We start from the raw sequence: 56,379 nt of genomic DNA, 5'->3' as shown, positions 1-56,379 counted from the left end.
CGCTGACGATATCGCCGAAGTAGGCGCCGTCCGAGGTGTTCGGAACCGGGTGGAAGCAGGCATTGGCGCACTTGTACTCGCAGGTCACGCGGGCGCGCGCGGACTGGCCGTCGTGCGTGGTGAAGAGGGTGAGGGGTTTCGGGCTCACTGCGGCTCCTACATTTCGGCGGTCGGCCGCACGGTAGACGATGTTCCCCAGTGGGAATCGACGGCGAGGTGAACAGCCTGCCAATTAGGTAACCCTCAGTTTGCCGCGCAACCGGTGAGCATCCGGCCGACGCGGCGATCCCGGTGTCTCTGGGAGACACCGGGATCGGTGGGGGGCGGGGCTCGGCGGCGGTGGCCGTCATGCGCTGACCGGGATGGCGATGACCACCTCGCTCTCGTCCTGCGGCAGGTAGTGCACCCGGAGGATGCGGCCGACCTGCACGTGTCCGACCGCGGTCGGCGGCACGAACTTCTCGGTGCGGGCGGTGAAGGTGCTGCCGTCCGGGCGGGTGATCGCCAGCCCGAGCACCACCTTGGTGTGGCCGTCGCGGATCTCGCCCGGCACCGAGAGCGTCTGCACCACGCCCTGTGCGGCGATGCCGCGCTCGGCGATGTCGAGTTTGCCGCGAGTGGTGAAGCCCTTGCGCAGCATGGCCTCGTTCATGGCGTGCTGCGCCGCGCGCTGGTCGCCGGAGAGGTCGAGCTCGACCCTGTCGGTGCGGTGCGGCAGGTAGCGAACCGGCAGCACCAGGCCGGGGCGGAGCATGGCGATCTGGTGGTGCGGGACGACCGTCTTCGCCACCGAATCGAAGACCTTGCCGTCGGCGCCCTCCACGCTCAGCTCGATCCGCAGCTGCGGCTGGTGGTTCAGGGTGACGCCGGTGTGCCGGACCGCGCGCACCGTGCCGAGCCCGATCCGGGCGTGCCGGTACTCGGCGGAGTTGGTGCCGGTGAGCGCGGAGAGGATGCCGTCGCCGGTGAAGGCGAAGACGATCGGGGTGAGTGTCAGCGCGATGATGGGCAGCGCCATCTGCGGGCCGACCCAGGCCAGGATGGACTGGCCGTAATCGGTGGGGCCGTCGTAGGTGAGGCCGTGCAGCAGGTAGTAGCCGCAGGCCATGACCAGGAAGGCGGCGGCGATGGCGCGGGCGATGGTCTTGACGTTCATGGGGTGCTTTCCGGTAGGGGTCCCGCCCGAGGGCGGGACCGGGATCAGCCGTTGACGACGGTGGTGCAGGCGAAGGTGATCTCGAAGGGGACGTTCTTCGGGCCGGCGAGGGGGTTGGTGAGGTCGACCCCGCCGACGCCCTCGCCGGTGACGGTGTAGGTGGTGCCGTTCTTGGTCAGCGTGGCCGAGCCGCCGGGGGCGCCGGCGCCGTAGCCGACGGCGTAGGGGGTGCCGCTGTCGCCGCCCTTGGTGCCCGCGATGGCGACGGCGGAGACGGTGTCCTCGCCCTGGATGGTGGCCGAGACGCTGAGGTTGCCGTAGGTGGTGTTGCTCAGGTCGGTCAGCGCCAGGGCGAGGGTGCCTGCCTGCTTGGCGCAGGTGGTGTCGAAGCGGGCGTCGATGGTCTTGCCGTCGACCTCGGCGGTGGAGGTGCCCGCGTTCGCCTGGGTGGTGGGGTTGCCGGCGGGGGTGGCGGTGTCGGTGTTGTCGCTGCAGCCGGTGACCAGCAGGGCGAGGGCGGCGGCCGCGGCGGCGGTGGTGGCGGCGAGGCGGGTGGTGGTGCGCATGGTTCGTTCCTTCGTTCTCGGGTTGTTCGGCTTCGGGGTGAGGCCGTTGAGATGAAGGTAGGAAGGGTTCGCGCCCTACCGATCCCAGCTTTCGGCCGGGGCAAGGCGCTAACCTGGTGCGATGCGACGACCCCGGGCCGCTGTGCTCGACGAGGTGTGGCGCGGGCTCGATGGCTTGGCACCGCTCAGCGGTCCGCAGGGCGGGCCGCTGCGCCGCACCGTGAAACTGGTGCTCGACCCGCTGGTCATCCGGCCGGTGCAGCACCCGGCCTGCGCCGGGCCGGTGCTCGACGCCGACGGCATCGCGCTGCTCACCGCCCGGCTGCACGCCGCCGCCGACGACCTGCGGGCCACCGCCGCCTGGTTCACCCTGCTCAAGCAGGTGCGCCGGGCCGTCAAGATCACCGACGGCAATCCGCAGGACCTCTACTTCCAACGCTGCTTCGAGCTGGCCGTCACCCGCGGCACCCCGGAGCCGCTGCGCGACCGAGCCATCGCCGAGGCGGCGCTGCGCGAGATCCACGACAGCCCGGCGGGCCGCACCGTCGCCGTGCTCCGGGCGCACCTCACCGACCCGGCCCGCGCCGCCGAACTCGCCGCGCTGCTGGCCACGGCTTGGGCCCGCCGCCCGCTCACCGACGCGCCCACCCCGGACCACGGCGATGACCTGCACACCCTGCTCGACGCCTGCGCCGCCGCCCGGCTCACCGACGGCGCCGACAACGGGCTGCAGACCTTCGACGACCTGCTCGACGCGCACGCGGGCACGCACGCCGGGATCGAGCTCTGGCAGCTGGTGACCGGCTGGACCGCGGCCGAGCTCGGGCTCACCGCGCGTCCGGTGCCGCCGCAGCCCGCGGTCGGCAGCTCCGCCGCGACCGCGCAGCTCGGGCTCCCGTTCGACCGCACCGTCTACGAGCGGGTCTTCACCGTGCTGCAGGGCGGCTCCGAGCGGGCCGACCTGCCGACCGTGCCGGAGCTGGTCGCCGCCGAGGTCGCGCGCAGCTGCGCGCCGCTGGCACTGCTGGACGAATCGCTGCGGCTCACCGCGACCGCCGGGATCGCGCTCGCGCTCGGCCTCGCGCCCGCCGGGGCGACCGCTCCGGCGCCGGATGGCACGCCGGGCACCGCGCCGGATGCCACCGCCGCGCACCGGATCGTGAACGGGCGCTGGCAGCGCGAGGCGTATGTCCTGGCGGCCCGGCGGCTCTCGGTGGCCGGTGCGCCCGGTGCCGATGCCGAGCCGCTCGCCGCCGTCGCCGCCGATCTGGCCCGGCCGTGGCGGCCGTACCTGCGCAGGCTCTGGGTGCGGTTGCACGGGCGGGATGTGCGCGCGGCGCCGGTGTACGACCCGGACGAGCTGTGGGATCTGCTCGACGGGGTCGCCCGGTCGGTCATGCTCGATCACCGGATGCGGGTGAAACAGGTGCTCAGCGCGCGTGCCGAGCTGGAGACCCCGGCGCAGAGGGCGGGCTGATGGCGATCGTCGAGCTGTCCGGGGCGGACGGGCTGACCGTGCTCGCTCCCGCGGGGGCGCCGACCGTGCTGGATCCGGTGCCGGGGGTCGGGGTGCTGGTGCTCGAGGTGTCGGGTGGGCACCTGACCTGGGATCTCTTCGATGACAGCGGTGTTGCGGCGGCGGTATTGGACGACCCGGCGGCCGCGCAGGATTGGTTGTGGGCGCTCTACGGCGAGGCGGCAGCGGTGGCCGTGGCCGATCGCGTTTCCGGGTCGCTCGACCTCTCGCCCGCGGCCGCCGGGCCGCTCGACGTCTCGCCCGCCGATCCCGCGCAGGCCGCGGCCGCCAGGCAGCTCGCCTACGCGCACTGGGCCGCCCGCTGGTGGCCCGCCTCCACCCTGGACGGGATCGCCGCGCTCGACCAGGGGCTACTGGACGCCGAGATCGCCGAGCTGACCGCCGCCTGTGACGCGCTGGTCGACGGGGCCGACGCGGTCGCCCCCGTTCCGGTCGAGGTGACCGCGCGCGCCGAGGACTACGCGCTGGCCGCCGGGGACGGGGCGCCGGCGGGGATGGTGCTGCGGCGCGGCAGCACCGGGTGGGCGTGGCATCGCTGCCCGCCCGGCGTGATCGATGCCTCCGAACAGGCGCTGACCTGGGAGTCGGTGCGGCAGGGTGGGGCCGGGGTGCTGCGGGTCGAGGTGGTGGCGGCGCCGCGGACGGTGCCGGTGCTGGTCCCCGCGCACCTGCGGCCCTGGGTCCGGGTCGGGGAGTTGCGCGTGCCGCTCGATGCCGCCGCCGATCGCTGGGTCACCACGCTGGCCACCGGCGATGCCGCCGAGCCGGAGCTCTTCGTGCCCGGAGTCGGGTCGGCGCAGGCGGATTCGGCGGCGGATCGGGTCCGGGTGCGGGAGTTCGCCCGCACCCGGCTCGCCGGAACCGGCTCCCCGCTGCGCGCCGAGAGTGCGGCCGCCGCCGATGACTCCGACTTCTGACTCCGGCGGCGCGCGGCCGGGCGCGCTCGGTGGGCCGGCGCCGGAGCTACCGACGGGCGCGGCCGAGTCGGGCGCATCGGAAGGTGCCGCGGCGGCCGGGTGGGAGCTGCTGGCGGCCGGGGCCGCGGCGTACGGCCGGGGCGAGGTCACCGAGGCACTTCGGATCTTCCGCAAAGCCGCTTCCAGCCCGGACGAGGCCGTGCACCGCGCCGCACTGACCAATGCCGCGAGCATGCACGACGAACTCGGCGACCATGCCGAGGCGCTCCCGCTGCTGCGCGAGGCGCTCGCGCTCATGCCCGCCGACGCGGTGCGCGTGCGCCCGCACGCCCTCATCACCCTCTCCCAGGTCCAGCAGCACCTCGGCGACCTCGACGGTGCGCGGAACTCCCTCGAGGAGGCCCGCACCCTGCTGGCCGACAGCACCGACCCCGATCTCGGCCGGGTCCGAGTGGCCTGCCTGCTCTCGCTCACCGCCGTCGCCATCCACCGCGACCACTGGGCCCTGGCTCTGGAACTCGCCACCGAATCCCTGGACGCCGCCGTCCGCTTCGCCCCCGAACTGGCCGGGCACCCGCTGCTCAACCTGGCCGCCGCCCACTTCGAGACCGGCCGCACCGACCTCGCCCTCGACTTCGCCGCCCAGGCCGGAGCCGCCTTCACCGAGGCGAACGACCTCAATGCCCGCGCCGAGACCGATCAGAACACCGCCGCCATGCTTGCCCGCACCGGCCGCCTGGACGAGGCCGCCGAGCCACTGCGCCGCAGCCAGGAGTACTTCGAGCGAGCCGGGCTCGCGCACCGCGCCGGAATCGGCGCCAAACTGCGGGGTTTCCTGGCCGAAGGGGCCGATCGGCCCGCCGATGCCGAGGGGGCGTACCGGCAAGCCCTGGCCCGATTCGAGAAATCCGGTGCGGTGCTCGACGCCGCCGAGGTCCGGGTGCGGCTGGCGACCGTCGCCGCCCGCACCGGCCGCCTCCCCGAGGCTGAAACCCTTCTCGACGAGGCTTTTTCGGCCTGCGCGGAGCGCGGCATGACCACCCGCTGCGCCCGGATCGACTACTGGCACGCCGCGCTCATCGAAGCGGCCGAGGACCCGGCCCGGCTGGCCCGCGGCACCGAACTCGCGGTCATCGCCGCCCTCGCCCTCGACGCCGTGCGCTTCACCTTCCCCGACGGCACCCAGCGCGCCCGCTGGAACGACGAGATCGCCGACCCGGCGGCCCGGATCGCCTTCCGCCTCGCCTACGCCTCCGGCAATGGCCGGCTCATCGCCGAACTCATCGAAACCCGCTGCGCCGGAACGACCATCGACCTGGACCGCAGCACCGGCACCGCGACACCCCCGACTCTGCCGCTGACCTGGATCGATCCTCCGGAGGAGGTGGGTGGTGCACTGACCGCGGGCGGCCCGGTCGAGCTTGGCATCGCGCTCGCCGAGGTCGCCGCGGCCGCCGGACTCGCCGTCGCGCCGCCACCGCGAATCGCCCTGCCGGACGGCCGGATCGCGCTCGCCGAGCACCTCGCAGCCGCCGAGCAGCGGTATGGCAGGCCGGTGCGGGCCAGTCGGGTGGTGCAGATATGACCCCAACGGCCTACATCCGCATGGCCGACGCCGGCGACCTCTACCTCTGGTGGCGCTGGGAGAACCACACCGCCGCACCGGGAATCGGCATCGTCCCCGAGGCCCAACTCCGCGCGGTCCTCGCCGAACTCACCGCCGCCCTCCCCGACCCCGGTACCCCCGGCAGCCTGGAGAACGCGCTCACCGCGGGCGCGCTCGCCGACCCGCGACGCGAACAGCGCCTCGCCGAAGAACTCTCCCGCGCCTTCCTCCCCTACAACCTCGCCACTGCCCTGCACGAGCTGATGACCAGCGGAATCCGCCCGCACCTTCGCATTCAGCCGGCGCCGCGGGTCGCCCAGATCCCCTGGGAACTGCTCGCCCCCGACCCCGCCATCCGGCTGCTCGAGATCGCCGATATCAGCCTGCTGCCGCCGGTCAGCGTGGTCCGCGCCCGCGAGCCGCGCCCGTGGGACCCGGCGCTCCCGGTGGTCGCCGTGCTCGACCCGCGCGTCCCCGGCTTCCGCGCCGACTCCGCGCTCGGCTCGGTGCTCGGCCGCCCCGACCCGGCCATGCCGGTGGCCCGCCGCATCGCCGAGTACGCCGCGAACGACCGGCTCGCCCCGAAGGCCGCGACCCCCACCGACGCCTTCCGCCGCACCGACCTCGACCGCGACCTGCTCGGCGAGCTGCTGCGCGCGGGCGCGAGCCGCCTGCTCTACGTCGGCCACGTCACCGCCGCCGCCCCGGAGTCCGGCCGCAGCGAGGAGGCCGCCCTGCACCTCGCCTGCCCCGCCGACCGCCCCGGCTTCGCCGCACCGATCCGCACTCACCGCCCCTTCACCGCGAAGGACCTGCTGCTCGGCTCGCACACCCGCGACCCCGACCCGCGGCCGGGCAACGAGCTCTGGCCCATCCCCGCCCGGGTCGCGCTGATCGCCTGCGAGAGCGGCGGCGACCTCCGCTTCGGCGAGGCGCTCGGCCTGGTCACCGCCATGATCGCGGGCGGCGCCGAACTCGTCACCGCCTGCCGCTGGGCCCTCCCCACCGACCTCGCCCTGCAGCGCCTGGCCGGTGCCTCCGGCAGCCCGCTCCAGGACACCATCTGCGCCGTCGATACCGCCCACGAACACCCCGACCCCGTCACCGCGCACGCCGACTGGCAGCGCACCCGCCTCACCGCCTGGCGCACAACCCCCTCCGCCGCCACCGCCCCGATCCTCTGGGCGGCACCGGCGACGATCTACAGCACCTGATCGAGGAAGGTGCGCAGGCGCGCGGTTTCGGCATTGTCGAAGACGGCGTCGGGGGCGCCGTGCTCGACCACGACCCCCCGGTCCATGAAGACGACGGTGTCGGAGACCGAGCGGGCGAAGCCCATCTCGTGGGTGACGACGACCATGGTCATGCCACCGGAGGCGAGCTCGGCGATGAGCGCGAGCACGCCCTTGACCAGCTCCGGGTCGAGCGCCGATGTGGCCTCGTCGAAGAGCATGAGCTCGGGCTTCATGGCCAGCGCGCGGGCGATGGCGACGCGCTGCTGCTGGCCACCGGAGAGGTTGCCTGGCCGCGAGTCGACCTTGTCGGCGAGCCCGACCCGCTCGAGCTGCTCGACGGCGAGCGCGCGCGCTTCCTCGGCGGAGAGCCCCTCCAGCTTGCGCGGGCCGAGCGCGACATTCTCCGCGACCGACTTGTGCGGGAACAGGTTGAACTGCTGGAAGACCATGCCGATGCGGCGGCGCAGCCGGTCCGGGTTCTCGGTGAGCACCGACTTGCCGTCCAGCAGCACGTCACCCCTGTCCGGTTCGTGCAGCCGGTTCAGCACCCGGAGCAGGGTGGACTTGCCTGACCCGGAGGGCCCGATCACGGTGACCGTGCGGCCCGCGTCGACGTGCAGGTCGACGCCGCGCAGGATGTGGTTGCGGCCGAGGGTGAGGTGCAGCCCGGTGCCGGTGAGCGAAGCACTCATGATCAGCGTCCTTCGGTGATGGCGGCCTGGTCCGCGGGGTCGATGGGCCGGTCCGGGCGGCCGGTGCGCATCCGCCGGTCGATGTAGTTGACCAGGTGCGTGAGCGGGATGGTGAGCAGCAGGTACACCAGCCCGGCGGCGACCAGCGGCGAGAGGTTGCCGGTCTGCGCGTTGAGGTCGCGGCCGACGGCGAAGAGCTCGCGCTGGCTCACCAGCAGGCCGAGGAAGTAGATCAGCGAGGAGTCCTTGATCAGCGCGATGAACTGGTTCATCAGCGCGGGCAGCACCCGGCGCACGCCCTGCGGGATGATCACCAGCGTCATGGCCTGCCGGTAGCCGAAGCCGATGGCGCGCGCCGCCTCCAGCTGCCCCGGCTCCACCGACTGGATGCCGGAGCGGAAGATCTCGCCGATGTAGGCCGAGGCCAGCAGCGCCAGCGCCACCGCGCCGAGCCAGTACGGGTTGTTGCCGGTGATATTGCGGACCACCGGGCCGATGCCGAGTCCGATGATCAGGATGATCACCACCGCGGGCAGGCCGCGGAAGATATCGGTGTAGACCCGGGCGGGCCAGCGCAGCCACCGGGTGCGGGCGATGCCGGCCACCGCGAGCAGCATGCCGAGCACGGTGCCGAGCACACCGGAGACCACCGCCAGGATCAGGGTGTTCGGCAGCCCGGTCTTGATCAGCTCGGGGAATGCCTGCTTGTACAGCGACCAGTCGAAGAAGGTGTCGCCCAGCTGTTCCAGCGTGGACTTGGGAGCGGCGGCCTCGGTCTGCTCCGGCTGCGCGTTCTGCGCGGCCAGCGCGCGGAAGTCGGGCAGCTCGGGGGTGGGCGCGGCGCGCGAGCCCGGCTTCCACCCCGGCGGCAGCTCGCGCGGCACCCAGTCCTGGTAGAGCCGGGCGTAGGTGCCGTCCGCGATCACCGCGTCCAGGCCGCTGTTCAGCGCGTCGATCAGCGGCTGGTTGGTCTTGGCGGCGGCGTAGCCGACGAAATTGTCCAGGCTGAAGGTGTTCTCCGCGACGGTGATCGGGTCGCCGGGCGCGATCGCGCCCTCGGCCTGCGCGGACGGCGCCACCCAGACGTCCACCTGGCCGGACTTCAGGTTCGCGTAGGCGGTGTTGTAGTCCGGGAACTTCACCGGGTCCAGCCCGAGCTGGTTCACCACGAACTCGTCCTGCACGGTGCCCTGCACCACCGCGATCCTGGTGTCCGGGTTCAGGTCCGCGAAGCTCCCGATCGCGCTGCCGACGGGAGTGACCAGCGAGAAGTAGCCGAAGTCGTAGCCATTGGTGAAGCCGACCAGCTGGCGCCGCGCGTCGGTGGTGGTGATGTTGGACGAGCCGACGTCGTAGCGCCCGGCGGCCACGCTGGCGAGCAGGCCGGAGAAGTCGGTGCTGGCGAAGTCGACGGTCAGCCCGAGCTTGGCCGCGATGGCCCGCAGCAGCTCGTTGTCGAAGCCGGTGACCTGGTTGCTGCCGTTCACGCAGATGCTCGGCGGGGCGTCGGAGAGCGTGCCGACGCTGAGCCGGCCCGGCGTGATCAGCCCGAGCCTGCTCACGTCGATGGAGCTCAGCGGCACCACGTCCGGGGTGGTGTAGCGGTCGGCGCCCGCGCCCTGCGGGGAGGCCAGGTTGGCGGGCGCGGCGGCGGCCGCCGTCGGCCCCGGCGGGGCGCACAGATCACGGGCCTGCCCGCCGCCGTCGCCCGAGCCGCACCCGCTCAGCACGAGCGTGGCGACCGCGAGCACCGCGGCGAGCAGGGCCGACGAGCGGAACGCGCGGGAAACCGACATGGGAAACCACCCTAGTCGCGGGGTGGCGAATCCCCCGCTATCAGGCGTCTCACAGCGCGAAACCCTTGCGCGCCGGTCAGGAGAGCCCGACCACCGACTCCGGGTTCACCTCGTCCCGCCACCGGATCGCCGCCTCGACCTGGCTCAGGTCGTAATCCGGACCGCTGGTGCCGACGGTGAAGAGCGTGACGCCCGCCTCGTGGAACTTCGCCGCCTGCTCGACCCCGGGCCACGCCGTCGACTTCTCGATCCGACCCGCGTCGGTGCCGACCGCGGCCGCGTGCTCGGCCAGGATGCCGCTCTTGCGGGTGAAGGTCTCCAGGTCGCCGAAGCTGTGCCAGATGTTCCCGTACTCCGCCACCAGCCGCAGCGTCTTCTTCTCGCCACCGCCGCCGATCAGCACCGGAATGTGTCGCGTCGGGGCCGGGGTCAGCTTCTTCAGCCGCGCATCGATCCGCGCCAGCCCCTCCTTGAGCAGCGCCAACCGGCTGCCCGCGGTGCCGAACTCGTAGCCGTACTCGTCGTAGTCCCGCTCGAACCAGCCCGCCCCGATCCCGAGGATCAGCCGGCCGCCGCTGATGTGGTCCACCGTGCGCGCCATATCGGCCAGCAGGTCGAAGTTCCGGTACCCGCCGCCGGTGACCAGCGCGCCCAGCTCCACCCGCTCGGTCTGCTCGGCGATGGCGCCGAGCATGGTCCAGCACTCGAAGTGCGCGCCCTCCGGGTCGCCGGTGAGCGGGTAGAAGTGGTCCCAGTTGAAGACGATGTCCACCCCGACGTCCTCGGAGCGCAGCACCGCGTCCCGGATGAGCTGGTAGTCGGGGGCGTGCTGCGGCTGCAGCTGAACTCCGATGCGAACCGGTCGGCTCATGCTCTGCTCCTCGTCGTCCGTTGGGTGTTTCCGGGGGCGAGGCTACCGGCGGGCGGGGTCGGGCGCCGCGCGCGAATGATCATCGAAACCGATGACTGGTCGGCGCCGCGCGCAACACCGATACTGGGCACATGGGTGAGGGCCGATGGTTCGACGTCGTGGCCGCCGATGCCGCGCTGGCGGAGCTCATCGACGCGGTGCATACGATCGCGGTGGCGCCCGCGCCCGCCGACCGGGAGCCGGACAATGTGCGGCGGCTGCGGGCGGTGCGGGCCAGGGACCGCAGCGCGGCGGGGCGGGAGCCGGGGCGCGGGGTGGAGGTCGCGGCGGTCACACTGGTGAGCAGCGACGGCTTCTCGGTGGATGTGGCGTTCGAGCTGCTGGCGGGCACCGCGGCGGCCCGCTTCCGGCTGGGCGGGCGGGCCGGCCCCGGCGGGGTGCACAGCGCCCGCGCGCTGGCCGGGTACCTGGCGAACGCCACGCTGCACCGGCTCACCGCGCAGGGCATCCGCGCGGTGCTCACCGGGCCGTGAGTCAGAACTCGTCGAGGCTGAGCAGTTCGTCCTGCACGGCCCTGGCGAGCAGCTGGGCCTTGGTGACCGCGGGGCGGCCGACCTCGTCGTACTTCCGCCTGGCGCGCGCGAGGTGGGTATTGACCGTGCCGGGAGCCAGGTACAGCTTGCGGCAGACCTGGTTCTTGTTCTCGGCCAGCAGCCACTCCCTGACCACCTGGGCCTCCCTGGCGCTCAACCCGGGGTCGGCGTACCGCAGCGGCTCGGGATCGGGCATGGCGGTTGCGTTCCGGTTCATGACGCGTCTCTCTCGTGTGCCGCCCGGAAGAGCGGTCGATCTGTGTGATCCTCTCCATCTGATTCGATCTGCACGCATCCTTCAGTCCGCGCTGTGACACCGATCCGTCGCTCGTGAGACAATTCCGGCTCACGGGCTGCGACGGTTTCGGCACTTTCGGGGATGTGCGCTGCGGGAACGCCGTTCGGAGCCGGAGCCGAGGACAGCGCAAGGCGAGGGGGATCGCATCGATGAAGGCCGCGGATCCGATAACTGCCCGGTTCATCGAGGCGGCGCTGCGCACCCTCGCCGAGGAGCCCGCGCGGGTGCTCGACCGCGGCCTGAACCGGGATCGGCTGGTGGAGCTCTCCGGCGCCGCGGCGGCCACCTTCTCCCGGAAGTTCCGCACCAAGCAGGTGTTCCTCGACGCCATCGCCGCCACCCTGCCGCCGCCGGTGATCTGCGGCGCGGACGAGCTGCGCGCGGAGATCGAGCGGATCGACGCGGCGGGGCAGCGCGGCGACCGGGCCATCCACGAGCTGGTGCTGCGCCGGTACCAGGCGCTCACCGAGCCGCGCCGGTTCGCCGGCCAGCTGCTCGCGCACTGGCTGGCGCCGTCGGATGGCCGGCTGCGCGCCCGGCTCCGCGATTCCTACCGGCAGCGCGACGACGCCGCGCACGCCGTGCTGGACGCCGCCTTCGAGCGGGTCGGGGTCACGCTGCGCCGCCCACTCGGCGCGGGCACCCTTGCCGTCGCGGTGAACGCCCTGCTGGAGGGGTTGCAGCTGCGGATGCGGGCGGAGCCGGAGGTCGTCACCGCCGAGCTGCTCGCGAACGCCGTGTCGGCGCTGCTCAACGGGGCCATCGACGTCGAGGAGCGGCACCGGCCGGTCGGCGATCCGGCGCCGAAGCGGGCGCCGGTGGCGCTGCCGAGCAATCCACGCGCCGCCGTGATCGCCGCCGCCCGGCTGGAATTCGGCAACCGGGGGTACTTCAACACCGGCATGGAGCACGTGGCCGAGACCTCCGGCGTACCGCGGGACAAGCTCGAGCTGCTCTTCCCCAGCAAGATCCACATCATCGAGGCGGCGCTGCGCACCCCGTTCGATCAGCTCGGCACCGAGATCACCGATGCCGCCGCCTTCGACGTCGACGCCGCCACGACCATCCGCCGCTACCTGCTCGGCTGCGCGCGGCTGATCGGCGCGGAGACCGTCTTCATGGACACCCTGCTGGTCGCCGTCGCGCACGACACCTACGGCGCGCCGGAGCGCATTCGCTCGGTGAAGACGCAGCTCAACCTGCCCGCCATCATCGAGCCGGTGGTCGAGCGCGGCCAGAAGCGCAGGGAGCTGGCCGACGACCACCCGCCCGCCGAGGTCGCCGCCTGGCTGACCAATGCCATCCTGCTGCGCTGCTTCACCTTTCGCGACCGCTCCGCCGAGGAGAACGCCGCCTTCGCCGCCGATGTGGCGCTGCGCGGGGTGCTGCTGGACTGAGCGGTGTCGGCGCGCATCGGCCCCGGGCCGGTGTCGCGCCGCCGGGTGCGCAGATCGGCCCGGCATCAGGCCACCTGCCGCATCGGGCGGTGCTTGACCCGGTAGGAGTACTCCGGGCTGTCGAATTCGTCCAGCAGCACGGTGGGTTCGGCGCGCACGCCGGAGACCCGGTGCAGCTCGCGGTACTCGCTGCTGACCCGGCACAGCGTGGCCACCGTCGCCTGCCTGACCAGCGCGGCGAGCCCGGGCTCCGGGCGGATGCCGGGGCGCAGCTGCACCCGGAGCACCAGCTCGGAGCGGAAGCGGTCGTCCGCGACGGTGTCGAGCAGGTGTTTTCCGGTCAGGGTGCGGACCAGCCTGGCGTCGGCGAGCGCGGTGCGCACCGCGTCCGGGGTGATGTTGACCGAGTAGAAGGTGGCGGCGACGTCGGTGCGGCCGTTGAGCACCAGGTAGCGGGCACCGCGGGTGATCGGGCGGGGCGGCGGGCAGCCGGCGTCGCGCAGGGCGGCCCGCAGCTCCCGGCTGCCGAATACCGTTCCCTCGTCGTTGATCCGGTAGCGCACCAGCGGGATCGCATTGTGCGCGGTGAAGAGCAGGGCGCCGCTCGCGTCGGGCTCGACGTAGCGGTAGCCGGGGTCGTACTCGACGAAGGTCGGCGTGCTGCCCGCGTCGCCGAAGAGCAGGCGCCGGAGCGCGGGGAGCCGCTCGGCGTACCTGCGCACGGCGATGGTGGTGGCGGTCTCGTGGCCGATCATGCCCAGGTCGGCGGTGCCGTAGATCAGAGTGGAGAACTCCGGCCTGCCCGGCTTGCCCGCCAGCTCGAGCACGTGGTCGCGCCATGGCTCGCCGATGTTCTCGCCCGCCATGAGCAGCCGGAGGTCGACGCCGTCGGCGATCCCCGGCTCGTCGAGGACGTCGCGCAGGAAGGGCGGGTACCCGGCCAGCACCACCCGTCCGTACTGCGGGCCGAGCGTGCGCAGCCCCGCGCGGATGGCGGCGACATCGACCCCGGGCGTGATCACCGAGACCGGGAAGCCGCGCCGGTGCAGCGCGGTGATCGCCTGGTAGGTGTAGGTGCCGCCGATCCAGCTGCCCATGGCGAAGCCGATCACCACCAGGGTCGGCCTGCGATCGGCGCCGAGGCCGCGCAGGATCCGGCGGTGCAGCTCGATGGATTGCCGCAGCGCGACCGGGCCGCGCGCCCAGTAGGTCGGCTCGCCGGACGAGCCCGAGCTGGCCGACCAGGTCTCCGCCCCGGTGATCCGGCCGTGCGGGAGCAGCTGGTGCGCCGGGTAGACGGCGATGTAGTTCTGCTTGGTGAGCGCGGGCAGCGCGGCGAAATCCGCCGCCGTCCTGATGTCGCCCGGCGCGATACCGCGCACCCGCAGGAAATCCCGGTAGGCGGGTACGTGCTCGGCCGCGTCCCGGAAGACGCGGAGGGCACCGGGCAGTCCAGAGGTGCGCGAGAGAGGGGGTGGCAGCACGCCGTGGCTCCTTCCATGACCCGGCGCGGCCTGTCCGCCGCGCCGTCCGGCTGTACGACGCGGCAGTGACACATTTCGACCATCGGTCCGGCCGCGGGCGGCGCACCGCCCCGGCTCGGATAGCATCCCGGCGATTCCTCTACTCGGATCGTCCGGCACGTTCCTGCCGGTGAAGGGATGTTGATCCACCGTGGCCACGGTTACTTTCGAACACGCCACCCGGCTTTACCCGGGCAACCCCACCCCCGCCGTCGACCGCCTCGACCTGGAGATCGCCGACGGCGAGTTCCTCGTCCTCGTCGGCCCGTCGGGCTGCGGCAAGTCCACCTCGCTGCGCATGCTGGCCGGGCTGGAGGAGGTGAGCGACGGCCGCATCCTGATCGGCGCGGACGACGTCACACACGCCGAGCCCAAGGACCGGGACATCGCCATGGTGTTCCAGAACTACGCGCTCTACCCGCACATGACGGTCGCGGAGAACATGGGCTTCGCGCTCAAGCTCGCCAAGGTCGCCAAAGCGGAGACGCAGGCGCGGGTGCTGGAGGCGGCCAAGCTGCTCGACCTGGAGCAGTACCTGGACCGCAAGCCGAAGGCGCTCTCCGGCGGCCAGCGCCAGCGCGTCGCCATGGGCCGCGCCATCGTCCGGCAGCCGCAGGTCTTCCTGATGGACGAGCCGCTCTCCAACCTGGACGCCAAGCTGCGCGTGCAGACCCGCACCCAGATCGCGCAGCTGCAGCGGCGGCTCGGCACCACCACGGTGTACGTCACGCACGACCAGGTCGAGGCGATGACCATGGGCGACCGGGTCGCGGTGCTCAAGGACGGCAAGCTGCAGCAGTGCGCCACCCCGCGCGACCTCTACGGCGACCCGGCCAATGTGTTCGTGGCCGGGTTCATGGGCTCGCCCGCCATGAACATCTTCACCCTCCCGGTGTCCGACGGCGCCGTGCACCTGGGCGGCTGCCCGATCCCGGTGCCGCGCTCGGTGGCCGATGCCTGCTCCGGGACGCTCACCGTCGGCATCCGGCCGGAGCACTTCGAGCTCGGCAGTGACACGGGGATCGCCATGGAGGTGGATGTGGTCGAGGAGCTCGGGTCCGACGCCTACCTCTACGGGCGCACGCTCGGTGACTCGCCCACCGGGGCGGGGGAGACTGTGGTGGCGCGGGCGGATTGGCGGAATCCGCCGCCGAAGGGGGCGAAGTTGCAGCTCGGGGTGGGTGCGGAGCACGTGTACTTCTTCGATCCGGTGGATGGGAGCCGGCTCAACTGAGTTCGTGCCCAAGTGGAAGTGGTTGAGGTTGTTCGGCATCGAGAGCAGAGCCGAACAGCCTCCTCGCCTGCCGACCGCCGAGGAGATCGAGCGCAACGAACGCATCCTGGAAGAGTTCAGCAGGCAGGTCCGCGCGACGAAGCCGCGCGCTCAGGATGGACTGCCGCGCTCGAACGCACATATCGCCGACCTCAACGGGACTCGATTCGAGGGCTGGTTCCGGCTGAACGACAGGTGGCACGACGCGGACGGAAACGTCCTCTACACCCTTGACCGCACTCGCGGCTGGTACGACAACGACGGCCGCCTCGCCTACGACCTGCTCGGTGACGCGATCGAGTAGTGCGGAATCCGTTGAGCCGGATGGTGATCGGCGCGACTTCCAGGAACTGCGCCCGGGCCGCCATGAGCGCTTCGCGGACCTCCCGCGGCTCCGGGTTGGGACACCGGAACCAATGGGCGAGTGCGGAATTGTAGTCCTGCCATGCCCCTTCGTATTCCGTCAGAATCCGCTGCGGCGAAGGCGCGGTGTGATCGGCCACCTGGACGGTGGACGTACGGCAGTGCGCGACTCGAAGAACCCCGCTGGCCCCGTCCTGGACTTCACCCCGTCCGAATGGACAGCATTTGTCGCCGGGGTACGAGCCGGAGAGTTCAACCAGGCGTAACCCCCGTAACCAGCCGACACAGTCGCCGACCCCGCGCCAGCCTGGGGCTAGGGTGGCACGGGTGAGCACAGCATCGAGCTCGGACGCGGGTCCGACCGGGGTTCTGCCGGTGCAGCAGTACGTGGCCGGGTTGGCGCGTAAGCGGATGGCCGCGGGAATGTTGTTCCGTGACGAGCTGGGCCGGGTGCTCCTTGTGGAGCCGACCTACAAACCGAATTGGGAGATACCGGGCGGTACCGTCGAAGCCGACGAATCACCGTGGGGGACGGTACGCCGTGAACTGCGTGAGGAAATCAGCTGGGACCACCCGGTAGGCCGACTGCTGGTGATCGATTACGTGCGTCCGCAGGATAATCGGCCCGAGGGCGTGGTGTTCGTCTTCGACGGCGGCGTGCTCACCGACCTCGATATCGCCTGTATGGTCCTCCATCCCGGAGAGATCCGCTCGATCGGGTTCTATACCCTCACCGAAGCCGCGGCTCGGGTGAAACCGCTGTTGGCCGACCGCTTGGCGATGGCGCTAGCGGCGGTGCGCGAGGGCGCTACGGTGCTTTGCGAGCAGGGGCGACGTATCGGCTGACCGGTACGCCGCCCCTGGCGGTGTGGTCATGCTGACAGCGACAACCGCTGCGAAGCAGGTCGTTGGCTCGATGGCGCGATGCCGGCGTGGGTGATGTGCTGCTTGCCGGACGCACGGTAAAGGCTGTCGTGGATACCGTCAGCATAGAGCAGCCCGCCCAGATCACGCCGGATCTTGATCAGGGGACTGTCGGCACGAAACCCGGCCGCGCCGACCAGCGGCATCAGGTCGGCGGCGACCTGGTTCGCCAAGTCGACGCCGTGGGATTTCGTCCCCGCCGACCATCGCTCGGCATGGGAATACCCGGATTCGGCGAGCGCGGCGGAGGCTGCCGCGCCGAGCAGGGCACTGACGAGTTGGGCGTGGGCTCGTCCGATCGACAGCAGAGCGGTGTCGCGCAGCCGTGGCACGCCACCGGTGGTGTGCCGGTCCGCCAAGGTCGCGGTGACCATATCGAACAGTGCGGCCGCGGCACCGGCCGCCGTCGCGGTAACCAGCGGCCGGTACCTGGCGAAATGGCTGCGCAGCAGAGTCATCCCGTCTCCGCGCAGTACGTCCTCGGGCCGGATGGGAACGCGGTCGAGATCCAGGATTCCCCAGTCCCAGCCCGCGAGCCCGGCCGGTTCGACGAGCCGTCGGTGCAGACTCGGTTCACCGGCGTCAACCGCCGCCGCGGCCAAACCGCCGTCGGGGGCCCGGAAGAAGACCATGAACACCGCTGCCTCGCTCAACCGGCTGATCCAGCTCTTACTACCGGTCACGCGCCATGTACCGTCCGGCGTACTGACCGCGCGGGTCGCCGTGGCGGTTGGATTCGATCCTCCGTGCGCTTCGGTAATCGCGATCCCCGCCAGTTCACCGGCCAGCAGCCGCGGAATCCAGTGCTGGCAAACCGCTGAACCGCCGTAGCGTGCGACGAGCGCACCGTGACCGAGGCCGGTGGAATCGCGCATATCGATATCGCGGTAGCCGCAGACGAACTGGGCCAGCACGGCGAATAGAGCCGGCTGTCGGGTGGTGTCGAGCAGGCCGTGATTCGCCAGCTCGATCCGGATCGCGTGTAACTGGTCACCGGGCCGACGACCGAGGCCGACGACGATCGGATAGGTCTCGGCGGCATCGTCGACGATCGCGGCGAGCGCAGCCAGCCGCGGCCAGTCGACCCGGCTCGCAGGGTCGATCAGGGGTTGCAGTGGCTTCAGCCAGGTCTCTACGGCCTCACTCGAGGTGATAGCGGTCATCGGTTCACCTTCCCGTGGACGCGGGCGGGGTGGCCATAGGCCAGCGCACCGGGCGGGATATCGCGGGTGACCAGCGATCCCGCGCCGACCAACGCTCGTGCGCCGATCGTGACACCACCCATGATCACCGATCCGGTGCCGACCTTGGCGCCGGTTTCGAAACGCGGTGGGACCAGAATCGGTTCTCGATTCGGGTCACGCCAGGTCAGGGTCTTGTCATTGACCGTGCGCACCCCCGCACCCAGGAACACTTCGTCGGCAAGGTGAGTGGAGCTGGTGATGTGCGAGCCTGGCGAGCATCGCACCCGCTGCCCGATCCAGGTGCCGCGCTCCACACACAGGTGATGGCCGAGCACAGTCTCCGCACCGACACGAACCCCGGTACGCAATACCGACTGGTGCCCGACCACTGTGGCGGCGGCTACCTCGACATCGGCGTAGACAATGGCACCGGAACGAATCACGCTCTCGGCGCCGAGCAGCGTCATCCCGCCCGCACCGGGATGGATTCGGCCGACCGCGTATCCGTGCTCGGGTTTACCGATCACCGCCTGCTCCTCGACCAGGGCGTTTTCGGCAAGCGCGACACCGCCGTGCACGGTCGCGAACGCGCAGATCACCGCACCCCCGGCAACGACAACCGGGCGCAGCACACCGAGGTGGTCGGCAGGCACGAAAAGTGCGAATCTGCTGATTCGAGCGGTGGGTTCAGCGTGCAGCAGACCGACACGGTCGAGTTCGGTCATGGTCATCGCCGAATTGGCCATCGGGGTCTGTGGCCTCGGTGATCCCGAGGCGGGGTGGACAGTCATGATTCCTCCTGCGCCGCGGCGAGACGGGTGTGCTGCCACAGCGCCTATCAGAAGACAACGAACCCGCGCTCGGTGACCACGCGCTTTGCGGCACACGGAAAGCTGTTGCGAGATCTGCAAAACCGCTGGCGTAGTGCGTGCTGCGGTCGCTACCGTCAAAGTTCGGTCCGAGTAAGGAACGCGACGATGGACCCAACCGCGCGATCTGGGATACCCGCGCGGTACGTGATGCTCTGGCCCGAGGTGACCTCGGCGCAGTCGTCCGTGCCGTACGCCGCGCCAACAACATCACCCTCGCCGAGTTGGCCGCTCGCAGCAACTACTCCATCTCGACACTGTCCCGGCTCGAACGCGGCAAGCAGTCACTGCGCGACACGCACGTGCTGCGCAGCCTCGCCGCAGCGCTGCAGTTTCCGCCCGAACTACTTGGAGTGGCCGACCCGCCGAGACTTCCGATGCACCCCCTGCATCCCCCCGCTATCGTCGGGCTCACCCGTGGCCCGGACGAGGAGACCGAACCCATGCGCCGTCGCACGCTGCTGACCGGACTGGCCGGCACCGTCACCGTCCTCGGCGTCGCGCCCTCCTCCGGCGTAGCCCAGGCAAGCGACCCCCTGCACCAGCTCGAGCGCGCGCTCCTGGCAACACCCACCACCGGCGTCCCGGTCCATCTGCGGCAGCTGGACCAGCAGGTCACGGCCGCCCGATCAATGTTCGACCACGGGCACTACGCCGCACTCGCCAACGGCCTGCCCCGGCTGCTGTCCACCGCGACCGCGACCCACTCGAGCGGCACCACCAACGACATTGCCGCAACCAGCGCGCTTCTCGCGCGCGCCTACGTGGTCGCTGCTCAACTCAGCGTCAAATTCAGCCACGACCAACTCGCTTGGACTACCGCCGACCGTGCGATGCAAGCCGCCCAGGTCAGCAACGACCCCCTCATCCGAGCACAGGCTCGCCGATCGTGGGCGATCGTACTTCGCCGCACGGGACACACCGACACCGCCGCACAACTGATCCTCGACACCGCGGCGTCACTCCAGGCACAACCACACCGGGACGTCAACAACCTCGCCACATTTGCGGCGTTGCTGTCCACCGCTGCCTACACCGCCGCCACCTCGGGCGACCGAGACGGCGCGCGGACGCTCATCGACGAAGCGGCACATGCCGCCGCTCAGGTCGAGCACAACCACCCCGGCGCCGTTGCCGGATTCGGTACCGGCTCCGTCGTGCTTTATCAGGTCAGCATCGCCAGGGTCCTCGGCGACGCCGGAACCGCCATCGACACCGCGCGTCGAATCGACCCCGCCTCGATTCGGTCTGCCGAAACTCGCGCCCGCTACTGGTCCGACGTCGCGCGTGCCTTCCATCAGTGGGGCAAGTTCGAACAGTGCTACGGGGCACTGCGTGCCGCCGAGCATGCCGCCCCCGACGAAGTCCGCTACCGCAAGCCCATCCAGCAAATCACCTTCGACCTACTCCAAGACCCCCACTCCGCAGCATTGCCTGGCCTGCGATCCTTCGCCGACCGCACAGGCACCCGCGCACCGTGACACCGTTAAGGGATCACAGGCGGCACTTCCGGACGAACTCCTCGTTCAATTGAACCCCCAGTTCCTCCAACCCGATCTCCGCCCCGGACCCACTGCGCACCTCCACCCGCACCGACTCCCCCGTCGCCGCCTCGACAAGCAGCAACGGCGCAGGTCCGGGCTGTAGGTACCGATCCCCCCACTGCTGGAGCGCGAGCACGGCGGGAAGCAGATCCCGACCCATCGGGGTGAGCACGTACTCGTGCCGAGTCCGCTGCCCCTCCTCCCGATACGGCTCCTTGGCGAGCAACCCCGCGGCGACGAGTTTGCGCAACTGCGAAGCCGCGGCCGCGTCGGTGATCCCGACCCGAGCGGCGAACCCGTCGAAGCGGGTGGTGCCGTAATACGCCTCGCGCATGATGAGCACCGCCGACCGGGTGCCGACGATGTCCAGCGCCTTGGCGATCGAGCACTCGGTCGGCCGCCAGGCGGCGAGATCGGCGAGAGGTCCTTCCATCACGGCTGCCATGGCGCACATCATACCCCCGCTGACTTGACCGGACTATTGCCAGAGTGGAGACTTGGCTATGTCGAGGTAGAGCCAGACGGCTCCCCGGACGGAAGGAAGCACGATGCGAGACGCAGTCATCGTCGAAGCGGTCCGCACTCCGATCGGCAAGGGCAAGCCGACGGGCGCGCTGCACGGGGTACATCCGGTCGATCTGCTCGCCCATTCGCTGCGCGAGGTGGTGCACCGGGCGGGGATCGATCCGGCCCTGGTGGACGACGTCATCGGCGGGGTGGTGACGCAGTCCGGCGAGCAGAGCGTGAACATCACGCGCAGGGCGGTGCTGGCGGCCGGGTTCCCGGAGGCGGTGCCCGCCACCACGGTGGACCGGCAGTGCGGCAGCAGCCAGCAGGCGGTGCACTTCGCGGCGCAGGGCGTGATCTCCGGCGCCTACGACGTGGTGATCGCGGCCGGGGTGGAGTCCATGAGCCGGGTGCCGATGGGCGCGAGCGTGCAGGGCGCCGACGACATCCTGGGCGTCGGCTTCGCCGACCGCTATCCGGAGGGGCTGGTCGGGCAGGGCATCAGCGCCGAGCTGATCGCCGCGCGCTGGGGGCTGAGCCGCACCCGGCTGGACGAGTTCGCGCTGGCCAGCCATGAGCGGGCGGCACTGGCCACCAAGAACGGCGCTTTCGCGGCCGAGCTCGCGCCGCTGGCGGGGCTCGCCACCGACGAGGGCATTCGCACCGGCAGCAGCCTGGAGTTGCTCGGCGGGCTGCGCCCGGCCTACTACGACGAGGCGGTCGCGGCGCGCTTCCCGGAGATCGGCTGGAACATCACCGCGGCCAATGCCAGCCAGATCAACGACGGCAGCGCGGCGGTGCTCATCATGAGCGGCGCCAAGGCCGCCGAGCTGGGACTCACCCCGCTGGCCCGGCTGCACAGCTTCGCCGTGGCGGGCGACGATCCGCTGCTCATGCTCACCGCCGTCATCCCGGCGACCCGCAAGGTACTGAGCCGGGCCGGGCTGGAGCTGGCCGATATGGACCTGGTCGAGATCAACGAGGCGTTCTCCTCGGTGGTGCTGGCCTGGGCCGACGACACCGGGGCCGACCTCGCCAAGGTCAACGTGAACGGCGGCGCCATCGCGCTCGGCCATCCGCTCGGCGCCTCCGGCGCGCGGCTCACCACCACGCTGGTGCACGCGCTGCGCGAGCGCGGCGGGCGGTACGGGTTGCAGACCATGTGTGAGGCGGGCGGGCTGGCGAACGCCATGATCCTCGAAACCCTGTAACCCTCAGCGCAGTTCACCGAGGGCGAGTGCGAATACCAGGCCGAGCAGCCAGGCCTCGACGATCACCGGGACGGCGACCACGGGGCCCCAGCCGATCGGCCTGCCGTACCGCACTCGCTCCCACACGTGTGACACGGCGACCACCGCCGCGAACACCAGCCCGCCCCAGGCGATGAGCGCCGCGGGCCAGACCTCGCCGAGGCCGTCCCGCTTCTCGTCGGCGAAGAGGCCGTAGAGCGGGACCAGGGCGACGGCGAGCCCGGCCACCAGGAGCGCGAGCAGGGCGCCCGCGACGGTGCGCAGCAGGTCGAAAGGGGACGCCGGGCGGGGGTCGCGCCACTCCGGTCGCCGCTTGTCGAACCGTGCCATGTCGCCCCCCTTCCCCTTCAGCATGACCCGAAATCGCCGCGCGCACACCGCGAAGGGCAGCGGCGAGCAGCGTTGGCACGGCTACCGCGGCGGCCCGCCACCCGACGCCGGTCACGCCGAGAAGCCCGCCGAGACGATGCTGTAGCCCCAGAGGAAGCCGCCCACGACGACGATCAGCGGGATCACGCCCCAGATCCAGAGCGGCCAGCGGCGCCAGGCGGCGATCGGCAGCATGACGGCGCCGATGACGACGGTGAGCGCCGCGCTGCCCCAGGCGACGCCCATTCCCGAGCCGACATAATCGCAGCTCTTGCCGTCGTAGCTGCAGGAGTCGGCGGCAAAGGCGAAGAAGATCGTCGCGTAGGCGGAGCAGGCGGCGAGGACCAGCGCGACCGAGTACAGAACCACCCCGAGCGTCACATCCAGCGGATTCAGCTGCTTCCTCGGCGGCGGGGGCGGCATAGCGTCGTACCGCGGGTCCGGATAAGCGGTCATCATGCATCGATACTGGTCGCGGGCGCGGGGCGCGGGTACCGGGAAACTACTCAGGTGGGGCGGGGAGTTTCCGGTGCTGGGGCAGAATCCGGGCATGCTGGTTTACGCGATTCCGCTGCGCACCCGGTTCCGCGGGATCACCGTGCGTGAGGGCGTGCTGGTGCAGGGGCCGCGCGGCTGGGGGGAGTTCTGCCCGTTCCCCGAGTACGACGACCGGGAGGCGGCGAACTGGCTGGCCACCGCGCTGGAGCAGGCGAACGAGGGGTGGCCGGCGGCGGTGCGGAGGCGGATTCCGGTGAACTGCATCGTGCCCGCGGTCGAGCCGGAGCGGGCGCACCGCATCGTGGCCGAATCCGGCTGCGGCACGGCCAAGGTGAAGGTCGCCGACCACCCGGACTCGCTCGCGGAGGACATCGCGCGGGTCGAGGCGGTGCGGGCGGCGCTCGGGCCGGGCGGCGCGGTGCGGGTCGATGCGAACGCGGTGTGGGACGTGGAGACCGCGGTCGGCCGGATCGGGGCGCTGGATCGGGCGGCGGGCGGGCTGGAGTACGTGGAGCAGCCGTGCCGCACCATCGAGGAGCTCGCGGCGGTGCGCCGCCGGGTCACGGTGCCGATCGCGGCGGACGAATCCATTCGGCGCGCGGAGGATCCGCTGCGGGTGGCGGTGGCGGGGGCCGCCGATATCGCGGTGATCAAGTGCACGCCGCTGGGCGGGGTGCGGCGGGCGCTGCGGGTGGCGGAGGCGGCGGGGCTGCCGTGCGTGGTGTCGTCGGCGCTGGAGACCGGGGTCGGGCTCGGGGCGCAGCTGGCGCTGGCCGGGGCGCTGCCGGAGCTGGATTACGCCTGCGGGCTCGGCACCGGCGCGCTCTTCACCGGGGATGTGCTGGCCGAGCCGGTGCTGCCGGAGAACGGATTCCTGGAGGTGCCCGCCGTGCCGCCGACCCCGGACCCGGAACTGCTCGAGCGCTACCGGCACCCGGACCCGGAGCGCACCCGGTGGTGGCTCGATCGGCTGGAGCGGGTGCGCGCGCTGGTCGGGGGATAGACCGATCCGGCGGATACCGGACAGTTACGGACAGATCGGTTACCGGTTCCGGCCGGGCCGTGCGCGCCGCACGAACCCGCCGGGCGGCTCCCTCACCCGATCCTGGCCCCGGTGCCGTGCAGCGCCGAACGCAGCAGCAGCGCCGCCTCCGGCCCGATCACCCCGTCCACGAGCGCCAGGTAGCGGGCGCAGAAGGCGGGGCCGTGCGCGGGCTCGGCGGACGGCGCCAGGTGGTGCGCCAGCTCGTGCAGCACCACCAGCTCGCGCAGCGCCCACACCCGCTCGAACGGCACCGCGAGCACCGCGCCGTCGGGCTCGTAGTGCGCCGCGGACGCCCCGCGCCTGGCCCGCACCCGGACCGGAACCGCCGCCCGCTCCCACCCCGCCCGCACCCAGTTCAGCGCCAGCACCCGCTCGACGTACCCGGCCACCGACTCCACCGACCCGAACCGCCGCTCCACCGGCAGCGTGAGCTGCGAGCCGAACACCTCCACGGTGCGGTTGCCGAACTCGTCGGCGCGCTCGAAGGCGCCGCGCACCAGCTGCTCCGCGTCGTAGACGGCGCCACGCTGGCTATCGCGCGCGGTCACGGCGCCTCGTCGACGGCGGAGCGCCGCACAACCCGCGCGATCACGGCGTCCCGTCGACGGCGGAGCGCCGCATATCCCGCGCGGTCACGGCGCCTCGTCGACGGCGGAGCGCCGCACAACCCGCGCGGTCACGGCGCGGGCAGCTCGCCGCGCGGGGCGCCGAGTTCGGGCGCGGTGCCGAGCCGCGCCACCCGGCCCGCGCGGTCACCGGCCCTGCGCGCGTCGGCGGACGGGGTGAGCGAGGCAGCGGCGCCGCGCCAGGTGCCCCTGGCCTCGGAGGTCCTGCGGTAGAAGTCGGTGAGCTCCAGCTCCTTCTCGCGCAGCGCGAGCGCGGTGCCTGGCGCACCGGCCTCGGCGGGCGCGGCGTCCCGCACCACCTCGGCCTTGACCTCGGCGAGCCGCTTGCCGACCCGCGCCGCGAACGCCGCCTGGAAGTTGAGCCGCGCGGTCACCGGCGCGACCGGCGCCGCGACCCGGCGGCGCACGGTGCGCCCGAGCCGCTTCTGCACCACCACCTTCTCGACGGTGGCCGAGCGGTAGCCGCCGGACTTGATGTACTGGTCGCTGGCCCGCACCATCTGCACCAGCAGGCTGGTGTACAGCGCCTCGCAGACGTCGATGTCGCCGGCGAAGCCGTAGGCGTAGACCTGGGTGGAGGTGCGCGCGACATCGCAGCGCACATCGTTGGCCGCGGCGATGGCGACGAACAGCTGCACGTACGTGCGCAGACCTTTCCGGCCCGGCTCGCCGATCGGAATCACTCGCTGGATCGGCGTGGCGCGCCGCTGCCTGCCCGCCACGTGCGCGCGGGCGACGGCGAGGTCGATCGAGGAGCGGGTGGCCAGCCGCTGCGCGGCGGCCAGGAACGCCTCGGCCTCGTGCTCGTTGTCGGTGGACTCGGCCTGCCGCAGCAGGCCGCCGATCCGGGTGAGCATCCGGTCCGGAACCGCGTTCGGCGAAGTCATCCTGGCCAGCCTAGCGAGCGGGGCCGAAGGGGAATGCGCTCCAGCGCTCCCGGTGAACACCATGTATCTTGCCTTGTGCGTCGGCTGATGTGCCGCCGCTCACGTCTCGACCCGGGAGTGTTCGCGATGGCTTTGAAGCAGGTGTCGTCCCTTCGTTCGTCGCTCGTACCGCGGGCGTCGCTGGCGATCGCCTCCGCGGCGCTGCTCACCGCGACCATGGCCGCGGGCTGCTCCAGCGGCGACAGCGGCAATCCGACCTCGGAGAATCTGGACGGCCGCGGCCCCATCACCTACGTGGAGGGCAAGGACACCACCGAGACCGGGGTGGTGAAGCAGATCATCGAACGCTGGAACGCCACCCACCCGAACGAGCAGGTGACGTTCAAGGAGCAGTCCAACGACGCCAACCAGCAGTACGACGACCTGGTCGAGCACATGCGCTCGAAGCAGTCCGGGTACGACGTCGTCGCGCTCGACGTGCCGTGGACCGCGGAGTTCGCGGCCAAGGGCTGGATCCAGCCGCTGAAGGACAACTTCGCCATCGACACCGCCGCGCTGCTCTCCCCCACGGTCGCGAGCGCCACCTACAACGGCACGCTCTACGCCGCGCCCCGAAACACCAACGGCGGCCTGCTCTTCTACCGCAAGGACCTGGTCCCCACCCCGCCGCGCACCTGGACCGAGATGCTCGGCCAGTGCCAGGTGGCGCGGGACAACAACATCGGCTGCTACGCCGGCCAGCTCGCCCCCTACGAGGGCCTCACGGTGAACACCGCCGAGGTGATCAATGCCTACGGTGGCACCTTCGTCGGCCCGGACGGCAAGACCCCGACGGTGGACAGCCCGCAGGCCCGCGCCGGCCTGAACACGCTGGTCGACGCCTACAAGGCGGGCGACATCCCGCGTGAGGCGATCACCTTCAAGGAGCCGGAGAGCGGCAACGCCTTCGCCAGCGGCAACCTGCTCTTCCTGCGCAACTGGCCGTACTTCTTCGGTGAGGCGGGCGGCGACGCCTCCCAGGTCAAGGATAGGTTCGGGGTGGCCCCGCTGCCCGGCGACAACGGCGTCGGCGCCTCGACGCTCGGCGGCTACAACGCGGCGATCAGCGCCTTCTCCAAGAACAAGGCGACCTCGCTGGACTTCCTGCGCTTCCTGATCTCGGAGGAGGCGCAGCAGATCGTCGCCTCCGGCGCGCTGCCCTCGGTGCGCGCCTCGATGTACGACGACCCCGCCCTGATCGCACAGATGCCGTACCTGCCCGCGCTCAAGGAGTCGATCGCGAGCGCGGTGCCGCGCCCGGTCACCCCGTTCTACTCGGCGGTGTCGAAGGCCGTGCAGGACAATGCCTACGCCGCGCTGAACGGCACCAAGTCGGTGGACGACGCGATCATCGGCATGCAGAAGGGCATCGAGACCGCCGGTAACTGACCGGCGGAATCACGCCAGGCATACCGACGACCCGTAGGAGAGAGAACGTGTCGGATCCTTCGGGAACGGCCACCCTGGTCGAGGAACAGCGGCCGCGGCCCGAGGAGCGCAAGCCCGGCTTCGGCGCGGCGCTGGCCACGGAGTGGCGGAAGTCCCGCCGGGCCTGGCTCTTCGTGCTCCCGGTGCTGACCGCGCTGACGGTGGTCATCGGCTATCCGGTCTTCCGGGCACTCTGGATGTCCTTCGAGAAGGACGCGGGGCTCGACCCGGCCACCGGCATGTTCGTGGAGGGCGGCGGCGCCGGCTTCACGAACTACACGCACTGGCTGCTGCAGCAGTGCCAGGCCGCGGGCGGGGTGGTGCCCTGCCCCACCGGCACGCTCGGCTCGCAGTTCTGGATGGCGGTCGGGATCACGCTCTTCTTCACCGTGGTCACCGTCTCGCTGGAGGTGGTGCTCGGCCTCGCCATGGCCGTGGTGATGGGCAAGACCTTCCGCGGCCGGGCGCTGCTGCGCGCCGCGGTGCTCATTCCGTGGGCCATCCCGACCGCCGTCACCGCGCGGCTCTGGGAGTTCATGTTCCAGTACGACGGCGTGGTGAACCGGATCCTCGGCACCGAGATCCTCTGGACCTCGGACGCCTGGCCCGCCCGCTTCGCGGTGATCGCCGCCGACGTCTGGAAGACCACGCCGTTCATGGCGCTGCTGCTGCTCGCCGGGTTGCAGGTGATCCCGGCCGACGTGTACGAGGCGGCCAAGGTGGACGGTGCGTCGGCCTGGCAGCGCTTCGTGCACATCACGCTGCCGCTGCTCAAGCCGGCGCTGCTGGTCGCGGTGCTCTTCCGCACCATGGACGCGCTGCGCATGTTCGACCTGCCCGCGATCATGACGCTGGGCAACCCGGCCACCAAGACGCTCTCGATCCTGGTGGTCGAGCAGGTGCGGCAGGGCCCGAACAGCGCCGCCGCGCTCTCCACGATCACCTTCCTGATGATCTTCGCGGTGGCCTTCGTGCTGGTGAAGGTCCTCGGCGCGAACGCCGTCCGCACGCAGGAGGAGCAGCGCAAGTCATGAGCACCGCCATCGACACCCGCAAGCCGGACCCCGCCCGGCCTCCGGCTCCGCACCGGCAGCCGTGGACCAAGCGGCTCGGCACCGTGCGGCTCTACCTCGGCGCGCTGATCGTGCTGCTCTGGGGGCTGGCGCCGTTCTACTGGATGACGGTCACCGCCTTCCGCGACCCGGCCTACCAGTTCGAGAACACCCCGTGGCCGACGCACGTGACGCTGGAGAACTTCCGCAACGCGTTCGACACCACCCGCGGCAACGACTTCGGCAAGGCGCTGCTGAACAGCGTGATCATCGGCTTCGCCACGACGGTGGTGGCGCTGATCCTCGGCATCCTGGCGGCGTACGCGCTGGCCCGGATCCAGTTCCGGGGCAAGTACATCGTCTCCGGGCTGATCCTGAGCGCCTCCATGTTCCCGGTGGTGGTGCTGGTGACCCCGCTCTTCCAGCTCTTCAGCGACATCGGCTGGATCGGGCAGTACCAGGCGCTGATCATCCCGAACATCTCGTTCGTGCTGCCGATGACGGTGTACATCCTGGCCTCGTTCTTCGCCGAGCTGCCCTGGGAGCTGGAGGAGGCCGCGCGGATCGACGGCGCGACCAAGCTGCAGGCCTTCCGGCTGGTCATGCTGCCGCTGGCGGCGCCTGCGGTCTTCACCACCGCGATCCTCGCCTTCATCGCGGCGGTCAACGAGTACCTGCTGGCCCGGCTGCTCTCCAACGGCAGCACCGAGCCGGTGACCGTCGCCATCGCGCGCTTCTCCGGCAACGACCCGCTGGTGCAGCCGTACGCGGCGATCATGGCGGCGGGCACCATCGTCACGGTGCCGCTGGTGATCATGGTGCTGCTCTTCCAGCGCCGGATCATCTCCGGGCTCACCGCGGGCGGCGTCAAGAGCTGATCGGGGCGGCCGCAGCGGGTAAAGTCGGGGGACGTCACCGCGGGGTTCGCGGGTAGCCGCACCGGGAGTTCGCCGACGCTTTCGGAAGGAGAGGCTCGTGAGCTCGTCCGAAGAGCCCCCCGCACCCCGGAGCGGCCCGCCGCCGGTCTACGACGAGACAGCGCACTGGAAGCCGCTCCCCGGCCCCGCTGTCCCGCGGCGCGGCACTCCGCCCGGCGCGCCGGTCCGGCGGCACCGCACCCGGGCCCAGCGGCTGCGCCGGTTGCTGCTCGCGCTCACCGTCGTCTTCGTCGTCGTCCCCGCGCTGCTCTTCGTGCTGGTCTACTGGAGCGCCGAGATCCCGAGCCCGGAGGACGCGCGGACCGACCGGATCGCCACCGTGCTGGCCGCGGACGGCAGCACCGTGCTCGCGACCGTGCTCCCGCCCACCGGCAACCGCACCCCGACGCCGCTCGCCGACGTCCCGGTCCCGGTGCGGCAGGCCGTGCTCGCCGCCGAGGACCGCGACTTCTACCGCAACCCCGGCTACTCCATTTCCGGCTTCCTGCGCGCCGTCCGGGACAACCTGCTCGGCCACGACAACGCGGGCGGCGGCTCCACCATTACCCAGCAGTACGTCAAGAACGCCTTCCTCGGCCACGACCGCACCGTCACCAGGAAGATGCGCGAGCTGGTGATCGCCGCCAAGATGGCGCGGCAGTGGAGCAAGGACGACATCCTCGCCGCCTACCTGAACACCATCTACTACGGCCGCGGCGCGTACGGCATCGCCGCCGCCGCCACCAATTACTTCGGCAAGCCGGTGCCGGAGCTGACCACCGCCGAGGGCGCGGTGCTCGCCGCCGTCATCCGCTCGCCCTCCATCCTGACCCCGGAGACGCACCTGCCGCAGCTCCGCGACCGCTGGCGCTACGTGCTCGACGGCATGGTCGAGCTCGGCACGCTCACCGCCGCCGAGCGCGACGCCACCACCTTCCCGGACATCATCCCGGTCACCGCCATCCCGGATACCAGCACCGCGCTCGGCCCGGAGGGGCTGCTCCGCACCCAGGTGCTGCGCGAACTCGCCGAATCCGGCATCGACGAGCAGCAGCTCAACACCGGAGCGCTGCAGATCACCACCACCATCGACGCCCGCGCGCAGCAGGCCGCGCTGGACGCGGTGGCGAACCGGCTCGGCCCGCAGCCGCCGCAGCTGCGCGGCGCCGTCGTCTCCGTCGATCCGCGCTCCGGCGCCGTGCGCGCCTACTACGGCGGCGCCGACGGCACCGGCTACGACTTCGCGAACGCCCCGCTGCAGACCGGCTCCGCCTTCAAGGTCTTCGCCGCCATCGCCGCGCAGCAGCAGGCCATTCCGCTCACCCGCGCCTTCGACAGCGGCCCGGTCACCGACCGGAACGCCACCATCACCAATGTCGGCGGCGAGAGCTGCGGCAAGTGCAGCCTCGCCGAGGCGCTGAAGCGCTCGCTCAACACCGTCTACTACCGGCTCACCATGTCCATGTCGGACGGCCCCGGCTCGATCGCCGACGCCGCGCACCTGGCGGGCATCCCGGAGGAGCTGCCCGGCGTCGGGAAGACGCTCACCGAGGACGGCGCCCCGCCCTACAACGGCATCGTGCTCGGCCAGTACCTGGTGCGCCCGATCGACATGGCCTCCGCCTACGCCACGCTCGCCGCGGGCGGGGTCTACCACCCGCCCTACTTCGTGCAGAAGGTGGTGACCGGCAGCGGCGACGTGCTGCTCGACCGCGGCGAGCCCGGCCGCGGCGAACAGCGCATCCCCCGCGCCATCGCCGACAACACCGTCCGCGCCATGCTCCCGGTCGCCGGGTACTCGAACAACCACGGGCTCGCCGATGGCAGGCCGTCGGCCGCCAAGACCGGTACCACCCAGCTCGGCGAGACCGCCGCCAACAAGGACGCGTGGATGATCGGGTTCACCCCCGCGCTCGCCACCGCGGTCTGGGTCGGCACCGACCTGCCGCAGCCGCTGCGCACCGCCCGCGGCGGCGACATCTACGGCTCCGGGCTGCCCGCCGACATCTGGAAGGACACCATGGACGGCGCGCTCGCGGGCACCCCCGTCGAGCAGTTCCCCGGCGCGGACCCGGCCGCCGCGCCGCCGCAGCCCACCGCCCCCGGCGGCGGATTCGGCATGTTCGGGCCGGGAACCAGCTCCGCGCCGAGCACGACGCCGGCGGCACCCTTCATCGTGATTCCACCCGCCACCTCCGGCCCCGCCCAGCCCGGCGAGCTCTTTCCCGGTCTCAGCGGCCGCTGAACGTGTCGAGTCAAGATCACGGTTACGCCTACCCCGTCCCCGCGGAACCGCGGACGTGGCAGCATCGTTGGCCAGAGTGAGAGCTAACCGGAGTGAGAGCGACGCATGGGCCGGACCTCGGTGGTCTCGGCCGGCCGGAACCGCGCCGACCTGCGACGAATCCGCACGAAGGGCTCGAGCCGCGAACGACGCGCCGGGCGCGGGGCCGACAGCGTCGCCGGGCGGGCGATGCGGGAGGATAGCGCTCGAGCGACGACGAAAGACGAGACATAGGGGCTACGCCGGTGGATTTCAATGTCGTTGACCGTCCCGAGACGCTGGTGGCGGGAACAGTACTTCGCAGCCCGGCGCTCGCGGTCGAGGGGCCGCGGCGGGCGAAGGTCGAAGAGGCGTGGAAGCGCAACCTCGCCCGCCGGCTCCCCGGCCCGCCGACGACGGCCTACGTCGACCACGCCCCCGAGATCAACTCGTACCTCACCCACATAGTCGGCTACCGCTGCCGCGGCCTGGACGACCTGCAACCCGGCGACGTGCTCGCCCGCGTGCCAGCCGGACGCTTCGCCCGCTTCACCGCGAGCGGGGCGAACCTCGGCGACACCATCGTCTCCATCTGGCGCACGGTCTGGGACGCCGAGGCCGCGGGCAAGCTGGTGCGCTCCTACACCGGCGATGTCGAGCAGTACCCGGACGCCCGCACCGTCGAGGTGTTCGTGGCGCTGGCCGACGAACAGGCGAACAGGTAGGACATGGCTGTGGACTTCGAACTGGTCACGTTGGACGAAATCCTGGTCGCGGGTCTCACGGTGCCGCTGACGGGGCGTGAGGTGGCTGCCCGGGATCTGGACCTGGTGAACTTCACCTGGGATCGGTACCTGGCGCGAGAGAAGACGGTTTCGCGGGCCGCCGCCTACATCGGGCAGAACGACCACGCGGTGGCGGTGCTCGGGTACGAGGTCTCCGGGTTGGGGGAGCTGGACCCGGGAGATGTGGTGACCCGGATTCCGTCGGGGCGGTACGCGCGGTTCGTCGTCTCGGACAAGCCTTACGACCTGCTGCGCACAGCCTGGGCGCAGGTGGCGAAAGCGGAGGCGGCGGGGACCATTACGCGGTCGCACACCGCGGAGTTGGAGCGGTATACCGGGCCTACGTCTGTTGAGGTGTACGTGTCACTGGATTGAGTGGGTGATCTCACCAGCTGTGTTTGATTTGCCCGGCTCCGCCGGGCGTGTTCGCGGCCCCAGGGAGTCTCGCCGTTCAGCACTCGAGACTCGCGCCTGCGGCGCATGCGCTTTCGAGTGCTGAACGGCGAGACGGGCCGCGAACGGGGCTCGTAAGACTCGCCCCCGTGCGGGGCTGGGAGGCCTCGCACGGGGGCTTTGTCCAGAGGTATACCGCTTACTCGGCGCCGATGATGAAGGCCTCGAGCTGGGTGCGGGCTACGTCGTCCGCGAGCTGCTTCGGGGGGGACTTCATGAGGTAGGCGCTGGCCGGGATGACGGGGCCGCCGATGCCGCGGTCCTTGGCGATCTTGGCGGCGCGGACGGCATCGATGATGATGCCCGCCGAGTTGGGGGAGTCCCAGACCTCGAGCTTGTACTCCAGGTTCAGCGGCACGTCGCCGAAGGCCCTGCCCTCCAGGCGGACGTAGGCCCACTTGCGGTCGTCGAGCCAGCCGACGTGGTCGGAGGGGCCGATGTGGACGTCGTTGGCGCCGAGCTCCTTCTTCAGGTTGCTGGTCACCGCCTGGGTCTTGGAGATCTTCTTGGACTCCAGGCGCTCGCGCTCGAGCATGTTCTTGAAGTCCATGTTGCCGCCGACATTGAGCTGCATGGTGCGGTCGAGCTGAACGCCGCGGTCCTCGAAGAGCTTCGCCATGACGCGGTGCGTGATGGTCGCGCCGACCTGGCTCTTGATGTCGTCACCGACGATGGGGACGCCGGCGTCCACGAACTTCTGCGCCCAGACCGGATCCGAGGCGATGAAGACGGGCAGGGCGTTGACGAAGGCCACGCCCGCGTCGATGGCGCACTGGGCGTAGAACTTGTCGGCCTCCTCGGAACCCACCGGCAGGTAGGAGACGAGGACGTCGGCCTTCGCGTCCTTCAGCGCCTTGACGACGTCGACCGGCTCGGCCTCGGAGAGCTCGATGGTCTCGGCGTAGTACTTGCCGATGCCGTCCAGCGTCGGGCCGCGCTGCACCGTGATGTCGGTCGGCGGCACGTCGGAGATCTTGATGGTGTTGTTCTCGCTGGCGAAGATCGCCTCCGCCAGGTCGAAGCCGACCTTCTTGGCGTCCACGTCGAACGCGGCGACGAACTTCACGTCGCGCACGTGGTAGGGACCGAACCTGACGTGCATCAGCCCGGGCACGGTCGAGGATTCGTCCGCGTCCTGGTAGTACCGCACGCCCTGGACCAGCGACGAGGCGCAGTTGCCCACACCTACGATGGCGACGCGTACTTCGGTGGCGTTGTCAGCCTTGTCGATGTCACTCATGGCCGATATTTCCCTCTTTCTGTGGTGCCGCCTTCGTCGATTGCTCTGCGGCAATCAACTCGTTGAGCCAGCGCACTTCGCGCTCGCTCGATTCCAGTCCGAGCTGATGGAGCTGCCGGGTGTAGCGATCGAGCGAGCCGCTAGCCTTCTTGATGGCCTCCCGGAGTCCTTCTCGGCGCTCCTCGACCTGGCGCCGCCTGCCCTCCAGAATCCGCATCCGCGCCTCGGCGGGGGTGCGGCTGAAGAAGGCGAGGTGCACGCCGAAGCCGTCATCGGTGTAGTTCTGCGGTCCGGTGTCGGCGAGCAGCTCGGTGAACCGTTCCCGCCCCTCCGGAGTCAGGTGGTAGACGCGCCGCGCCCGCCGCATCGTCGCGCCGGTGACGCTCTCCTCCGCGATCAGCCCATCCGTCTGCATACGCCGCAGGGTGGGGTACAGCGACCCGTAGGAGAACGCGCGGAACGGCCCGAGCAGCCCGGTCAGCCGCTTGCGCAGCTCGTAGCCGTGCATGGGTGCGTCCAGGAGCAGCCCGAGGATTGCCAGCTCGAGCATCGGGCCTCACCCCCTGACTTGTCGACAGATCTAACCGATGGATGCGACTTCCCACTATATCGCGCCGATATAACATTGCGCGCAGTAGCCCTGTGCAAGCGGAATAGCAGCAGGTCAGGAGGGCTTATTGATTGCCAGCGGTTCCCCGCCGAGCGTGGTCTCCAGGTAGCCGGAGCGGTTGTCGGCGCTGCGCACATAGATCCGGGCGATCGGCGCCGCCTCGCTGCGCGCCCCGGCCTCGCGCTCCACGATGATGTGGCTGATCACGCCGTCCGGCAGCCCGACCGTCTGCGGCGCGCCCCCGAGCAGCCCGGCCAGCCGCCGCACGTCGAGCTCGGCGAGATCGAGGGTCGGTTCGTCCGGCTTGCGGCCGGTGCTCGCGGTGTACCGGCCGAAGCCGCCGTCGTAGTGGTAGTCGGCGGTGCTCTGCGGGCTGCCCGGCAGCGCCCGGTCCACCAGCACGTACTCCGGGTAGAAGGTGACCTCGTCGGCGACGGTGTCGCCGAACTCGGCGCGGTACTCGGCGAGGAAGTAGGCGATGCCCGCCCCGCTGGTGAGCACCGGCAGCTGCTCATCCGGGCCGCCGGGGCCACCGCAGCTGCTCAGCAAACCCGTCAGCAAACCGAGCGCGGCGGCGGAGGCGAGCACTGCGACCGGCACCTGCCAGCGGCGCGGGGTGCGCCGGTCGACCCGGACGATCGGGGCGTCCACCAGGTTCGCCGGGATCTGCAGGTCCGCGACGAGCGCGTCCAGCTCGCCGAAGGACTTCGCGCGCATGGCCGTCGCGGTGCGCGCGGTGTGCTCGGCGGCGCTCAGCTGGCCGTCCGCCAGCGCGGCGTCCAGCACCGAGCAGGCATCCACCCGGTCCCGGTCCCGCGCCCGGACGCCGTCGGTTCGCTGCGCCATCCGCTCGCTCCTCACTCCTCGAACGGCCAGACGTTGGCGATCCGCCCGGTCTGATCCAGCAGCAGCCGCCCGGACTCGGAGAACTCGTTGCGCACCGAGATCTCGACCGAAATCACACCGCGCGGCAGTCCGTACCTGGCGTAGAAATCGGTGGCGACCGGCTCGACGCTCAGGTGCGAGACCGCGCCGTCGCGCACGTTCGCGGCGCCGGGGGCGGCGGCGAGCGCGGCGCCGATGCCCGCCGAGTCGAGCACGCCGAGGTCGACCACGGGGGTGTCGGTCTTGCGCGTGGTGAGGTCCCGGTCCTGCTCGAAACCGCCGCGGTAGGTGTAGTGCGCCAGGCGATTCGGCTGGCCGGGGAGGGCCCGCGCGATGCTCGCGTGCTCCGGGAAGAGGTCGATCTCATCGACCTGTAGATCGCCGAACTGCTCCCGGTACCGGCGCAGGAACTCGGCCAGCCCCTCCGCGGTGACCAGCGATGGCGTCGCGATCACCACGGGCTCGACCGCGCCGAGCTCGGCGATCCCCGGGTACGACACCGGGGGCGGCTCGACCTCGTCGCGGTGCGTCACCAGGAAGCCGCCGGTGGCGGCGGCCAGCGCGAGCACGGTGACCAGCGCTATCCGCAACCTGCCCCGGTAGCTGGGCGGCTGCCGGGGCGCGAGGCCGGGGCCGGGCACGCGCTGCAGGTCGTCGACGAGTTCGGCGAGGTCGTCGAGCGAGCGGGCGGCGGTGAGCAGCTCCAGCCGCTCGGCGTGCTCGGCGGCAGTGAGCTGCCCCTCGCCGTGCGCGGTGTCGAGCACCGCGCGGGTGCGCTCGCGATCGGCGTTCCGCGCGCGGGTGCGGCCGGGGTAGTGGCCCGCGCCACCCTGCAGCGGCCGCCACCCGGTGCCCGCCTGCACCCCCTCGGTGGCGGCCCTGACCCTGGCCGCGGGCAATTGCAGATCGTCGACCAGCGCGCGCAGGTCGCCGATCGTGGTGGCGGCGGCGACCTCGGCGGCGCGATCGTGATACTCGTCGCCGCCGAGCTGCCCCTCCGCGTAGGCGGCGTCCAGGAGCCCGGATGCGTTCACGCGATCGAGGTCACGCGCTCGCATGCGGCCGGATGCGGCGGTTGACACAGCCGAATCCTAGAATGTCGCGGCCGGAAACGCGCCTGTTGGCGGTGGATTGCCGCCGCCGGGACCCCGCCCGCGCCGGGGCGGGGGCTTCCCCGCACCGCTACTCTGGGTGGCGTGCGAATTCAGCGGCAGGTGGTCGACTACGCCCTCCGGCGTAAGTCGCTGCTCGCCGACGTCTACGCGGGGCGGGTCGCCGTGGCCGAAGTGTGCGATGCGAACCCCTACCTCCTCCGGGCCGCGAAGTTCCATGGCCGGGGCAGCGAGGTCACCTGCCCCATCTGCCGGAAAGAGCAGCTCACGCTCGTATCCTGGGTCTACGGTGACGGGCTCGGGCAGACGGCGGGGTCGGCCAGAACGCCCGAGGAGCTGGCCAGGCTGGCCGACACCAAAGAGGAGTTCTCGGTGCACGTGGTCGAGGTCTGCCGCTCGTGCCACTGGAATCACCTGGTGCAGTCGTACGTCCTCGGTACCGATCCGGCGCCGCGGCGCGGCCGGTCCGGCGCGGGCGGGAACCGCGAGAACCGGCCCGGCTCCGGCCGGCGCAGCGCGGCCGAATGAGCCGCGCACCGGCTCGTCCGCGCAGCCAGCGGAGGAGCCGTGACACCGCCGAGCGGTGAACCCGACGCCATGAGCGTGCACAGATACGAGCAACGGAGATTTTGTCAGTGAATTCGCCCTACGAGCGTTCCCCCTACGGCGAAGAACCGCACGGCGGCCGTACGCAGCGCAGTTCACACCAAGATTTCCAGTCCAGGCCGCAGCCGCAGCGCCCCGGCGGCCCGCCGCCCGGCGCCGGGCGCCCGATGCCGCCGGACGGCAGGCCGATGCCGCCGCGCCAGGGCGGCGCCCCAGGGCAGCGACCGGGGCCGCCGCCCGGTCGCCTGTACCAGGGCGGCCCTCCTCCGGGCAGCCGCACCGCCCCTGGCGCCCCGTCGCCGAACGGCCGCTCCACCCCTGGCGCCCCGCCGCCGAACGGCCGCCCCGCGCCCGGCGCCAGACCGCCGGGCCAGCCGGGCCGCCCGCCGCGCCGCGACGGCATGCCCTCCGGGCCGATCCCCGCCCCCGGCGACCCTGCCAACCGCACCCAGCGCATCGCGCGCCCCGGCGAGGCCGCGCAGCGCGCGGGCGGCGCCGAGCGCACCCGCCCCGGCACCAGCGACGGCGTCAGGCGGCCCGCCCCCGGCGAGCCTGCGCGCCGCACCGCCGCGGGCACCGGCGGCAGGACCGCGGTCCGCCGCGACGGCACCGCCACCGGCGAGCGCAGCAGGCAGGGCGGCCCGCCCGGCCCGCCGAACCGGCGCGGCGGCGGCAAGGGCGGTGGCCGCGGCGGCGACGGGCGCAAGCGGAAGTTCCCGTGGAAGATCGTGCGACGCACCCTCTACGTGCTGGTCGCGCTGATGATCGTGGTGCCGAGCGCGGTCTTCCTCGTCGCCTACAGCACGGTCACGGTGCCCAGGCCGGGCGACCTGGAGACCAACCAGGTGGCCACCATCTTCGGCTCCGACGGCAGCACCGTGATCAGCAAGGTGATCCCGCCGGAGGGCAACCGCACCGAGGTCGGCATCGACCAGATCCCGCCGCACGTGCGCAATGCCGTGATCGCGGCCGAGGACCGGGACTACTACTCCAACCCCGGCTTCTCGCTCTCCGGCTTCGCCCGCGCCGCCAGGGACAACCTGCTCGGCAAGGAGAGCGCGGGCGGTGGCTCGACCATTACCCAGCAGTACGTGAAGAACGCCATGGTCGGCGACGAGCGGTCGCTCACCCGCAAGATGCGCGAGCTGGTGATCTCGGCCAAGATGGCGCGCCAGTGGAGCAAGGAGCAGATCCTCGCCGCCTACCTGAACACCATCTACTTCGGCCGCGGCGCCTACGGCATCGATGCCGCCGCCAAGGCGTACTTCGGCAAGCCGGTGCAGGAGCTGACCGTGGCCGAGGGCGCGGTGCTCGCCGCCACCATCCAGCTGCCCTCCGCGCTCGACCCGGAGAAGAACCCGGAGGGCGCCAACACCCGCTGGAACTACGTGCTCGACGGCATGGTCGCGGGCGGCAACCTGCCCGCCGCCGAGCGCCAGTCCATGCAGTACCCGCCGGTGGTTCCGCTGGCATCGCTGCAGGACAACGAGCTGGACCAGGGCCCGGAGGGGCTGATCAAGACCCAGGTACTGCGCGAACTCTCCGCCGCGGGCATCAGCGAGCAGCAGCTCAACACCGACGGCCTGCAGATCACCACCACCATCGATCCGCAGATGCAGGAGGCGGCGGTGAACGCGGCGCGCACCAAGATGGAGGGCGAGCCGGAGCAGCTGCGCACGGCGGTCGTCTCGATCGATCCGCGCACCGGCGCGGTCCGCGCCTACTACGGCGGCGAGGACGGCCAGGGCTACGATTTCGCCAATGCCGGGCTGCAGGTCGGCTCCTCGTTCAAGCCGATCGGGCTGGCCGCGAACCTGGAGCAGGGCATCCCGCTCTCGCAGATGTACGACAGCTCGCCGGTGACGGTGAACGGCATCAAGATCACGAACGTCGAGGGCGAGCAGTGCGGCACCTGCACCATCGCCGAGGCGCTCAAGCGCTCGCTGAACACCAGCTTCTACCGCATGCAGCTGGACATGCAGAACGGCCCGCAGAAGATCGCCGACATGGGGCACAAGCTCGGCATCCCGGAGTCGCTGCCCGGCGTCGGCAAGACGCTGACCGAGCCGGACGGCGCGGGTCCGAACAACGGCATCGTGCTCGGCCAGTACCAGGCCAGGGTGCTCGACATGGCGTCGGTGTACGCGACCTTCGCCGCGTCCGGGATGTACCACACGCCGCACTTCGTCTCCAAGGTCGTCGCCGCCGACGGCACCACCCTGCTCGACCGCGGCGACGTCCCCGGTGAGCAGCGGATCTCGGCGGCGGTGGCGGACAATGTCACCGCGGCCATGAGGCCGATCGCCGCCTACTCGCGCAACCACGGCCTGGCCGGCGGCCGCGATTCCGCGGCCAAGACCGGTACCGCGCAGCTCGGCGACACCGGCGAGAACAAGGACACCTGGATGGTCGGGTACACCCCGTCGCTCGCCACCGCGGTCTGGGTGGGCAGCACCGACAACTCGGCGCTGCGCAACTACGGCGGCGCCATGATCTACGGCTCCAGCCTGCCTTCGGACATCTGGAAGCTGACCATGGACGGCGCGCTCAAGGGCACGCCGAACGAGACCTTCCCGAAGCCCGCCCCGATCAAGGGCCAGGCAGGCGTCCCCGAGTGGACCGCCCCGTACACCGCGCCGTCCAGCACCGAGCAGGAGCCGATGCCGCCGGTGGTGATCACCCCCTCGCAGGTGGAGATCCTGCCCGGCATCACCATCCCGGTGCCGGGGGTCGCGCCGCAGACCCAGCAGCAGCGCCCGCAGCAGCAGCAGTCCCAGCCGGACGCGGGGCCGCTGCCCGGCCAGCCGGTGGCGCCGAGCGGTACCCCCGCACCCGGCGCGGAGGACTCGGAGGGCGGCGGGCCGAACGGCTCCCGGTAGCCTCGGATTTCGTGACCGAGCAGCAGGTGGCCGATGAGCGGGCGGCCGGCGGTATCGTGCCGGCCGCCGGTTCGCCCGGCACCGGCAAGGACGCCGTGTACCACCCGCTCCCCGGCTACATCTCGCCCGCGCCGCTCGCGCCCGACCTGCGCTCGGCCGACGGGCGGGACAAGCCGAGCCGCAACGATTCGCTCGCCGCGCAGCTCAGCACCGCGGTGGGCGGCCCGGTCGGCGACCACGCACTGATCGGACGGGCCGGGTACTGGACGCCGCTGCGTGTGCTGCTCGCCTTCGCGGTGCTCTTCCTCGCGCTGGGCTGGTCCACCAAGGCGGCCTGCATCCAGCAGACCTCGGACGGCAACGGCCAGCTCTCGCTGGACTGGAACAACGGCAGGCAGTACGTGGCCATGTGCTACTCCGACACGGTGCCGCTGTACGGCGCGGAGCGGCTGAACGAGGGCGCCTTCCCGTACAAGAAGTACTGGGTGGAGCAGACCCCCGAGGGCGGCACCGAGGTCAGGTACATGGAGTATCCGGTGCTCTCCGGGCTCTACCAGTACCTGGCCATGCGGATCGCCAAGACCTACGACATGCTGCCGCTGCCGGGCTCGGGCGCCCTGCAGGTCGTCATCTACTTCGATGTGGTGGCGATCGGGCTGGCGCTGGCCTGGCTGGTCACCGTCTGGGCGACCACCCGATCCGCGGGCAGGCGACCGTGGGATGTCGCGCTGCTGGTCTGCTCGCCGCTGGTGATCGTGCACGCCTTCACCAATTTCGACGCCCTCGCCACCGCCTTCGCCGCCACCGGGCTGCTGGCCTGGGCCCGGCGCAGGCCGGTGCTGGCCGGGGTGCTGCTCGGCCTGGGCGGCGCCGCCAAGCTGTACCCGCTGCTGCTGCTCGGCCCGCTGGTGATCCTCTGCCTGCGCGCCGACCCGCTGCACCGGACGCCGAACGCCGCGACCGGCCCCGGGCTCGGCTCGGTGCGCGACCTGTCCACCTTCCTGGACTGGTGGGACGGGCGGCGGCAGCGGCTGGAGGCGCTCAGCGCGCGCCCGCTCGGCGCCGCCGGTGCCACCGTGGTGGCGGCACTGCTCACCTGGGGGCTGGTGAACCTGCCGATCGCCCTGCTCTACCCGCAGGGCTGGCGTGAGTTCTTCCGGCTCAACACCACCAGGCACGCCGACCCCGACTCGATCTACAACGTGATCACCTCGTTCACCGGCTGGGCGGGCTTCGACGGAGAACTCGTGCACGGCGAGGCCCCGAGCATCCTGAACCTGGTCTCGCTGGTGGCCTTCGCCCTCGCCTGCCTCGCCATCGCGTACCTGGCGCTCACCGCCCCCCGCCGCCCCCGCCTCGCCCAGCTCTGCTTCCTGCTGATCGCGGCGTTCCTGCTGACCAACAAGGTGTGGAGCCCCCAGTACTCGCTCTGGCTCGTCCCGCTGGCGGTGCTGGCGCTACCGCACCGCCGCATCCTGCTGGCCTGGATGACCATCGACGCCCTGGTCTGGGTCCCCCGCATGTACTACTACCTCGGCACCGACCGCAAAGGTCTCCCCGAGCAGTGGTTCACCGGCACGGTGCTCCTCCGTGACCTGGCCGTGCTCGCGCTCTGCGCCCTTGTGGTCCGGCAGATCTACCGCCCCGACGAAGACCCGGTCCGCCGCGACTACGCCGACGACCCACTCGGCGGCGTCCTCGACCGAGCCCCCGACCCCCTCCTCCCCTGGCTCCCGGACCGTCTCCGCCCCAAACCCAGCCACCTCTGAGCCCCCCACCCGGGGGCGAGTCCTACGAGCCCCGTTCGCGGCCCGTCTCGCCGTTCAGCACTCGAAAGCGCATGCGCCGCAGGCGCGAGTCTCGAGTGCTGAACGGCGAGACCCCCCGGGGCCGCGAACCCACCCGGCGAAGCCGGGCAAATCAAACACAGCCGGGCCAATCAAACACCCCCGGGCAAATCAAACACTCCGCAGGAACCTCGCCTGCCTTCCCGGCTCCTGGGGAAGGAGATCGAGCGCCAGCTCCCAAGCCGATCCCGTCCACGGGTCGAACAGCGGCGTACCGGCGATGGTCGGCAGGTGGCGACAGGACTGGGAGAGGGCGGCGAGGGCGCTCTCCGTCGAGCCGGATTCATTGGTGCCGACGACGACGACCGAGAGCCCGATCAGCCCGCCGCGCAGCACCAGGGTGGCGAGCCGCTGCACGTCGATCCCCTGGTACCCGTGCGGGAAATCGGCGGCCACCAGGATCCGGTGCTCCCCCGGCGGCACCCCCGCCCCGCCACTCGCGGCCAGCTCGGCGAGCTCGACAGCCTCGACCAGGGCTTGCAGCCGGGCCGAGATGTCGGTGTGGTCGGTGATCGGCGCCCCGGCCAGCACGGGGGCGAGCAGCGGGGTGAGGCTGCGGAATCCCTGGGTGAGGTCGATGAGGTCGACCACCGTGCGCCGGTCGGGGACCGCGGAGATGAGCCGCGCGAGCAGCGCCCCGACCACGGGGGCCACGGCGGCGCTGGATTCGGTGTCGATCCAGAGCGGGCGGTTGAGCGGCACCGGCACGCAGTACGGGATCCGCAGCGAGCCGCGCTCGATCGCGTACAGCTCGCCGAGCCGGATGCCGTCCGCGGCAGCGGGCGGGCGGTCCCAGGCGGGGGCGTCCCAGGAGGCGAGTGCGGGTGGCAGCTGCCGGTCCGCCTCGGCGAGTTCGCGGAGCAGCTGTTCGCTGTCCCTGCGGTGGTTGCCCTCGGCGATGCCGATCAGCTCGTCGTAGCGCTGCTGGGCGAGCTGCCTCGCCTGGTCGGCGGCCGGGGTGTTGCGGGTAGCCGGGTCGGAGACGGCGGCGGAGAGTTCCTGATCCAGCCGCTTGTCGGCGTAGTCGCGGGCGGCGATGAGCGCCGCCGCGGAGCGCGCCGCGTCCTCGAAGATCATCCAGATGCGTTCGAGGCCGTGCGCGACCTCGAGCGGTGCTCCCGCCGCGGGAGCGGCGCCGGGCCGAGCGCCCGGGGCGAGGAAGGCGGACGCGCCGCCGCCCCCGAAGGCACCACCGATGCCCGGCGCGTCACCGAATCCGGAGGCGCCGCCGACGCCGGGTGCGGGGGCCGCTATCCCGTGCGCGGGGAGCAGCGCACCCATCCCACCGGCGTACCCCTGCCCGACCGCGCGCAACTTCCAGCCGCTCCCCCTCCGGTACACCTCGAAGCAGATGAGCGCCGTTTCTCCGGCCGACGGGGTGAAGGTGAACCGGGCGATCCCGCCCCCGTCCACCCCGGTGAGCACGGCCTCGACGGAGCCGAGCCCACCGGGCGGCACCGGCGCCGCCGGGTCCGCCGCGACGACGAGCAGCACCGCCTGCGCATCGGCCCGCACGGCGGCCGGGTCGACGACGACGGCGCTCCCGGCGAGCGCCACCCCCGGCGCGCCCGGCCGCTCGGCGGAGACGTGATCCTCCGGGCCGGTGACCCGCAGGTTGTCCGCCACCACCAGGGCCGCGAAGCGCAGCGCCGCACCGGCGGACGCCTCGAATCGCACGGCCCCGCCGGTGAGCGGGGTGTTCTGCCCGGCCTGCAACTGGATCACGACATCCGCTCCGCTCAGCTGCTCACCAGGAACCGGCCCAGCTGCGGGACCGCCTCGCCCGGGTGCTTGGCCTGGAATCCCTCGCCGAGCGCGACGAACTTCCAGTCGCCGCCCGCGCGGTAGATCTTGGCCATCGCCATGGCGGTGAACGGCATGCCGCCTGCCAGGGTGAAGCGCGCCAGCTCGGCATTGTTGCTGCCGTCGACCAAGCGGCAGAAGGCGTTCTGCACCTGCTCGAAGGAGTGCCCCTTGTAGGAGGTGACGATGAAGAGCAGCGTGGTGACGTGCGCGGGCACCCGGGTGAGATCCACCAGGATCACCTCGTCGTCGCCGTCACCCTCGCCGGTCAGGTTGTCGCCCTGGTGCCGGACCGAGCCGTCCTTGGAGCTGAGCTGGCCGTAGTAGGCCACGTCGACCAGGTTGTTGTCGGCGAACATGGTGACCGAGGCATCCAGGTCGATATCGACGGTGCGGCTGCCGAACATGCCGCGGGTGCGCACCGGATCCCAGCCGAGCCCCATCTTGACGAAGGTCAGCTGGGCGCCGCCCTCTTTGCGCAGCGTGACCCGCTGGCCCTTCTCCAGGCTGACCGGCCGATCCTTGCTCAGGCTCACCTCGGCGGGCGGCTGCTGCGGCGGCGCGGCGGGCGGGTACCCCTGCTGCGGCTGACCGCCCTGCTGCGGGTACCCACCCTGCTGCGGCGGCGGGTACCCGCCCTGCTGCTGCGGGTAGCCACCCTGCGGGGGCGGCGGCGGGTACCCCTGCTGCCCGCCCTGCGGCGGGGGCGGGTAGCCGCCCTGCGCGGGCTGCTGCGGCGGCGGGTAACCCTGGGTCGGCGCGTACTGCTGCTGCGGCGGCGGGTAGCCCTGCGTCGGCTGCGCGACCTGGGTCGGGGCCGGCGGCGGGGGCGGCGGCGCGCTCTGCGTCTGCGGGGCGGGCGAATCGTCAACGCTCACGCCGTGATCGGTGACCAGCGCGGCGAAGCCGCCCGCGTAGCCCTGCCCGACCGCGCGTACCTTCCAGGCGCCCTGGCGCCGGTACAGCTCCAGCGCGATCACGATGGACTCGCTGGCCAGGCCATCGATCCGGTACTCGAAGAGCTGGTTCCCCGATGCGTCGGAGACGATCGCGGTGGGCGCGGGGAACCGGCCGAAGTTGCTGGACGCGTCCTCCAGCGTGATCACCGCGCGGATCTGCGCGATATCCGGCGGCACCTGGGCCAGCGAGACCGCGAGCGCGGCGGGCCCCCCGGCCGCCGGCACCAGGTTCACGCCGGGACCGCTCGGCTGGTTGAAGAAGACGAAGTCCGCGTCGGAGCGGACCTTCCCCTGTTCGGTGACGAGCAGCGCGGAGAGATCCGCGGGAGCCGTGAGCTGGATGGAGACCACGACGTCGTTGACTGCCAGTGGGCCGTTCTGGCCTTTGGCGAGTGATGCGGACAAGTTAGACCCTTCGCTTGTCGGTGCGTTCGAAGCCACTCTACGAGAATCGCCGGTCGGCGCGGCAGCGTGAACACCCCGGAGACATTTGGGGACAAATCGGAACCTGTGCACAACCGTGGTTCGCGAAGACCGCAGGCCACAGCCGGATCGGTTAGTGTGTCGCTCGCACGGAACACCGCGAACCCTCCGCCGTTCCCCCGAGACCACAGGCGATTTCCTATGGCACAGCTGTTCGAGCAGTCGAAGAAGGTGATCGAGGCCCACCTCGCCGGCACCAGTGTCCGCGCGATCTCCGGCTCGATGATCGCCTACGAAGGAAACGTGCAGTTCAAGTCCGCCGGCTTCGGCGGCGGCGACGGCGTGCTCGCGGGGCTCAAGCGCCGCGCCACCGGCGAGAAGCTCTCGCTCATGGAGTGCGGCGGCAACGGCCGCGTCTTCTTCGCGGTGAACGGGCAGAACGTCACCGTGGTGAACCTGAACAACGAGACGCTGCAGGTGGAGTCGCAGCAGCTGCTCGCCTTCGCGGGCAACCTGCGCACCGACATCCGCTTCGCCGGCGTGCGCGGCGCCTCCACCGGGCAGGGGCTCTTCACCACGACGGTCACCGGCCAGGGGCAGGTCGCGCTGCTCTCCGCGGGCGGCCCGCTGATCCACCTCGAGGTCAGCCCGCAGTACCCGCTGATCGTCGATCCGGATGCCTTCGTCGCGGCCCAGGGCAATCTCAACCAGTCCTTCGTCACCGACGTCTCCTGGCGCACGGTCATGGGGCAGGACGCGGGCGAGGCGTTCTCGCTGCGCTGGGACGGGCAGGGCGTCGTACTGATCCAGCCCGCGGAACGGTAAGGGGCGCTTCCATGTTCGAGAAGGTCAACGGCAAGGTCGTCAAGGTCAACGTCGGGATGGCGGGCGGCGTGGTCGCGCGCAAGGGCGCCATGCTCTTCTACACCGGCGACGTCTCGTTCTCCCCGCACCAGATCGCCGGGACGGGCGGCGGCGGGATGGGCGGCATGGGCGGCGGCATGCTCCGCATGGCGGGCCGGATGATGGCGGGCGAGCACGAGAGCACCATGCTGGCCCAGGGCAACGGCGAGGTGCACTACGGCCTGGCCGGGCTGGAGATCCACGTGGTGCAGATGCAGCCGGGCGCGGTGCTCCGGGTGGAGGCGTCCAGGCTGCTCGCCAACTCCGCGCAGCTGCAGAGCTCGATCGTCTCGGTGGCGAGTTCGGGCGGTGGTGGCGGTGGCGGCGGCGGCATCATGGGCGCGCTGCGCGGCGCCGCCTCCGGCGCCCTCACCGGGCAGGGCATGTTCACCACCCAGCTCAGCGGGCAGGGCTCGGCGGTACTGCTGGCGCACGGCGGGTTCCTGGAGCTGCAGGTGGGCGGGCCGAATCCGATCGTGGTCGATCCGCAGGCCTTCGTGGCCGCGTACGGCAATGTGCAGACCGAGCTGAAAACGGCGATGAGCTGGCGGGACGCGGTCGGCCGCGGCGCCGGCGAGGCGATGCAGCTGCACTGCGTCGGCCAGGGCATCGTCTACGTGCAGGCCTCCGAAGAGAAGTTGTGAGCCATGAGCCAGATCCTGAACCCCATGAATCTCGGTGAGAGCGACAACATCCCGGGAAACAGCTACGCGTACTCCATCGACCTGAACAAACCCTGGTTCATGCGCAAGGGCGCGATGATCGCCTACTACGGACAGATGAACTTCCAGGTGCTCACGCACGGCCTGCACGGCGGGCTGCTGCACATGGTCTCCACCCAGTTCTCCGCGCCGCTCTTCACCGGCGACTACGTGGTGGCCGAGGGGCACGGCAAGCTGATCATCGGCGACCGCGGCTACGACATCAACTCCTACGATCTGGACGACGGCAACCTCACGATCCGCGCCGCCAACCTGCTCGCCTTCGAGCCGGGGCTCTCGCTGAACCAGTCCATCGTGCCCGGCTTCCTCACCCTGATCGGCACCGGCAAATTCCTCGCCTCGTCGAACGGCCCGGTGATGTTCGCCGAGCCGCCGCTGCGGGTGGATCCGGAGTCCCTGGTCGGCTGGGCGGACTGCCCGTCCCCGAGCCACCACTACGACCAGCGCTGGATCACCGACTTCCTGGCGGCGGGGGCGGCGCGGTTCGGCGTCAGCTCCGGCGAGGAGCGGCAGTTCGACTTCACCGGCGCGGGCACCGTGCTCATCCAGTCGAGCGAGAAGGTGCTCAGCGATTCCCAGGTGGTCCGCACCATCGAGGGGCAGTTGCAGAGCGGGATGACGGTCGGCGGGCTGCAGCGGTTGCAGGGCGTGATCGCCCAGCAATTGGCGGGTCAGCAACAGCAGTACTGAAAAGATCGGCGCGCCGGTATATTCGGGCGCGCTCCGCCGATCGGTTCGGCGGGCCGCGGATCTCGCGGTAGCAGGACGAACGAAGGACGAGGATGTCGATCCGCCGCGCCGGTAGGCGAACCATGGTCGCGGCGGCACTCGCCGCCGGCCTGCTCGGGTCGGTGAGCCCGGCGCTCGCCGAGCCGGCACCGGCCCCGAACGTCGTGACCGCCAAGGCGGTCGCGCCGGGCGGCTCCTCCGTGGAGAAGGTGGAGGCGCTGGACGCGCGCAATGTCCGGCTGCACATCCACTCCGCCGCCATGAACCGGACCCTGGTGGTCGACGTGCTCCGCCCCGCCGACACGTCGGCGCCGCGGCCCTCGCTCTACCTGCTCAACGGCGCGGGCGGCGGCGTCGACTCGGCCTCCTGGCAGCGGATGACCGACGCGCTGGAGTTCCTCGGCGACAAGAACGTCAACGTGGTGCAGATCATCGGCGGCGCCTGGACCTTCTACACCGACTGGAAGTCGGCCGACCCGGTCCTCGGCGTGAACAAGTGGAAGACCTACATCAGCGAGGAGCTGCCGCCGCTGATCGACGAGGTGCTCGGCACCAACAGGGTGAACGCCATCGCCGGGCTCTCCATGTCCGGGGTGTCGGTGCTGAATCTGGCCATCGCCAAGCCCGGGCTGTACCGCAGCGCGGCGGTCTACAGCGGGCTGGCCCAGACCAGCGACCCCATCGGCCAGAACATGGTGAAGGTGACCGTGGAGACCTGGGGCGGCGGCGACGCCGAGAACATGTGGGGCCCGGCGGACGACCCGCTGTGGCGGGAAAACGACCCCATCGTCAATGCCGAGAAGCTGCGCGGCACCGATCTCTTCGTCTCCACCGGCAGTGGGATTCCCGGCGTCTACGACGAGCCGGGCGGGAAGTTCCGGCTGGAGAAACCGGCCGATACCCCGCAGACCGTCGCCATCGGCGCGGTCATCGAGGCGGGCGTGAACTGGTCCACCCACAACCTGGACAATCGCCTGCAGGAGCTCGGTATCCCCGCCACCTTCGTCTACCGCGACAGCGGCACCCACTCCTGGGGTTACTGGCAGGACGACCTCAAGGCCTCCTGGCCGGTCCTGGCGAAGGGCCTCGACTCCCAGCCCTGAGTCCGCGCTTGCGGCGCCCCGGCCGAGGCCGGGTGGGGTCCGCGGCCGCGCGCCTTCGCCGAGGCATGCGCCGCGAGCTCGCCGACCGGCGGTCTCGGGTGGGGTGCGGGGTAGGCCGACAGGCCTACCCCGCGAGTTCTTTCGCCGCTGTGGCGGCGGACGCACGGACGCCGGTGTGGAACCACTCCACGATTTCGGCCCCCGCATCCGCCCCACGCGTCTCGGTCAGCGCCAGATTCGGGCTGGTCCAGCCCAATTCCTCCAGCTCCCCGTGCCGCGGCCGAATAGCGAAATCCGCCGCAGCCAGCAGTTCCGCGTCCAACGCCCCGTCACCGGCGGCGAACAACGGCGCCTCGGGCGCCAGCTCCCCGGACTCGAGCAGCCGCGTCCGCACCTCGGCGACGGCAACGCTCTTGCACACCGCCTGCGGCATGGCGTAGATCTTCCGCCCCTGCTGCGAAGCCCCCCACCCGTGCGCCCGGCACCACCCGTCCCACTCCGCGAGAAACCCCGGGGGCATGGCCGCCACATTCACCACCAGGTAGCAGAAGAGCTCGTCCGCCTCCCGGAACTTGAGCACCCACGAGTCATCGATCCGCCGCAGCAACTCGGCCCGCACCTCGGCCAGCCCGGCTCCACCGGCCGCCGCAGCCCGCCCGGCCGCCGCCCGCCAGGCGCTATCGGGCTCGCCGTCGACCAGCACATTCCCGCCATTGCTCGTCACCGCGTACCGGAACGGCCCGCCGGGCAGCGCGATCCTCCGGTACTGCTCGATGGTCCTTGTCGTGGTCGGCAGCACCGCTGCCACCCCGGCCAGCTCGCCGAGCCGCGCACCGGCGCGCTCGGTGAGGTACGAGATCGGCTCCCCGTCCAGGTGTTCCACGCAGACCAGCGATTCGGCGTCGCCGCTCGCCGCCCGCGAATAGATCATGGTGCGGTCCAGATCGGTGGCCACCAGGGCCGGTAGAGCAGAGCTCACTGCACGTCCTTGATCAATCCCATACACGAATAGGCCAGCTCGGGCACGACCTCCACCGGAACCCCCCTGGCGGCGGCCAGCATCCGGATGTGCGCGTGCTCCGGCGCGTCGGCCTCGCGCACCAGCACCCGCCACGGCACCCGGCGCAGCAGCACCCTGGTGGTCTCCCCGACCCCCGGCTTGACGAAGTTCACCGTGCCGATGCCGTACTCGGCGCGCACCCGCTCCACCGAGGCCCACCCGGTCCAGGTCGGGGTGCGGTCGCTCGCCCGGATCGCGGCGACCGCCGCGGGCACCCGGTCGCGCACGGTGTCGAAGGCCTCGGTCACGGTGTCGAGCAGCCGCCCGGAGACGTCGTCGGCGGCCAGCTCGCGGTAGAACTTGGCGCCGTGGAAATCGCGCGCGCCGATGAGCTCGGCGTTCAGCACGGTCCGCGAGACCAGCCCGGAGACGGTGGAGTTCAGGCAGGCCGAGGCGATGAGGAAGTCGTCGCGGGTGCCGAAGGTGCGCACGCAGTGGCCCGGGTCGGCGAGCACCGCGAGCCCGTCGTCGAAGCGGGCGCCGCCCGCGGCGCGGTACGCGTCCAGCGCGGCGGTGAGCTCCCTGGCGATGGCGCCCTTGCCGGTCCAGCCGTCGACGAAGACCACGGAGGCGGGGTCGTGCTGCGCCGCCAGGTAGTCCAGCGCCACCGCGTCGATGCCTCGATCGCGCACGATGGACACGGCATAGTGCGGCACCTCCAGTGCCGGGCTCCGGTGCCGCAGCCAGCGCCGCATGAGGATCCCGATCGGCGTCCCCGCCCTGGCCAGCGAGGCGAGCACGACATCGTCGCCACGCTCGGCGACCACCAGCTCGGCCACCGTGCCGACGGCGAGCGCGAGCCGCTCCGCGCTCTCCGCCAGCACCTTGTCGAAGAGCTCGCGGTAGTCGGCGTCCGGCTGGAACTCGATCGGCAGCGACTCCGCGTAGTGCGCCACCCCGGCCTGGATCCGGCGCTCCCGCTCGGCCACATCGGCCTCCAGGTCGAGCGCGGAGAGGTCCTTCAGCAGCCAGGCCACCTCGTCGGCGGCGTAGGAGCCGAAATCCGGGCCGTACAGCGGCTGCGGCAGCGCGCGGGCCGCGCGCAGCAGCCGCGGATCGGCGCCGGGAACCACCGCGACCAGCACGTCCGCCCCGGCGGCGGTGAGCACGTCGAGCAGCCCGCCCGCGGCGCTGAGCGCGGTGGTGTCGGCGGGTTCGTCCAGCACCAGCACGAGCAGCGGATCGGCGCCGGGCCACGCGGCGTTGTAGAGGTAGCGCGGCGCGTCGTCGCCGGACTCCGGCGCGGTGAACCGGAAGCCGCGGCGCAGCGGGTAGTCCGGCTCGTCGAGGACGTACGCCGGGGAGCGGGTGGTCGTTTGGAATCGCGCGGGCGTCCCCGCCGCTGCCAGCGCGCCGGCCAGCCGCAGCGGGAGGTACATGAGCTCCTCGTGGCCGATCACCACGACCGGGCGGGCCGGATCGAGCGCTTCCCGCAGCGCGGCCACGGCCGCCGCCAGCGCCCGCTCGAACCCGGGCTGATCGGCGCGCAGGAACCCGTGCCGCCCGCCCTCGGGAACGTCGGCGGGCCACGGCAGCCGCACCCGCGCCACCGCACCCCGCCGCGCGCCGACCGGGTTCAGCCGGTGCTCGGGCAGCGCCGTCACCGCTTCGGGCAGGTCGGCGGGCAACTCGACGCGCCCCGCCGCCAGGCACACGGTGTCGATCCGCGCGCCCAGCTCGGCGGCGGCTGCCTCGACCAGCGCCCGGTCCGCCGCGGTGCGCATGTCGACCAGGCTGGCCAGCACGTAGTGCCTGCGCGGCGCGAAGGCGTGCAGCGCCCGCAGCGCCTCCAGTGCCGTCTTCCCGGTGGAGATCTCGTCGTCCACCAGCACCAGCGGCAGCCCGTCGGCGAAGACCGCGGCCGGCTCCGGTTGCAGCAGGTGCGAGGTGGCGTGCGAGTGCCCCTCCTCGAAACCGGCGAGCGTCCGCGCGGCAGGCACGGCGCGCCGGGTGGAGTGCAGGTAGCACCTGGCGCCGATCCGGGTAGCGACGCAGTGCCCGAGCCCGGTCGCGGTCTCGGCGAAGCCGAGCACCACCGCGTCGCTCTCGCCGAGCCGCTCGCGCACCAGGTCACCGAGGCGCTCGCCGGCGCCGCGCACGACGGCGGGGTCGGTCGGGATGTGCTTGCCGAGCACGGTGGAGACCAGCAGGTGGGCGCGGCGCGGGTTGCCCCTGCGCAACCCCGGCTCGATCAGCGCGGGCACGGTGCCCGGGTGCGCCGCGGCACCGCGCTCGTGGTGCACACCGAAACCGAGCTCCCTGGTCGCCCAGCTCATTCCGTCACCAGCGCGGTGAGCAGGTCGACGAAGGAGACGCCCTTGTTCGCCACCCCGAAGACCCGCGCGCGCAGCACGGTCTGCCTGGCCCAGCTGCGGTGCGGGCGCATCTCGTTCATCTTGTTCCGGTAGCCGGAGGCGGCGACCCCGCCGACGTCGGCGCGCAGGATGTCCAGCGCGTCGGAGTACTCCTCGTGCGTCACCACCGAGAGCGCGTGCACCGCCGCCACGTGCGACGGGTGGATCACCGTCTTGCCCTGGATCCCGTTGACCCGGTCCAGGGTGATCTCCCTGAGCAGCCCGTCCAGATCCCGGCTCACCAGGTACTGGCGGAATTTCACCGCGTCCGACTCCTCGAACGGCGCGGTGCGCAGCAGCGGCCGGAACATTCGCTCGTGGTCGGCGAAGTACTCCCAGACCGGGCCGGTGATCACGAAGCCGGAGCCGTCCGCGCGGCCCAGGTAGTTCACGATGTCGGCGATCACGTCGGCGACCACCCGGACGTCGTAGATGGTGAGGTCGCGGTCGCGGCGGATGCCGAAGGTGGCGCACATGTCGGTGGCGCCGACCCGCACCGCGAGCACCTGCTCCCGGTGCGCGGCCAGCAGCTCCGCGATCCGGCCCAGCTCCAGGTCCCTGGTCTGCCGGTGCACCAGCGCCGCCGACTCCAGCACCGGCATGGCGTACACGGTGCGGCCGAGCCGCTGCGTCGCCGCGGCCAGCGCGGTGAAATAGGAGGGGCCGCTTCGGCTGTCGAACTTGGGGAAGACGAAGCCGGTGAGCACGGCGGCGCCGGGGCCGAGCGCTTCCGCGATCTCGGTGATGGTGGCGGCGTCGCGCACCCGGACGAAGAGCATCGGGTTGGGGTCCGGGTCGGCGGCGAGCTCGTCGAGCACCGCCACCGCCTGTACCGTCGCCCACTCGACCTCGTGGTCGGCGACCGCGTCCTCCAAGTCGATCACCATGGAGCAGACGCCGCGCGCGGCCCGGCGCCGAATGGTGGCGGCCAGATCGTTCCTGGTCGCCGGGACATATAGCGTCGCGCCGAGCGCGATGGCGAGCAGCTCCCGCTCGTCGCTGTCGCCGAACGGCTGCGGCCGCCGGTGGAACAGCTCCGGCGCCCGCCCGCCGGGCAGCTGCCGGAAATGGCACAGCGGCTTCCGTTTGCGCAGGGAGACCTCCTGCGCGACGGCAATGCTCGCGGTCATCGCGGCCCCGTCCTCATCCTCGTCGTTGTCCTGGTTCTTTCCGCATTCGATCCACCACGCCCGCGATGAAGTCGGCGATGGTGTCGAGCTCTGTGACGTATGCCCAATAGTTCGGGTGCCTACCGGTCAGGGCGGCGACGGCGCGGTCGATTCGGTCGATCTGGGCATCGAGTACCGAACCCCATTCGGCGACGAGCCCCCGGCTCACCGCGAGCATCTGCGCGTCCCGCAGCCGGAATCGTACGGCCTCGGCCTTCATATTCGGGTGCGCGGCGACCTCGCGCAGCAGGGTGAGTCGCCGGGTGACGGCATCGACCTGCTGCTCGGCCGCCGCGAGGCTGGCGCGCGCGGAAGTGGTCAGTTCAAGCGCGGTCTCCGGATCGTGCTCGGCCGCCGCGGCCCGCGCTCCCGCTAGTGCGGAATCGGCGGCGGCGACGGCCTGCTGGCTCTCCCGCTCATTGTTGGTCAGATCGGCCGAACTCGCAGCGTTGAACTCGCGCAGCAGCGCCGAGTAGGCCGCGCCGAGCCCCTCAGCCCTGGTCCGCACCGCGGCGATGCGGGTGGTCACCGAGGCGATCGCATTGGCCGCGGCGCCGCGCCGAGAAGGGGCCTGCGCCAATGCTTCCGACAGCAGCGCGGTCACCTCGCGCAGCGCGGTGGCGGCGGCGCGCACCCGGCCAGGCCCCTCGGCGGTGGCCGCGGCCAGTGTGAGCAGCGCCTCATCGACGGCGGCGACCCCGGAGCGAATCGAGCGGTACCCGGTGTACTCCGAACTCGCGGCGGCGGTGAGCACCCGCTCCGCCTCGGCCCGCACCTCCTCGGCGAACCGGGGCACCGCGCCGAGCACCGCGACCGCGTCCTCCAGCCGCGCCCGGTGCGCGTTCCAGAACTCGTCCACCGCGCGCCCGGCCTCTGCGAGCTGCCTGGTGACCTGCTCGGCGCGGAGCGGGCCGCCCGGCACCGGGGTGCCGTCGCGCTCCGCCGCCTCCAGATCGTCGTTCAGGGCCAGATACACCCCGGCCGCCGCGTAGCAGCGGTTGCGGACCGGTTCCCAGGCCCGGGCGAGCGCCGCGTCCGGCCGGACCTCCGCGGCCGCGAGCACCGCCGAATCGGCCGCGCTCTGCCGTCGGTCCATGTCGAGGAAGGCCGCGACCACACCGGCCCGAGCCTGCTCGATCCACTCGTCGCGCCCCGACGATCGGAACCATCCACGCCTGCGCCCTGCCACGCCCCGATCGTAGGAGATCCCCTGAGCGCCGGTTCCTACGCAAGTTCGCCGAAACCTACTAGTGTCGTATGGCGTACCCGGCGATTCGGACATGTCGGGACCACACACCGACCATCGAAAGGGATTCCCGCATGGGTGTCAGTTTGTCCAAGGGCGGCAACGTTTCGCTGAGCAAGGCAGCCCCCAACCTGACGGCCGTCGCGGTCGGCCTCGGCTGGGACGTTCGGACCACCACGGGCACCGACTTCGACCTGGATGCCAGCGCGATCGCCACCGGCGCGGACAAGAAGGTCGTGTCCGACCAGCACTTCGTGTTCTTCAACAACCTGAAGTCCCCGGAGGGCGCGATCGAGCACGCCGGCGACAACCGCACCGGCGAGGGCGAGGGCGACGACGAGGTCATCAACGTCGACCTGGCCAACACCCCGGCGACCATCGAGAGCATCGTCTTCCCGGTCTCGATCTACGACGCGGAGACCCGCCAGCAGTCCTTCGGCCAGGTGCGCAACGCCTACATCCGGGTCTCGGATCGCAGCAACGGCGAGGAGCTCGCCCGCTACGACCTCACCGAAGACGCCTCCACCGAGACCGCCATGGTCTTCGGCGAGCTGTACCGCAACGGCGCCGAGTGGAAGTTCCGCGCCATCGGCCAGGGCTACGCCTCCGGCCTGTCCGGCATCGCGCGCGACTACGGCGTGAACGTCTGACGCACGACCGCGTGTGAGGGGGCCCGGGGACGGGCCCCCTTCTCGTGCCCGGCCGCCTCCGGTGGACAACGCGCGCCCGCGCATCCAGGCTGGACGGCGGCTACGTCCGGCCCCGACAACGAAAGGTCCCTCCGGTGGTCCTGCGCATATTCGGCCTCTCCGGCCTCGTCACAGTGCTTTCACTGGTCGTGGCCTTCCTCTACGGAGGCCCGACCGCACTCTTCCTCTGCGCCATCCTCGGCATTCTCGAGGTGTCGCTCTCGTTCGACAACGCCGTCATCAACGCCACGGTGCTGCGGCGGATGAGTGAATTCTGGCAGCGGATCTTCCTCACCGTCGGCATCCTCATCGCCGTCTTCGGCATGCGGCTGCTCTTCCCGCTGGCGATCATCTGGGTCACCGCCGGGCTGAATCCGGTGCAGGCATTCGACCTCGCGCTGAACCCGCCGGAGGGCGACGCCGCCTACTTCCCGGACGGCAGCCCGAGCTACGAAACCCTGATCACCGACGCGCACCCGCAGATCGCGGCCTTCGGCGGCATGTTCCTCGCGCTGCTCTTCCTGAACTTCATCTTCGCCGAGCGCGAGATCACCTGGCTGAGCTGGCTGGAGAAGCCGCTGGCCAAGGCGGGCAGGCTGGACATGCTCTCGGTCGTGGTCGCCGGTATCGCGCTGGTGCTCGCCGCCGAGTTCCTCGCCGACGACGACAACCGCGCCACCGTGCTGCTGGCCGGGCTGCTCGGCATGATCACCTACATCGCCGTCGACGGCCTCGGCTCCATGTTCCACACCGAGGAATTCGAAGAGAACCTCGACGAGGCGGGCAAGGAGCTGGAGGGCAAGCGCACCGGCCCATCCGACCTGGCCAAGGCCACCGGCAAGGCCGGCTTCTTCCTCTTCCTCTACCTGGAGGTGCTGGACGCCTCGTTCTCCTTCGACGGCGTGATCGGCGCCTTCGCCATCACCGCCGACCCGATCATCATCGCGCTCGGCCTCGGCCTGATCGGCGCCATGTTCGTCCGGTCGATCACCGTCTACCTGGTGCGGCAGGGCACGCTCTCGGAGTACGTGTACCTGGAGCACGGCGCGCACTGGGCGATCGGCGCGCTCGCCACCATCCTGCTGGTCTCGATCGGCGTGCACATCAACGAGATCATCACCGGCCTGGTCGGCGTCGCCTTCATCGGCGCGGCGCTCTGGTCCAGCATCCGGCGCAACCGCAAGGCCGCCGCGGAGACCCCGGACGAGCGGGAGGCCAGCCCGGTCGGCTGAGCACCGCGCGGTACCCGCTCCGGAGCGGCAGCGAATTTTCGCTGCCGCTCCGGGCATTTCCGGGGTCGCGCGCGTTAGGCTCGGTGCCACCTGACCACCGTGTCGAGTTGGAGGGGGATGGCGATGGCGGCCGACAACCGGGCCGGAGCCGGCGGCGTCGACCTGAACAAGGTGACACTCTCGAAGGCGGCGCCGAGCGTCGACCTCGCCAAACCGGGGGAAGCGCAGGGCGTTCTGCGCGTCAACCTGCGCTGGACCAGCGGCAAGCCCCGGCTCTTCCGGCGCGGCGGCTCGATCGACCTCGACCTCGGCTGCCTCTACGAGCTCGCCGACGGCAGCAAGGGC

Annotated in this window: 54 protein-coding genes (2 of these 54 cut by a window edge); 29 read left to right on the top strand and 25 right to left on the bottom strand. The window is 71.5% G+C overall.

All coding sequences use genetic code 11. The features are described from left to right. From NH2_RS05710 to NH2_RS05700, 3 genes are all read right to left on the bottom strand, one after another. A protein-coding gene (locus tag NH2_RS05710; protein ID WP_067649112.1) for a PhoX family protein crosses the window boundary here: on the bottom strand, positions 1-148 show its 5' portion. The gene continues 1,916 nt to the left of window position 1, outside the view; the window shows 148 of its 2,064 coding nt (coding positions 1-148); the start codon lies at positions 146-148; the stop codon falls past the left edge of the window. 198 nt (positions 149-346) lie between these two features. Then, the gene (locus tag NH2_RS05705) at positions 347-1,156 is read right to left on the bottom strand and encodes a hypothetical protein (protein ID WP_067649109.1); all 810 of its coding nucleotides are present in this window, start codon (positions 1,154-1,156) and stop codon (positions 347-349) included. A 44-nt stretch (positions 1,157-1,200) separates the two neighbouring features. Then, a complete protein-coding gene (locus NH2_RS05700) occupies positions 1,201-1,722 on the bottom strand; it encodes a lipoprotein LpqH (protein WP_067649106.1) in 522 nt (173 codons plus the stop codon). A gap of 121 nt (positions 1,723-1,843) precedes the next feature. On the opposite strand from NH2_RS05700, the gene NH2_RS05695 reads away from it, so the two are divergent. From NH2_RS05695 to NH2_RS05680, 4 genes are read left to right on the top strand one after another with little or no spacing between them, the layout of a single operon-like run. Continuing rightward, entirely contained in the window at positions 1,844-3,199 is a 1,356-nt protein-coding gene (locus NH2_RS05695; RefSeq protein WP_067649103.1) for a hypothetical protein, read from the top strand. Next, positions 3,199-4,176: a proline dehydrogenase family protein gene (locus NH2_RS05690; protein WP_067649100.1), complete on the top strand. Its 978-nt coding sequence runs from the start codon at positions 3,199-3,201 to the stop codon at positions 4,174-4,176. The genes NH2_RS05695 and NH2_RS05690 overlap by 1 nt, the downstream gene beginning before the upstream one ends. Further along, positions 4,160-5,761, top strand: a complete 1,602-nt coding sequence (locus tag NH2_RS05685) for a tetratricopeptide repeat protein (RefSeq protein WP_157103609.1) — start codon at positions 4,160-4,162, stop codon at positions 5,759-5,761. Before NH2_RS05690 ends, NH2_RS05685 begins: the two co-directional genes overlap by 17 nt. Then, positions 5,758-6,996, top strand: a complete 1,239-nt coding sequence (locus NH2_RS05680) for a CHAT domain-containing protein (RefSeq protein ID WP_067649097.1) — start codon at positions 5,758-5,760, stop codon at positions 6,994-6,996. Before NH2_RS05685 ends, NH2_RS05680 begins: the two co-directional genes overlap by 4 nt. Here the strand turns inward: NH2_RS05680 and NH2_RS05675 are convergent. The 3 genes from NH2_RS05675 to NH2_RS05665 all read right to left on the bottom strand — a co-directional run bounded on the left by NH2_RS05675 (position 6,984) and on the right by NH2_RS05665 (position 10,376). Further along, positions 6,984-7,709 (bottom strand): amino acid ABC transporter ATP-binding protein, encoded by a 726-nt coding sequence (locus NH2_RS05675; RefSeq protein ID WP_067649096.1) that lies wholly within the window; start codon positions 7,707-7,709, stop codon positions 6,984-6,986. The two genes, NH2_RS05680 and NH2_RS05675, sit on opposite strands and share 13 nt — an antisense overlap. Before the next feature lie 2 nt (positions 7,710-7,711). Further along, positions 7,712-9,505 carry an ABC transporter substrate-binding protein/permease gene (locus tag NH2_RS05670; RefSeq protein WP_067649093.1) on the bottom strand — a complete coding sequence of 598 codons (1,794 nt, stop codon included), beginning with the start codon at positions 9,503-9,505 and terminating at the stop codon, positions 7,712-7,714. A gap of 76 nt (positions 9,506-9,581) precedes the next feature. Continuing rightward, positions 9,582-10,376, bottom strand: a complete 795-nt coding sequence (locus NH2_RS05665) for an LLM class F420-dependent oxidoreductase (protein WP_067649090.1) — start codon at positions 10,374-10,376, stop codon at positions 9,582-9,584. Between the two features lie 131 nt (positions 10,377-10,507). On the opposite strand from NH2_RS05665, the gene NH2_RS05660 reads away from it, so the two are divergent. After that, a complete protein-coding gene (locus NH2_RS05660; RefSeq protein ID WP_067649087.1) occupies positions 10,508-10,909 on the top strand; it encodes a hypothetical protein in 402 nt (133 codons plus the stop codon). 1 nt (position 10,910) lies between these two features. On the opposite strand, the gene NH2_RS05655 is transcribed toward NH2_RS05660, so the two are convergent. Beyond that, positions 10,911-11,186, bottom strand: a complete 276-nt coding sequence (locus NH2_RS05655; RefSeq protein ID WP_245650437.1) for a LuxR C-terminal-related transcriptional regulator — start codon at positions 11,184-11,186, stop codon at positions 10,911-10,913. 230 nt (positions 11,187-11,416) lie between these two features. Here NH2_RS05655 and NH2_RS05650 point away from each other — a divergent pair, with 230 nt between their 5' ends. Further along, on the top strand, positions 11,417-12,664 hold the full coding sequence (locus tag NH2_RS05650; protein WP_067649084.1) for a TetR/AcrR family transcriptional regulator: 1,248 nt from the start codon (positions 11,417-11,419) through the stop codon (positions 12,662-12,664). 65 nt (positions 12,665-12,729) lie between these two features. Here NH2_RS05650 and NH2_RS05645 read toward each other — a convergent pair whose 3' ends face one another. Beyond that, positions 12,730-14,148: a phenylacetate--CoA ligase family protein gene (locus NH2_RS05645; protein ID WP_067649081.1), complete on the bottom strand. Its 1,419-nt coding sequence runs from the start codon at positions 14,146-14,148 to the stop codon at positions 12,730-12,732. Between the two features lie 190 nt (positions 14,149-14,338). Between NH2_RS05645 and NH2_RS05640 the strand changes: the two genes are divergently transcribed. The 4 genes from NH2_RS05640 to NH2_RS05630 all read left to right on the top strand — a co-directional run bounded on the left by NH2_RS05640 (position 14,339) and on the right by NH2_RS05630 (position 16,669). Further along, positions 14,339-15,421, top strand: coding sequence for an ABC transporter ATP-binding protein (locus tag NH2_RS05640; protein ID WP_067649078.1), 1,083 nt, complete (start codon positions 14,339-14,341; stop codon positions 15,419-15,421). A 4-nt stretch (positions 15,422-15,425) separates the two neighbouring features. Then, positions 15,426-15,764, top strand: coding sequence for a hypothetical protein (locus NH2_RS05635; RefSeq protein ID WP_157103608.1), 339 nt, complete (start codon positions 15,426-15,428; stop codon positions 15,762-15,764). Between the two features lie 112 nt (positions 15,765-15,876). Further along, positions 15,877-16,089, top strand: a complete 213-nt coding sequence (locus NH2_RS27940; protein WP_084505236.1) for a DUF397 domain-containing protein — start codon at positions 15,877-15,879, stop codon at positions 16,087-16,089. A gap of 61 nt (positions 16,090-16,150) precedes the next feature. After that, positions 16,151-16,669 (top strand): NUDIX domain-containing protein, encoded by a 519-nt coding sequence (locus NH2_RS05630; RefSeq protein WP_218021659.1) that lies wholly within the window; start codon positions 16,151-16,153, stop codon positions 16,667-16,669. A gap of 26 nt (positions 16,670-16,695) precedes the next feature. On the opposite strand, the gene NH2_RS05625 is transcribed toward NH2_RS05630, so the two are convergent. Further along, positions 16,696-17,910, bottom strand: coding sequence for an acyl-CoA dehydrogenase family protein (locus NH2_RS05625; protein ID WP_067649072.1), 1,215 nt, complete (start codon positions 17,908-17,910; stop codon positions 16,696-16,698). Then, complete coding sequence (locus NH2_RS30095) at positions 17,907-18,662, bottom strand: hypothetical protein (protein ID WP_281202010.1); 756 nt, start codon at positions 18,660-18,662, stop codon at positions 17,907-17,909. The genes NH2_RS05625 and NH2_RS30095 overlap by 4 nt, the downstream gene beginning before the upstream one ends. Positions 18,663-18,859: 197 nt before the next feature. On the opposite strand from NH2_RS30095, the gene NH2_RS05615 reads away from it, so the two are divergent. Then, positions 18,860-20,281 (top strand): helix-turn-helix domain-containing protein, encoded by a 1,422-nt coding sequence (locus NH2_RS05615; RefSeq protein WP_084505234.1) that lies wholly within the window; start codon positions 18,860-18,862, stop codon positions 20,279-20,281. 13 nt (positions 20,282-20,294) lie between these two features. Here NH2_RS05615 and NH2_RS05610 read toward each other — a convergent pair whose 3' ends face one another. Next, positions 20,295-20,801 carry a winged helix-turn-helix transcriptional regulator gene (locus tag NH2_RS05610; protein ID WP_157103607.1) on the bottom strand — a complete coding sequence of 169 codons (507 nt, stop codon included), beginning with the start codon at positions 20,799-20,801 and terminating at the stop codon, positions 20,295-20,297. A gap of 91 nt (positions 20,802-20,892) precedes the next feature. On the opposite strand from NH2_RS05610, the gene NH2_RS05605 reads away from it, so the two are divergent. Next, on the top strand, positions 20,893-22,062 hold the full coding sequence (locus NH2_RS05605; RefSeq protein WP_067649060.1) for a thiolase family protein: 1,170 nt from the start codon (positions 20,893-20,895) through the stop codon (positions 22,060-22,062). Positions 22,063-22,065: 3 nt separating this feature from the next. Here NH2_RS05605 and NH2_RS05600 read toward each other — a convergent pair whose 3' ends face one another. Beyond that, positions 22,066-22,431: a hypothetical protein gene (locus NH2_RS05600; RefSeq protein WP_157103606.1), complete on the bottom strand. Its 366-nt coding sequence runs from the start codon at positions 22,429-22,431 to the stop codon at positions 22,066-22,068. 111 nt (positions 22,432-22,542) lie between these two features. Next, complete coding sequence (locus NH2_RS05595; protein WP_157103605.1) at positions 22,543-22,929, bottom strand: hypothetical protein; 387 nt, start codon at positions 22,927-22,929, stop codon at positions 22,543-22,545. 91 nt (positions 22,930-23,020) lie between these two features. On the opposite strand from NH2_RS05595, the gene NH2_RS05590 reads away from it, so the two are divergent. Next, complete coding sequence (locus NH2_RS05590) at positions 23,021-23,971, top strand: o-succinylbenzoate synthase (protein WP_067649423.1); 951 nt, start codon at positions 23,021-23,023, stop codon at positions 23,969-23,971. 92 nt (positions 23,972-24,063) lie between these two features. Here NH2_RS05590 and NH2_RS05585 read toward each other — a convergent pair whose 3' ends face one another. Further along, positions 24,064-24,561 carry a TIGR04338 family metallohydrolase gene (locus tag NH2_RS05585; protein WP_067649050.1) on the bottom strand — a complete coding sequence of 166 codons (498 nt, stop codon included), beginning with the start codon at positions 24,559-24,561 and terminating at the stop codon, positions 24,064-24,066. A gap of 128 nt (positions 24,562-24,689) precedes the next feature. Continuing rightward, positions 24,690-25,526, bottom strand: a complete 837-nt coding sequence (locus tag NH2_RS05580; RefSeq protein WP_245650435.1) for a DUF2786 domain-containing protein — start codon at positions 25,524-25,526, stop codon at positions 24,690-24,692. A gap of 126 nt (positions 25,527-25,652) precedes the next feature. Between NH2_RS05580 and NH2_RS05575 the strand changes: the two genes are divergently transcribed. From NH2_RS05575 to NH2_RS05550, 6 genes are all read left to right on the top strand, one after another. Further along, positions 25,653-26,954, top strand: coding sequence for an ABC transporter substrate-binding protein (locus NH2_RS05575; RefSeq protein ID WP_067649419.1), 1,302 nt, complete (start codon positions 25,653-25,655; stop codon positions 26,952-26,954). Positions 26,955-27,001: 47 nt separating this feature from the next. Then, positions 27,002-28,027, top strand: a complete 1,026-nt coding sequence (locus NH2_RS05570; protein ID WP_067649045.1) for a carbohydrate ABC transporter permease — start codon at positions 27,002-27,004, stop codon at positions 28,025-28,027. Beyond that, positions 28,024-28,923, top strand: a complete 900-nt coding sequence (locus NH2_RS05565; protein ID WP_084505233.1) for a carbohydrate ABC transporter permease — start codon at positions 28,024-28,026, stop codon at positions 28,921-28,923. The genes NH2_RS05570 and NH2_RS05565 overlap by 4 nt, the downstream gene beginning before the upstream one ends. A 97-nt stretch (positions 28,924-29,020) precedes the next feature. After that, entirely contained in the window at positions 29,021-31,207 is a 2,187-nt protein-coding gene (locus NH2_RS05560) for a transglycosylase domain-containing protein (RefSeq protein ID WP_084505232.1), read from the top strand. A 284-nt stretch (positions 31,208-31,491) separates the two neighbouring features. After that, entirely contained in the window at positions 31,492-31,950 is a 459-nt protein-coding gene (locus NH2_RS05555) for a GyrI-like domain-containing protein (RefSeq protein ID WP_067649041.1), read from the top strand. Positions 31,951-31,953: 3 nt separating this feature from the next. Then, on the top strand, positions 31,954-32,385 hold the full coding sequence (locus NH2_RS05550; RefSeq protein ID WP_245650434.1) for a GyrI-like domain-containing protein: 432 nt from the start codon (positions 31,954-31,956) through the stop codon (positions 32,383-32,385). A gap of 217 nt (positions 32,386-32,602) precedes the next feature. Here NH2_RS05550 and NH2_RS05545 read toward each other — a convergent pair whose 3' ends face one another. From NH2_RS05545 to NH2_RS05530, 4 genes are all read right to left on the bottom strand, one after another. After that, positions 32,603-33,703 (bottom strand): inositol-3-phosphate synthase, encoded by a 1,101-nt coding sequence (locus tag NH2_RS05545; RefSeq protein ID WP_067649038.1) that lies wholly within the window; start codon positions 33,701-33,703, stop codon positions 32,603-32,605. Beyond that, the gene (locus NH2_RS05540) at positions 33,696-34,253 is read right to left on the bottom strand and encodes a PadR family transcriptional regulator (protein ID WP_067649036.1); all 558 of its coding nucleotides are present in this window, start codon (positions 34,251-34,253) and stop codon (positions 33,696-33,698) included. The genes NH2_RS05545 and NH2_RS05540 overlap by 8 nt, the downstream gene beginning before the upstream one ends. Positions 34,254-34,367: 114 nt before the next feature. Next, positions 34,368-35,159 (bottom strand): DUF1707 SHOCT-like domain-containing protein, encoded by a 792-nt coding sequence (locus tag NH2_RS05535; protein ID WP_067649033.1) that lies wholly within the window; start codon positions 35,157-35,159, stop codon positions 34,368-34,370. Positions 35,160-35,170: 11 nt separating this feature from the next. Beyond that, positions 35,171-36,256 carry a DUF1707 SHOCT-like domain-containing protein gene (locus tag NH2_RS05530; protein WP_084505231.1) on the bottom strand — a complete coding sequence of 362 codons (1,086 nt, stop codon included), beginning with the start codon at positions 36,254-36,256 and terminating at the stop codon, positions 35,171-35,173. Positions 36,257-36,412: 156 nt separating this feature from the next. Between NH2_RS05530 and NH2_RS05525 the strand changes: the two genes are divergently transcribed. The 3 genes from NH2_RS05525 to NH2_RS05515 all read left to right on the top strand — a co-directional run bounded on the left by NH2_RS05525 (position 36,413) and on the right by NH2_RS05515 (position 41,564). Then, positions 36,413-36,838 carry a DUF5318 family protein gene (locus NH2_RS05525; RefSeq protein ID WP_067649027.1) on the top strand — a complete coding sequence of 142 codons (426 nt, stop codon included), beginning with the start codon at positions 36,413-36,415 and terminating at the stop codon, positions 36,836-36,838. A 479-nt stretch (positions 36,839-37,317) separates the two neighbouring features. After that, the gene (locus NH2_RS05520; protein WP_439951736.1) at positions 37,318-39,795 is read left to right on the top strand and encodes a transglycosylase domain-containing protein; all 2,478 of its coding nucleotides are present in this window, start codon (positions 37,318-37,320) and stop codon (positions 39,793-39,795) included. A 95-nt stretch (positions 39,796-39,890) separates the two neighbouring features. After that, on the top strand, positions 39,891-41,564 hold the full coding sequence (locus NH2_RS05515) for a glycosyltransferase family 87 protein (RefSeq protein ID WP_067649407.1): 1,674 nt from the start codon (positions 39,891-39,893) through the stop codon (positions 41,562-41,564). Positions 41,565-41,753: 189 nt separating this feature from the next. Here the strand turns inward: NH2_RS05515 and NH2_RS05510 are convergent, their stop codons facing one another. Together NH2_RS05510 and NH2_RS05505 are read right to left on the bottom strand one after the other, a co-directional pair. After that, entirely contained in the window at positions 41,754-43,367 is a 1,614-nt protein-coding gene (locus NH2_RS05510) for a TerD family protein (protein ID WP_067649024.1), read from the bottom strand. A gap of 14 nt (positions 43,368-43,381) precedes the next feature. Beyond that, positions 43,382-44,809 (bottom strand): TerD family protein, encoded by a 1,428-nt coding sequence (locus tag NH2_RS05505; RefSeq protein ID WP_067649021.1) that lies wholly within the window; start codon positions 44,807-44,809, stop codon positions 43,382-43,384. Positions 44,810-45,028: 219 nt separating this feature from the next. Here NH2_RS05505 and NH2_RS05500 point away from each other — a divergent pair, with 219 nt between their 5' ends. The 4 genes from NH2_RS05500 to NH2_RS05485 all read left to right on the top strand — a co-directional run bounded on the left by NH2_RS05500 (position 45,029) and on the right by NH2_RS05485 (position 48,284). Next, the gene (locus NH2_RS05500; RefSeq protein ID WP_067649018.1) at positions 45,029-45,652 is read left to right on the top strand and encodes an AIM24 family protein; all 624 of its coding nucleotides are present in this window, start codon (positions 45,029-45,031) and stop codon (positions 45,650-45,652) included. An 11-nt stretch (positions 45,653-45,663) separates the two neighbouring features. Continuing rightward, on the top strand, positions 45,664-46,374 hold the full coding sequence (locus NH2_RS05495) for an AIM24 family protein (RefSeq protein WP_067649015.1): 711 nt from the start codon (positions 45,664-45,666) through the stop codon (positions 46,372-46,374). Between the two features lie 3 nt (positions 46,375-46,377). Further along, on the top strand, positions 46,378-47,142 hold the full coding sequence (locus NH2_RS05490) for an AIM24 family protein (RefSeq protein WP_067649012.1): 765 nt from the start codon (positions 46,378-46,380) through the stop codon (positions 47,140-47,142). Positions 47,143-47,234: 92 nt separating this feature from the next. Continuing rightward, positions 47,235-48,284, top strand: a complete 1,050-nt coding sequence (locus NH2_RS05485) for an alpha/beta hydrolase (RefSeq protein WP_245650433.1) — start codon at positions 47,235-47,237, stop codon at positions 48,282-48,284. Between the two features lie 124 nt (positions 48,285-48,408). On the opposite strand, the gene NH2_RS05480 is transcribed toward NH2_RS05485, so the two are convergent. From NH2_RS05480 to NH2_RS05465, 4 genes are read right to left on the bottom strand one after another with little or no spacing between them, the layout of a single operon-like run. After that, complete coding sequence (locus NH2_RS05480) at positions 48,409-49,215, bottom strand: HAD family hydrolase (protein WP_067649404.1); 807 nt, start codon at positions 49,213-49,215, stop codon at positions 48,409-48,411. Positions 49,216-49,259: 44 nt separating this feature from the next. Then, positions 49,260-51,620 (bottom strand): phosphoribosyltransferase domain-containing protein, encoded by a 2,361-nt coding sequence (locus tag NH2_RS05475; protein ID WP_084505230.1) that lies wholly within the window; start codon positions 51,618-51,620, stop codon positions 49,260-49,262. After that, the gene (locus NH2_RS05470; protein ID WP_084505229.1) at positions 51,617-52,828 is read right to left on the bottom strand and encodes an HpcH/HpaI aldolase/citrate lyase family protein; all 1,212 of its coding nucleotides are present in this window, start codon (positions 52,826-52,828) and stop codon (positions 51,617-51,619) included. The genes NH2_RS05475 and NH2_RS05470 overlap by 4 nt, the downstream gene beginning before the upstream one ends. Positions 52,829-52,841: 13 nt before the next feature. Next, entirely contained in the window at positions 52,842-54,056 is a 1,215-nt protein-coding gene (locus NH2_RS05465) for a hypothetical protein (protein WP_245650432.1), read from the bottom strand. Positions 54,057-54,187: 131 nt separating this feature from the next. Between NH2_RS05465 and NH2_RS05460 the strand changes: the two genes are divergently transcribed. From NH2_RS05460 to NH2_RS05450, 3 genes are all read left to right on the top strand, one after another. Then, the gene (locus NH2_RS05460; RefSeq protein WP_067649004.1) at positions 54,188-54,763 is read left to right on the top strand and encodes a TerD family protein; all 576 of its coding nucleotides are present in this window, start codon (positions 54,188-54,190) and stop codon (positions 54,761-54,763) included. A 134-nt stretch (positions 54,764-54,897) separates the two neighbouring features. After that, positions 54,898-56,034 carry a DUF475 domain-containing protein gene (locus tag NH2_RS05455; protein ID WP_067649001.1) on the top strand — a complete coding sequence of 379 codons (1,137 nt, stop codon included), beginning with the start codon at positions 54,898-54,900 and terminating at the stop codon, positions 56,032-56,034. Positions 56,035-56,157: 123 nt separating this feature from the next. After that, on the top strand, positions 56,158-56,379 hold the beginning of the coding sequence (locus NH2_RS05450; protein ID WP_084505255.1) for a TerD family protein. Its footprint extends 408 nt past the window's final position; the window shows 222 of its 630 coding nt (coding positions 1-222); it begins with the start codon at positions 56,158-56,160; its stop codon lies beyond the right edge, outside the window.

Source organism: Nocardia harenae NBRC 108248, from assembly GCF_001612885.1.
GTDB classification, from domain to species: domain Bacteria; phylum Actinomycetota; class Actinomycetes; order Mycobacteriales; family Mycobacteriaceae; genus Nocardia; species Nocardia harenae.
This window is presented reverse-complemented; position numbering and strand designations above follow the sequence as displayed.

Excerpts from the sequence above, each read along its gene's own strand:
- NH2_RS05705 (WP_067649109.1), bottom strand. The coding sequence starts at position 1,156 with ATGAACGTCAAGACCATCGCCCGCGCCATCGCCGCCGCCTTCCTGGTC.
- NH2_RS05700 (WP_067649106.1), bottom strand. The coding sequence starts at position 1,722 with ATGCGCACCACCACCCGCCTCGCCGCCACCACCGCCGCCGCGGCCGCC.
- NH2_RS05695 (WP_067649103.1), top strand. The coding sequence starts at position 1,844 with ATGCGACGACCCCGGGCCGCTGTGCTCGACGAGGTGTGGCGCGGGCTC.
- NH2_RS05690 (WP_067649100.1), top strand. The coding sequence starts at position 3,199 with ATGGCGATCGTCGAGCTGTCCGGGGCGGACGGGCTGACCGTGCTCGCT.
- NH2_RS05685 (WP_157103609.1), top strand. The coding sequence starts at position 4,160 with ATGACTCCGACTTCTGACTCCGGCGGCGCGCGGCCGGGCGCGCTCGGT.
- NH2_RS05680 (WP_067649097.1), top strand. The coding sequence starts at position 5,758 with ATGACCCCAACGGCCTACATCCGCATGGCCGACGCCGGCGACCTCTAC.
- NH2_RS05675 (WP_067649096.1), bottom strand. The coding sequence starts at position 7,709 with ATGAGTGCTTCGCTCACCGGCACCGGGCTGCACCTCACCCTCGGCCGC.
- NH2_RS05670 (WP_067649093.1), bottom strand. The coding sequence starts at position 9,505 with ATGTCGGTTTCCCGCGCGTTCCGCTCGTCGGCCCTGCTCGCCGCGGTG.
- NH2_RS05665 (WP_067649090.1), bottom strand. The coding sequence starts at position 10,376 with ATGAGCCGACCGGTTCGCATCGGAGTTCAGCTGCAGCCGCAGCACGCC.
- NH2_RS05660 (WP_067649087.1), top strand. The coding sequence starts at position 10,508 with ATGGGTGAGGGCCGATGGTTCGACGTCGTGGCCGCCGATGCCGCGCTG.
- NH2_RS05655 (WP_245650437.1), bottom strand. The coding sequence starts at position 11,186 with ATGAACCGGAACGCAACCGCCATGCCCGATCCCGAGCCGCTGCGGTAC.
- NH2_RS05650 (WP_067649084.1), top strand. The coding sequence starts at position 11,417 with ATGAAGGCCGCGGATCCGATAACTGCCCGGTTCATCGAGGCGGCGCTG.
- NH2_RS27940 (WP_084505236.1), top strand. The coding sequence starts at position 15,877 with ATGGGCGAGTGCGGAATTGTAGTCCTGCCATGCCCCTTCGTATTCCGT.
- NH2_RS05625 (WP_067649072.1), bottom strand. The coding sequence starts at position 17,910 with ATGACCGCTATCACCTCGAGTGAGGCCGTAGAGACCTGGCTGAAGCCA.
- NH2_RS30095 (WP_281202010.1), bottom strand. The coding sequence starts at position 18,662 with ATGACCATGACCGAACTCGACCGTGTCGGTCTGCTGCACGCTGAACCC.
- NH2_RS05610 (WP_157103607.1), bottom strand. The coding sequence starts at position 20,801 with ATGATGTGCGCCATGGCAGCCGTGATGGAAGGACCTCTCGCCGATCTC.
- NH2_RS05605 (WP_067649060.1), top strand. The coding sequence starts at position 20,893 with ATGCGAGACGCAGTCATCGTCGAAGCGGTCCGCACTCCGATCGGCAAG.
- NH2_RS05600 (WP_157103606.1), bottom strand. The coding sequence starts at position 22,431 with ATGGCACGGTTCGACAAGCGGCGACCGGAGTGGCGCGACCCCCGCCCG.
- NH2_RS05595 (WP_157103605.1), bottom strand. The coding sequence starts at position 22,929 with ATGATGACCGCTTATCCGGACCCGCGGTACGACGCTATGCCGCCCCCG.
- NH2_RS05590 (WP_067649423.1), top strand. The coding sequence starts at position 23,021 with ATGCTGGTTTACGCGATTCCGCTGCGCACCCGGTTCCGCGGGATCACC.
- NH2_RS05580 (WP_245650435.1), bottom strand. The coding sequence starts at position 25,526 with ATGACTTCGCCGAACGCGGTTCCGGACCGGATGCTCACCCGGATCGGC.
- NH2_RS05575 (WP_067649419.1), top strand. The coding sequence starts at position 25,653 with ATGGCTTTGAAGCAGGTGTCGTCCCTTCGTTCGTCGCTCGTACCGCGG.
- NH2_RS05565 (WP_084505233.1), top strand. The coding sequence starts at position 28,024 with ATGAGCACCGCCATCGACACCCGCAAGCCGGACCCCGCCCGGCCTCCG.
- NH2_RS05550 (WP_245650434.1), top strand. The coding sequence starts at position 31,954 with ATGGCTGTGGACTTCGAACTGGTCACGTTGGACGAAATCCTGGTCGCG.
- NH2_RS05545 (WP_067649038.1), bottom strand. The coding sequence starts at position 33,703 with ATGAGTGACATCGACAAGGCTGACAACGCCACCGAAGTACGCGTCGCC.
- NH2_RS05540 (WP_067649036.1), bottom strand. The coding sequence starts at position 34,253 with ATGCTCGAGCTGGCAATCCTCGGGCTGCTCCTGGACGCACCCATGCAC.
- NH2_RS05535 (WP_067649033.1), bottom strand. The coding sequence starts at position 35,159 with ATGGCGCAGCGAACCGACGGCGTCCGGGCGCGGGACCGGGACCGGGTG.
- NH2_RS05530 (WP_084505231.1), bottom strand. The coding sequence starts at position 36,256 with ATGCGAGCGCGTGACCTCGATCGCGTGAACGCATCCGGGCTCCTGGAC.
- NH2_RS05520 (WP_439951736.1), top strand. The coding sequence starts at position 37,318 with ATGCCCTCCGGGCCGATCCCCGCCCCCGGCGACCCTGCCAACCGCACC.
- NH2_RS05500 (WP_067649018.1), top strand. The coding sequence starts at position 45,029 with ATGGCACAGCTGTTCGAGCAGTCGAAGAAGGTGATCGAGGCCCACCTC.
- NH2_RS05495 (WP_067649015.1), top strand. The coding sequence starts at position 45,664 with ATGTTCGAGAAGGTCAACGGCAAGGTCGTCAAGGTCAACGTCGGGATG.
- NH2_RS05490 (WP_067649012.1), top strand. The coding sequence starts at position 46,378 with ATGAGCCAGATCCTGAACCCCATGAATCTCGGTGAGAGCGACAACATC.
- NH2_RS05485 (WP_245650433.1), top strand. The coding sequence starts at position 47,235 with ATGTCGATCCGCCGCGCCGGTAGGCGAACCATGGTCGCGGCGGCACTC.
- NH2_RS05480 (WP_067649404.1), bottom strand. The coding sequence starts at position 49,215 with ATGATCTATTCGCGGGCGGCGAGCGGCGACGCCGAATCGCTGGTCTGC.
- NH2_RS05475 (WP_084505230.1), bottom strand. The coding sequence starts at position 51,620 with ATGAGCTGGGCGACCAGGGAGCTCGGTTTCGGTGTGCACCACGAGCGC.
- NH2_RS05470 (WP_084505229.1), bottom strand. The coding sequence starts at position 52,828 with ATGACCGCGAGCATTGCCGTCGCGCAGGAGGTCTCCCTGCGCAAACGG.
- NH2_RS05460 (WP_067649004.1), top strand. The coding sequence starts at position 54,188 with ATGGGTGTCAGTTTGTCCAAGGGCGGCAACGTTTCGCTGAGCAAGGCA.